At 68.1% G+C, this 57,671-nt stretch carries 46 protein-coding genes (1 of these 46 running past the window's edge); 25 read left to right on the top strand and 21 right to left on the bottom strand.

The window, feature by feature from the left end:
* Window positions 1–418, top strand: partial view of a phospholipase D-like domain-containing protein gene (locus tag H0X95_RS28805; RefSeq protein WP_059720894.1) — the end only. It extends 1,373 nt beyond the left edge of the window; only the last 418 of its 1,791 coding nucleotides appear in the window; its start codon lies off the left edge, out of view; it ends in the stop codon at window positions 416–418.
* 65 nt (window positions 419–483) lie between these two features.
* Here the strand turns inward: H0X95_RS28805 and H0X95_RS28800 are convergent, their stop codons facing one another.
* The 3 genes from H0X95_RS28800 to H0X95_RS28790 all read right to left on the bottom strand — a co-directional run bounded on the left by H0X95_RS28800 (window position 484) and on the right by H0X95_RS28790 (window position 4,269).
* Window positions 484–1,158 (bottom strand): TetR family transcriptional regulator, encoded by a 675-nt coding sequence (locus H0X95_RS28800; protein ID WP_006491110.1) that lies wholly within the window; start codon window positions 1,156–1,158, stop codon window positions 484–486.
* Between the two features lie 126 nt (window positions 1,159–1,284).
* Window positions 1,285–2,553 carry an NAD(P)/FAD-dependent oxidoreductase gene (locus H0X95_RS28795; RefSeq protein WP_034203275.1) on the bottom strand — a complete coding sequence of 423 codons (1,269 nt, stop codon included), beginning with the start codon at window positions 2,551–2,553 and terminating at the stop codon, window positions 1,285–1,287.
* Window positions 2,554–2,688: 135 nt separating this feature from the next.
* Window positions 2,689–4,269: an amino acid permease gene (locus tag H0X95_RS28790; RefSeq protein WP_059720893.1), complete on the bottom strand. Its 1,581-nt coding sequence runs from the start codon at window positions 4,267–4,269 to the stop codon at window positions 2,689–2,691.
* Window positions 4,270–4,902: 633 nt separating this feature from the next.
* Between H0X95_RS28790 and amaB the strand changes: the two genes are divergently transcribed.
* Complete coding sequence (amaB, locus tag H0X95_RS28785; protein WP_058903532.1) at window positions 4,903–6,414, top strand: L-piperidine-6-carboxylate dehydrogenase; 1,512 nt, start codon at window positions 4,903–4,905, stop codon at window positions 6,412–6,414.
* A 138-nt stretch (window positions 6,415–6,552) separates the two neighbouring features.
* Here the strand turns inward: amaB and H0X95_RS28780 are convergent, their stop codons facing one another.
* Window positions 6,553–9,015 carry a DUF3772 domain-containing protein gene (locus tag H0X95_RS28780; RefSeq protein WP_006491122.1) on the bottom strand — a complete coding sequence of 821 codons (2,463 nt, stop codon included), beginning with the start codon at window positions 9,013–9,015 and terminating at the stop codon, window positions 6,553–6,555.
* A gap of 447 nt (window positions 9,016–9,462) precedes the next feature.
* On the opposite strand from H0X95_RS28780, the gene H0X95_RS28775 reads away from it, so the two are divergent.
* From H0X95_RS28775 to H0X95_RS28760, 4 genes are all read left to right on the top strand, one after another.
* Window positions 9,463–10,881, top strand: a complete 1,419-nt coding sequence (locus tag H0X95_RS28775; RefSeq protein WP_006495132.1) for an MFS transporter — start codon at window positions 9,463–9,465, stop codon at window positions 10,879–10,881.
* Between the two features lie 395 nt (window positions 10,882–11,276).
* A complete protein-coding gene (locus H0X95_RS28770; RefSeq protein ID WP_080403487.1) occupies window positions 11,277–12,584 on the top strand; it encodes a hypothetical protein in 1,308 nt (435 codons plus the stop codon).
* A 161-nt stretch (window positions 12,585–12,745) separates the two neighbouring features.
* Complete coding sequence (locus H0X95_RS28765) at window positions 12,746–13,858, top strand: porin (RefSeq protein ID WP_006491111.1); 1,113 nt, start codon at window positions 12,746–12,748, stop codon at window positions 13,856–13,858.
* Between the two features lie 9 nt (window positions 13,859–13,867).
* A complete protein-coding gene (locus H0X95_RS28760) occupies window positions 13,868–14,920 on the top strand; it encodes a nucleoside hydrolase (protein ID WP_059720890.1) in 1,053 nt (350 codons plus the stop codon).
* Between the two features lie 39 nt (window positions 14,921–14,959).
* On the opposite strand, the gene H0X95_RS28755 is transcribed toward H0X95_RS28760, so the two are convergent.
* Entirely contained in the window at window positions 14,960–15,868 is a 909-nt protein-coding gene (locus H0X95_RS28755) for a LysR family transcriptional regulator (protein ID WP_006495136.1), read from the bottom strand.
* A gap of 94 nt (window positions 15,869–15,962) precedes the next feature.
* On the opposite strand from H0X95_RS28755, the gene H0X95_RS28750 reads away from it, so the two are divergent.
* The 3 genes from H0X95_RS28750 to H0X95_RS28740 are packed head-to-tail and all read left to right on the top strand — an operon-like array spanning window position 15,963 to window position 19,028.
* The gene (locus tag H0X95_RS28750; protein ID WP_006495137.1) at window positions 15,963–17,312 is read left to right on the top strand and encodes an NCS2 family permease; all 1,350 of its coding nucleotides are present in this window, start codon (window positions 15,963–15,965) and stop codon (window positions 17,310–17,312) included.
* A 44-nt stretch (window positions 17,313–17,356) separates the two neighbouring features.
* Window positions 17,357–18,457: an adenosine deaminase gene (gene add, locus H0X95_RS28745; protein WP_034203282.1), complete on the top strand. Its 1,101-nt coding sequence runs from the start codon at window positions 17,357–17,359 to the stop codon at window positions 18,455–18,457.
* Window positions 18,426–19,028 carry a hypothetical protein gene (locus tag H0X95_RS28740; RefSeq protein ID WP_226245377.1) on the top strand — a complete coding sequence of 201 codons (603 nt, stop codon included), beginning with the start codon at window positions 18,426–18,428 and terminating at the stop codon, window positions 19,026–19,028. Before add ends, H0X95_RS28740 begins: the two co-directional genes overlap by 32 nt.
* Before the next feature lie 165 nt (window positions 19,029–19,193).
* Here the strand turns inward: H0X95_RS28740 and H0X95_RS28735 are convergent, their stop codons facing one another.
* On the bottom strand, window positions 19,194–21,425 hold the full coding sequence (locus tag H0X95_RS28735) for a penicillin-binding protein 1A (RefSeq protein WP_059720889.1): 2,232 nt from the start codon (window positions 21,423–21,425) through the stop codon (window positions 19,194–19,196).
* Between the two features lie 124 nt (window positions 21,426–21,549).
* Window positions 21,550–23,058: a MocR-like pyridoxine biosynthesis transcription factor PdxR gene (gene pdxR, locus H0X95_RS28730; RefSeq protein ID WP_059720888.1), complete on the bottom strand. Its 1,509-nt coding sequence runs from the start codon at window positions 23,056–23,058 to the stop codon at window positions 21,550–21,552.
* A gap of 124 nt (window positions 23,059–23,182) precedes the next feature.
* Between pdxR and H0X95_RS28725 the strand changes: the two genes are divergently transcribed.
* Window positions 23,183–23,821: an FMN-binding negative transcriptional regulator gene (locus tag H0X95_RS28725; RefSeq protein ID WP_006495144.1), complete on the top strand. Its 639-nt coding sequence runs from the start codon at window positions 23,183–23,185 to the stop codon at window positions 23,819–23,821.
* Between the two features lie 50 nt (window positions 23,822–23,871).
* On the opposite strand, the gene H0X95_RS28720 is transcribed toward H0X95_RS28725, so the two are convergent.
* Window positions 23,872–24,453, bottom strand: a complete 582-nt coding sequence (locus tag H0X95_RS28720; protein ID WP_006490070.1) for a thioredoxin family protein — start codon at window positions 24,451–24,453, stop codon at window positions 23,872–23,874.
* Window positions 24,454–24,686: 233 nt separating this feature from the next.
* Here H0X95_RS28720 and H0X95_RS28715 point away from each other — a divergent pair, with 233 nt between their 5' ends.
* Window positions 24,687–25,427, top strand: a complete 741-nt coding sequence (locus tag H0X95_RS28715; RefSeq protein WP_006490080.1) for a response regulator — start codon at window positions 24,687–24,689, stop codon at window positions 25,425–25,427.
* Window positions 25,424–26,746: an ATP-binding protein gene (locus tag H0X95_RS28710; protein WP_006490055.1), complete on the top strand. Its 1,323-nt coding sequence runs from the start codon at window positions 25,424–25,426 to the stop codon at window positions 26,744–26,746. Before H0X95_RS28715 ends, H0X95_RS28710 begins: the two co-directional genes overlap by 4 nt.
* A 63-nt stretch (window positions 26,747–26,809) precedes the next feature.
* Here the strand turns inward: H0X95_RS28710 and H0X95_RS28705 are convergent, their stop codons facing one another.
* The 4 genes from H0X95_RS28705 to H0X95_RS28690 all read right to left on the bottom strand — a co-directional run bounded on the left by H0X95_RS28705 (window position 26,810) and on the right by H0X95_RS28690 (window position 29,505).
* Window positions 26,810–27,421, bottom strand: coding sequence for an alpha/beta fold hydrolase (locus H0X95_RS28705; RefSeq protein ID WP_006490057.1), 612 nt, complete (start codon window positions 27,419–27,421; stop codon window positions 26,810–26,812).
* A 57-nt stretch (window positions 27,422–27,478) separates the two neighbouring features.
* Window positions 27,479–28,213: a metallophosphoesterase family protein gene (locus H0X95_RS28700; RefSeq protein WP_006490078.1), complete on the bottom strand. Its 735-nt coding sequence runs from the start codon at window positions 28,211–28,213 to the stop codon at window positions 27,479–27,481.
* A 110-nt stretch (window positions 28,214–28,323) separates the two neighbouring features.
* Window positions 28,324–28,860, bottom strand: a complete 537-nt coding sequence (locus H0X95_RS28695; protein ID WP_034203287.1) for a GNAT family N-acetyltransferase — start codon at window positions 28,858–28,860, stop codon at window positions 28,324–28,326.
* A 12-nt stretch (window positions 28,861–28,872) separates the two neighbouring features.
* Complete coding sequence (locus H0X95_RS28690; protein ID WP_059720887.1) at window positions 28,873–29,505, bottom strand: LysE family translocator; 633 nt, start codon at window positions 29,503–29,505, stop codon at window positions 28,873–28,875.
* A 305-nt stretch (window positions 29,506–29,810) separates the two neighbouring features.
* Between H0X95_RS28690 and H0X95_RS28685 the strand changes: the two genes are divergently transcribed.
* The 3 genes from H0X95_RS28685 (at window position 29,811) to H0X95_RS28675 (ending at window position 33,909) form a co-directional block, all read left to right on the top strand.
* Window positions 29,811–31,004 (top strand): porin, encoded by a 1,194-nt coding sequence (locus tag H0X95_RS28685; protein ID WP_006495147.1) that lies wholly within the window; start codon window positions 29,811–29,813, stop codon window positions 31,002–31,004.
* Window positions 31,005–31,101: 97 nt separating this feature from the next.
* A complete protein-coding gene (locus H0X95_RS28680; RefSeq protein ID WP_059720886.1) occupies window positions 31,102–31,533 on the top strand; it encodes a GFA family protein in 432 nt (143 codons plus the stop codon).
* 447 nt (window positions 31,534–31,980) lie between these two features.
* Window positions 31,981–33,909: an SMP-30/gluconolaconase/LRE-like region family protein gene (locus H0X95_RS28675; RefSeq protein ID WP_043204831.1), complete on the top strand. Its 1,929-nt coding sequence runs from the start codon at window positions 31,981–31,983 to the stop codon at window positions 33,907–33,909.
* 44 nt (window positions 33,910–33,953) lie between these two features.
* Here H0X95_RS28675 and H0X95_RS28670 read toward each other — a convergent pair whose 3' ends face one another.
* The 5 genes from H0X95_RS28670 to H0X95_RS28650 all read right to left on the bottom strand — a co-directional run bounded on the left by H0X95_RS28670 (window position 33,954) and on the right by H0X95_RS28650 (window position 39,920).
* Window positions 33,954–34,892 (bottom strand): c-type cytochrome, encoded by a 939-nt coding sequence (locus tag H0X95_RS28670; protein ID WP_059720885.1) that lies wholly within the window; start codon window positions 34,890–34,892, stop codon window positions 33,954–33,956.
* A complete protein-coding gene (locus H0X95_RS28665) occupies window positions 34,889–35,587 on the bottom strand; it encodes a c-type cytochrome (protein WP_006493751.1) in 699 nt (232 codons plus the stop codon). The genes H0X95_RS28670 and H0X95_RS28665 overlap by 4 nt, the downstream gene beginning before the upstream one ends.
* A gap of 53 nt (window positions 35,588–35,640) precedes the next feature.
* Entirely contained in the window at window positions 35,641–36,708 is a 1,068-nt protein-coding gene (locus H0X95_RS28660) for a molybdate ABC transporter substrate-binding protein (protein WP_034203466.1), read from the bottom strand.
* 8 nt (window positions 36,709–36,716) lie between these two features.
* A complete protein-coding gene (tetH, locus tag H0X95_RS28655; protein ID WP_058903621.1) occupies window positions 36,717–37,508 on the bottom strand; it encodes a thiosulfate dehydrogenase in 792 nt (263 codons plus the stop codon).
* 243 nt (window positions 37,509–37,751) lie between these two features.
* Entirely contained in the window at window positions 37,752–39,920 is a 2,169-nt protein-coding gene (locus H0X95_RS28650) for a TonB-dependent siderophore receptor (RefSeq protein ID WP_034203291.1), read from the bottom strand.
* A gap of 400 nt (window positions 39,921–40,320) precedes the next feature.
* On the opposite strand from H0X95_RS28650, the gene H0X95_RS28645 reads away from it, so the two are divergent.
* The gene (locus H0X95_RS28645; RefSeq protein ID WP_006495154.1) at window positions 40,321–40,767 is read left to right on the top strand and encodes a hypothetical protein; all 447 of its coding nucleotides are present in this window, start codon (window positions 40,321–40,323) and stop codon (window positions 40,765–40,767) included.
* Window positions 40,768–40,941: 174 nt separating this feature from the next.
* On the opposite strand, the gene H0X95_RS28640 is transcribed toward H0X95_RS28645, so the two are convergent.
* Together H0X95_RS28640 and H0X95_RS28635 are read right to left on the bottom strand one after the other, a co-directional pair.
* Window positions 40,942–41,907, bottom strand: a complete 966-nt coding sequence (locus H0X95_RS28640; protein WP_059720884.1) for a PDR/VanB family oxidoreductase — start codon at window positions 41,905–41,907, stop codon at window positions 40,942–40,944.
* Window positions 41,904–42,983, bottom strand: coding sequence for an aromatic ring-hydroxylating dioxygenase subunit alpha (locus tag H0X95_RS28635; RefSeq protein WP_059720883.1), 1,080 nt, complete (start codon window positions 42,981–42,983; stop codon window positions 41,904–41,906). Before H0X95_RS28635 ends, H0X95_RS28640 begins: the two co-directional genes overlap by 4 nt.
* A gap of 201 nt (window positions 42,984–43,184) precedes the next feature.
* Here H0X95_RS28635 and H0X95_RS28630 point away from each other — a divergent pair, with 201 nt between their 5' ends.
* The gene (locus H0X95_RS28630; protein ID WP_006483226.1) at window positions 43,185–43,673 is read left to right on the top strand and encodes a MarR family winged helix-turn-helix transcriptional regulator; all 489 of its coding nucleotides are present in this window, start codon (window positions 43,185–43,187) and stop codon (window positions 43,671–43,673) included.
* A gap of 72 nt (window positions 43,674–43,745) precedes the next feature.
* On the opposite strand, the gene H0X95_RS28625 is transcribed toward H0X95_RS28630, so the two are convergent.
* Window positions 43,746–44,492 (bottom strand): TetR/AcrR family transcriptional regulator, encoded by a 747-nt coding sequence (locus H0X95_RS28625; RefSeq protein ID WP_006493419.1) that lies wholly within the window; start codon window positions 44,490–44,492, stop codon window positions 43,746–43,748.
* Window positions 44,493–44,662: 170 nt separating this feature from the next.
* Here H0X95_RS28625 and H0X95_RS28620 point away from each other — a divergent pair, with 170 nt between their 5' ends.
* The 6 genes from H0X95_RS28620 (at window position 44,663) to H0X95_RS28595 (ending at window position 53,011) form a co-directional block, all read left to right on the top strand.
* Window positions 44,663–45,844 carry an isovaleryl-CoA dehydrogenase gene (locus H0X95_RS28620; protein ID WP_006480547.1) on the top strand — a complete coding sequence of 394 codons (1,182 nt, stop codon included), beginning with the start codon at window positions 44,663–44,665 and terminating at the stop codon, window positions 45,842–45,844.
* Between the two features lie 31 nt (window positions 45,845–45,875).
* Complete coding sequence (locus H0X95_RS28615) at window positions 45,876–47,483, top strand: carboxyl transferase domain-containing protein (protein WP_048987838.1); 1,608 nt, start codon at window positions 45,876–45,878, stop codon at window positions 47,481–47,483.
* A 19-nt stretch (window positions 47,484–47,502) separates the two neighbouring features.
* A complete protein-coding gene (locus H0X95_RS28610; protein WP_006483238.1) occupies window positions 47,503–48,288 on the top strand; it encodes an enoyl-CoA hydratase/isomerase family protein in 786 nt (261 codons plus the stop codon).
* Window positions 48,289–48,324: 36 nt separating this feature from the next.
* Window positions 48,325–50,319, top strand: a complete 1,995-nt coding sequence (locus H0X95_RS28605; RefSeq protein ID WP_059720882.1) for an acetyl/propionyl/methylcrotonyl-CoA carboxylase subunit alpha — start codon at window positions 48,325–48,327, stop codon at window positions 50,317–50,319.
* Window positions 50,320–50,650: 331 nt separating this feature from the next.
* A complete protein-coding gene (locus H0X95_RS28600; protein ID WP_006483229.1) occupies window positions 50,651–50,854 on the top strand; it encodes a hypothetical protein in 204 nt (67 codons plus the stop codon).
* A 42-nt stretch (window positions 50,855–50,896) separates the two neighbouring features.
* Window positions 50,897–53,011, top strand: coding sequence for a phosphocholine-specific phospholipase C (locus H0X95_RS28595; protein ID WP_059720881.1), 2,115 nt, complete (start codon window positions 50,897–50,899; stop codon window positions 53,009–53,011).
* Between the two features lie 87 nt (window positions 53,012–53,098).
* On the opposite strand, the gene H0X95_RS28590 is transcribed toward H0X95_RS28595, so the two are convergent.
* Complete coding sequence (locus tag H0X95_RS28590) at window positions 53,099–54,421, bottom strand: hypothetical protein (protein WP_006495159.1); 1,323 nt, start codon at window positions 54,419–54,421, stop codon at window positions 53,099–53,101.
* Window positions 54,422–54,821: 400 nt separating this feature from the next.
* On the opposite strand from H0X95_RS28590, the gene H0X95_RS28585 reads away from it, so the two are divergent.
* A complete protein-coding gene (locus H0X95_RS28585) occupies window positions 54,822–55,964 on the top strand; it encodes a DUF2827 domain-containing protein (RefSeq protein ID WP_006483224.1) in 1,143 nt (380 codons plus the stop codon).
* A 784-nt stretch (window positions 55,965–56,748) separates the two neighbouring features.
* Window positions 56,749–57,552 carry an EAL domain-containing protein gene (locus H0X95_RS28580; protein ID WP_006495162.1) on the top strand — a complete coding sequence of 268 codons (804 nt, stop codon included), beginning with the start codon at window positions 56,749–56,751 and terminating at the stop codon, window positions 57,550–57,552.
* The last annotated feature ends 119 nt before the right edge of the window (window positions 57,553–57,671 follow it).

Below are 57,671 nucleotides of genomic sequence, written 5' to 3'. Positions count from 1 at the left end.
GCCGCAAGGTTTCGAGCCGGAGTTGCGGCTTTTCCCGGGCGAACCGGCGCCGGCCTTTCCGCCCGTGGTGATCCATCACAAGTTCATCGTGATCGATGCGGAAGGCGCGAATCCGGTCGTCTATACGGGCTCGGCGAACATGAGCCGCAATTCCGAGCAGTACAACGACGAGAACCTGCTCGAGATCCGCGACAAGCGGATCGCGGCGATCTATCTCGCGGAATTCCTGCGGCTTTACGAGCACTACCGCGCCCGCGCGCTGGCGATCCACGCGAAGCAGCAGCACGGTACGGGCGCGGGTACGCATGCGCGGCTCGCGCTTGCGCCCGATTCGAGCTGGGCGAAGAAGTATTACGTGGCGGGCAGCCCGGAACAGAAGGCGCGGATCGCGCTGGCGTCGACCGCGCCGACGGACTGATGGGCTGACGCGCCGAAATGCAAAGGGCGCGAACGAGTCGCGCCCCGGCCGGCTGCTGGCGCCGCTTACGCGGCGACGTAGCGGAGCACCGCGTCGGCGATCGTGTCGCGATGGCGCGCGCGCAGGCGCGGCGCCGACGGATCGCGGCCGAACGCGGCGCCGAACGTGTAGCGGTTCGACACGCGATGGAAGCAGAACGAGCTGATCAGCAGGTGCAGGTCGAACGCGTCGATGTCCTTGCGGAACGCGCCGCTGGCCGCGCCGCGCTCGACCAGTTCCTCGAGCGTCTTGATGATGCTGACGTTGCGGTTCTTGAACGACTTGAGCTGTTCGAGATATTTCGCGCCGTGGATGTTCTCGATCGACACGAGGCGCACGAAATCGCGATGCTTGTCGTGGTAGTCGAACGTGAATTCGACGAGACGGCGCATGCCTTCGCGCGGCTCCATGTCGCCGACGTGCAGTTCCTGCTCGAGCGCGCGGATGTCGCCGTACACCTTCTCCAGCACGGCCTCGTACAGGCCTTCCTTGCTGTCGAAGTAGTAATAGAGCATCCGCTTCGTCGTGTTGGTGCGCTCGGCGATCGCGTCGACGCGCGCGCCGGCGAGGCCCATCGCAGAGAATTCCTGCGTGGCGACATCGAGGATGTTGCGCTTGGTTTGCTCGGGATCGTATTTACGCCGCGCATCGGACGCAAGCGCGCGGGTGTCGGACGTGGCGGCCTTGCTTCCTGCTTTCATGTGACTTTATTGTGGTTCGCGGCGGCTTGGAAAAGGCATTCTAGCATGCGGGAAATGGCCGCCCGGCCGACCTTCCGCTCTAATCGGCAAGGCCGCCGGCGCGGTGGTTTCGGCCGTCGCGGGCGCTCAGCGGCGGCAGGACGCGAGCGCGTCGCGGGCCTGGTACGCCGTATACGCGAGCTGCGCGGCGGCGAGTCCGGCCAGCCCGAACGTGCGCGTGAGCCCGAACGCGGCGAAGCCGTCCGGCACCGGCCGGCCTTCGGCCAGCGCGGCGGCGAGCGTCTCGCCGGCCACCGTGGTCGGCGCCATCCCGTGGCCGCCGAAAGCGATCGCGTGCCACACGCCGTCCGCGTCGCGGCCAATCTGCGGCATCTTGTGCCGCGCGTAGCTCATCAGCCCGCCCCACGCGTAGTCGACCTTCACGCCTTCCAGTTGCGGATATACGCGCAGCAGGTCGCGCCGCAGCAGGCGCGCGATCGCGTCGGGGCCGCGGTCGAGCACCGAGATCCGGCCGCCCCACAGGATCCGCGTGTCTTTCAGCGGACGGTAGTAGTCGAACGCGAAGCGCGTGTCGTAGATTGCGTACGGCGCGTCGATCGCATCCGGCAGGCGCGCGCCGAGCGGTTCGGTCGCGATCACGTAGGTCGCGATCGGCAGCACCGCGCGCTCGATGCGCGGCGACACGCCGCGCGCGTAGCCGCCGCCGGCGAACACGACATCCTTCGCGCGCACCGCGCCCTGCGCCGTGCGCACGACGTACCCGGCGCCGTCGCGGGCGATGTTCAGCGCGGCCGAGCGCTCGTACACGCGTGCGCCGCCGCGCGAGGCGGCCGCCGCGACGCCGAGCACGTACTTGAGCGGATGGAAGTGGAACGCGTTCGGCTCGAACAGGCCGCCGTAATAGCGCTGCGTCTTCAGCCGCTCGCGCAGCGCGCCGGTCGCGACGGGCTCCCATTCGACGCCGAGTTCGTTCTTCATCAGCGTGCGCACACCGTCGAGCCGCGACGGATCGTCGAACCAGTTCGCGAGCATCACGCCCTCGTCGACGATGTCGCAGTCGATCCCGTAGCGGGCGATCCGCGCGCGGATCAGGTCGACCGCGTCGACGGTGAGCCGGTACAGCCGGCGCCCTTCGTCGCGGCCGAGCGTGCGCAGCAGGTCGGCGTTGTCGAGGCTGTAGCCGCCGAACACGAAGCCGCCGTTGCGGCCCGACGCGCCGAAGCCGACCCGTTCGCTGTCGAGCACGACGACGTCGTGCACGCCGCGTTCGACGAGGCCGAGCGCCGTGCACAGGCCGGCGAGGCCGCCGCCGACGATGCAGACCTGCGTATCGATCGTGCCGGTCAGTTGCGGATAGGGCTGGCGGGTAACGGTGGCTTCGTAGAAGTTCTGCATGCGTTTTCGGTGATTCGTGACGGCGGAAAAGCGGACGGCGCGCGTCGATCTTGCCTGAACGCGCGCGCCGCGTCGAATGGGGTTTTCAGCGCAGCGGCCGCCGCGTAGGAGCGGCGGCCGGCGCGTGACCGGGCGTCAGGCGCCCGGCGTCGGGTTGGCCGGACGGGTGACGTAGGCCGGATAGCCGGTATCGGCCTTTTCGGTCGCTTCACGTGTCGTGTTGCGTTCGATCCACGGCGCGATTTCCATGTCCTCGTAGCGCACCAGCCGGCATTTGCGCACGAGCGCGTAGCCGAGCCAGATCGCGAGGAAGAACGGCAGGCCGATGTAGGTCGCGGCGACGCCGGTCCAGTCGATCTGGTCGGCGAGGAACGCCTGGTAGTCCTGGCCGAGCGCGACGACCGCGCACAGCGCGAACGCGAACAGCGGGCCGAACGGGAACCACTTCGACCGGTACGGCAGCTGGTCGAGCCGGTAGCCCTGCTTCAGGAAACCCTTGCGGAACCGGTAGTGGCTGATCGCGATGCCGAGCCACGTGATGAAGCCGGCCATGCCCGACGTGTTCAGCAGCCACAGGTAGACGGTCTTGTCGCCGTACAGCGACGTGAGGAAACACAGCGCGCCGACGGCGGTGGTCGCATAGAGCGCGTTGCGCGGCACGCCGCCGGGCGACAGCTTCGCGAACAGCTTCGGCGCGCGGCCTTCGACCGCGAGGTTGTAGAGCATGCGCGTCGATGCGTACATGCCCGAGTTGCCGGCCGACAGCACGGCCGTCAGGATCACCGCGTTCATCACGCCGGCCGCGAACGCGAGGCCCGCGTGGCGGAACACGAGCGTGAACGGGCTCACGCCGATGTCGGTCACGTCGCTCTTCAGCAGGCTCGGATCGGTGTACGGAATCAGCACGCCGATCACGACGATCGCGAACACGTAGAACAGCAGGATGCGCCAGAAGATCTGGCTCACCGCGCGCGGAATCGTCGTACGCGGGTTTTCCGATTCGCCGGCCGCGACGCCGATCATTTCGGTGCCCTGGAACGAGAAGCCCGCGATCATCGCGACGCCGAGCATCGTCGCCCAGCCGCCGACGAACGGCGCGTCGCCGATCGTGAAGTTGCCCCAGCCGGCGCTCGGGCCGCCCTGCATGATCCCGAAGATCATCAGCAGGCCGACGCCGACGAACGCGAGCACGGTCAGCACCTTGATCAGCGCGAACCAGTATTCGGCTTCGCCGAAGCCGCGCACCGACAGTGCGTTGAGCGCGAAGATCAGCGTGAGGAACAGTGCGCTCCACCACACGCCCGGCACGTGCGGAAACCAGTAGTGCATCACGAGCTGCGCGGCGACGAGCTCCACCGCCAGCGTCACGGCCCAGCTGTACCAGTAGTTCCAGCCGAGCGCGAAGCCGAAGCCTTCGTCGACGAACTTCGCGCCATAGGTCGCGAACGAGCCCGATACCGGCATGAACGCGGCCATTTCGCCGAGGCTCGTCATCAGGAAATAGACCATCAGGCCGATCACCATGTACGCAACCATTGCGCCGCCGGGGCCGGCCTGCGAGATCGATGCGCCGGATGCGACGAACAGGCCCGTGCCGATCGAGCCGCCGATCGCGATCATCCGTAGATGGCGGGCCTGCAACGCGCGGTGAAGGGACGGCTTCGCGGGCGGCGAGCCGGACGGGCGGGACGAATCGGGGCGGGCATCTGAATGCATGGCGGGCGCTGGGCGCTGTCTCCGGGATTGTTTTTTCGGTGACGAAGCGCGACGCGTCGCCGGCTCGCGGGCCGGGCAGCGGTGATGCGGTGCGAAACCGGCCCGCTGAGCCGGGCCGTGGTGCGTGTCGCCTTCGTCGGTCGTCCGGCTGCCGTGGTGGCGGCCGGCGGCGCGCCGGGTGCGTTGCACCTCGACGTCGCACCGATTGTGTGGGCCCGGTGCACCGGCGGCAAACGATATTTCCGAACAGGGTGATGCGGGATGGTCATCAACTTGGGCCACGCAGCGATGCGTCCGGGCGGCCGGTTACGGGCTTGGGAAACGTCCCATATCGGCATCGAAACAGCCGCGGCTGGCCAGCGCACTTCTTGCGTTTTGGGAATGAAGTCGTGAGTTAATATCAATAGCGGCCCGACTTGTGGCCATCGACAATGTGTTCATGGATCGTGCCTCGCGAGGCTGGGGCGCGCCGTCCGGCCGGGCTTCCGGCGGCGGCGCAGCGCGATGCGCCGGATGGCGCACCGGCCCGCCGCGCGGCGCATCCGCTTGCACGAGGCGCTCGAACGCGCTCCAATCGAATCACGCGGGCGGCGCTGCCGCCGCACCGATCAATCTGTCCCTGAAGAGGAAGTGATGCAATTCAACGACATTCTTGCCGCGCTCGACATCGATCTCGCCCAGTGGAAAGGCAACGCGCTGACCGCGCGTTCGCCGCTCGACGGCGCGACGCTCGCGACGCTGGCCGTCGACACGCCCGCCGACGCCGAGCGCAAGATCGACGCCGCGCACGACGCGTTCCTCAAGTGGCGCACGGTGCCGGCGCCGGTGCGCGGCGAACTCGTGCGCGTGTTCGGCAACGTGCTGCGCGAGCACAAGGCCGAGCTCGGCCGCCTCGTCACGCTCGAAGCCGGCAAGATCACGTCGGAAGGCCTCGGCGAAGTGCAGGAAATGATCGACATCTGCGATTTCGCGGTCGGCCTGTCGCGCCAGCTTTACGGCCTCACGATCGCGTCCGAGCGCCCGGGCCACCGGATGATGGAAACGTGGCACCCGATCGGCGTGTGCGGCGTGATTTCGGCGTTCAACTTCCCGGTCGCGGTGTGGGCGTGGAATGCGGCGCTCGCGTTCGTGTGCGGCGATTCGGTCGTGTGGAAGCCGTCCGAGAAGACGCCGCTCACCGCGATCGCGTGCCACGTGCTGCTCCAGAAGGCGCTGCGCGAGTTCGACAAGACGCATCCGGGCGTCGCGCCGGCGGAACTGAGCCAGCTGGTGCTCGGCATGCGCGATGTCGGCGAGGTGCTGACGGCGTCGAAGAAGGTGCCGGTCGTCAGCGCGACGGGCAGCGTGCGGATGGGCCAGGAAGTCGCGAAGGTGCTGAGCCAGCGCCTCGCGCGCGGCATCCTCGAACTCGGCGGCAACAACGGGATGATCGTCGCGCCGAGCGCGGATCTCGACCTCGTCGTGCGAGCGGTCACGTTCGCGGCGGTCGGCACGGCCGGCCAGCGCTGCACCACGCTGCGCCGCCTGATCGTGCATCGCAGCCTCGTCGAGCAACTGCTGCCGCGCATCGAGAAGGCCTATGCGTCGGTGAAGGTCGGCAATCCGCTCGAGGAAGGCACGCTGGTCGGCCCGCTGGTCGATCGTGCGTCGTTCGACGCGATGCAGAAGGCGCTGGCCGATGCGCGCGAGCAGGGCGGCGAAGTGAAGGGCGGCGAGCGCGTCGACGTCGGCCACGCGGATGCGTACTACGTGCGTCCGGCCATCGTGCGGATGCCGAAGCAATCGGCGGTGGTCGAGCGCGAGACGTTCGCGCCGATCCTGTACGTGATGGTCTACGACAACTTCGACGACGCGATCGACCTGCACAACGCGGTGCCGCAAGGCCTGTCGTCGGCGATCTTCACGAACGACATGCGTGAAGCCGAGCAGTTCATGTCGGCGGCCGGCAGCGATTGCGGGATCGTCAACGTGAACATCGGCACGAGCGGCGCGGAAATCGGCGGCGCGTTCGGCGGCGAGAAGGAAACGGGCGGCGGCCGCGAGTCGGGTTCGGATGCATGGAAGGCGTATATGCGCCGGGCGACGAACACGATCAACTACAGCCGCCAGCTGCCGCTGGCGCAGGGGGTGAAGTTCGACGTATAAGTGCGGGCGCCCGGCTTGGGCGCTTCGACGTCGAATGAACAGGGCCGGTTGCCGTGGAAGCGGTAACCGGCCCTGGTCGTTTATTGCGATGCGTGCGCCGCGCCGATCGATCGTGAGCGGACCCGCTCGATGGCTCGCCTACGATTCGTGCCGCGTGGCGCCATCGTTCGCCGGCATGTTCTGCACGACCAGCATCTGCGGGCTCGACAGCGTGATCCCCGCCGCGCGCAACTGCTTGAGGATCTCGAACAGCAGATCGCTCTTCGTCGAACTCGCGATCCGCGGGCTCGACACGTAACCCGTCACGCTCAGCGTGATCCCGTCCGGCGCGAGCTGGCTGAACGTCACCGACGGCGCCGGTTTCTCGAGAATCGCCTGATGCGCGCGATACGCATCGAGCAGCAGGTCGCGCACCTGCTCGGGATCGGTGTTCAGCGGGAACGTCAGCACCAGCGTCGCGACGCCCTGCGTGCTGTTGCCCATCGTCACGTTGCGCACGTTCTGCGAGATCAGTTGCGAGTTCGGCACGATCACGGTCGAGCGGTCGCTCAGCTGGATTTCGGTCGCGCGCACGTTGATGCGGCGGATGTCGCCTTCGACGCCCGCGATGCTGACCATGTCGCCCACCTTCACCGGGCGCTCGGTCAGCAGGATCAGCCCCGACACGAAGTTCTTCACGATTTCCTGCAGGCCGAAGCCGATACCGACCGACAACGCGCTGACGATCCACGCGAGATTGTTCCATCTGACGCCGAGCAGCCCGAGCGTCATCAGGACGAGCAGCACGTAGCCGACGTTGGTGAACAGCGTGATCAGCGACACGCGCATGCCCGTGTCCATGCCGAGCGCGGGCATGAACTCGCCGTCGAGCCAGCGGCGCAGCGAGCGCAGCAGGTAGAAGCCGATCGCGAAGCCGATCACGGCATTCATGATCCGGTCGGGCATGATGTTCAGACTCTGCAGCCGCTGGCTGCCGATCATCGCGACCGCGCTGTCGAGCAGGTCGCCCGGCGTCGTGCCGAAGCCGCCGGTCACCAGCGCGATCGCCGCGATCAGCATCAGCAGGCTCGTGCCGAAGCCGGACAGGACCGTGCGCGCCTGGTCGAGGTGGCGGTCTTCGAGCGCGAACAGGTGCTTGATCTGCTGGCCCGTCGACAGGCTCGACGAGAACAGGCTTTCGCTCGCGTCGCGCGTCAACTGGATCAGGATGTAGGTCGCGCACAGCACGATCTCGAACCATACGAGCTCGTACGTGATGAAGCGCGCGACCGTGATGTAACCGATCAGAAGGGCGATCAACGACGCGACGATCGCGAGCGTGACGCCGGCGTGGATCAGGCCCGCGAGCGTCGAGCGCTGTTCGGGTGCCTCGCCTGCCGCCGCGAGCGCGGCGCGCGCACGGTTCGCGCGCAACAGCGACGCGCCGACCGTCAGCGCGACGACGAGCGACACGATGCCGCGACCGAACAGCGTGACCGACAGGCTGGTGTCGACGATCCGGTTGATCGATTCGAGCGTGCCCGACACCAGCAGCAGCGCAGCCAGGATCGCGGGGAACGGCTTCATCGCGAGCGCGACCGGATCGGCGAGCGCGGGCAGTCGCCACGACGGATGTTTCGTGCAGAGCAGTGCGCGCCCGAGCCCGGCGATCAGTGCGCAGGTCGCGGCGAGCTTCGCGAACTGGTCCCACAGATCGGTCAGCGACGGCGTGAGCTCGTAATGACGCGCGACGGCGAGGTAGAGGATCTGGATCGCGATGGCCGTCGCGAGGAAGGTCGACAGCGCGGTCGACAGCGCCAGCGCACTGCGGCGCAAGCGGGTGGGCGGCAGGCGGTTCAGCGCGATCCAGGCGAGCCCGCGCTCGATGAGGCGGCGCCCGCCGAGCCATGCCGCGAACGCGGCGATCAGCAGCACCGCGGTGATGGCCCGCTGCCCCGGCACCCACGACGAGCGCAGCATGTCGAACAGTTCGTCGTCGAAATCCTGGAGCCGCTGGCGATCGTCCGGCGACAGGTGGAACAGCGGCAGCCAGAACTGCGCGCTGAAGATGCTGCCCGAACGGAACGCGAGCTGGTTCTTCAGCAGGCTGCGGTGCAGCTTCGCGAACTGCTCGGTCAGGTTCGCGAGGCTCGTCTTCTGGTCGGCGGCCTGCTTCAGCGCGGCGTCGATCTGCGTCTTGCGCGCGTCCAGCGAGGCCCGCTGCTTCGCGACGGCTGGCGTTTCCGGCGCGGCGCCCTCGGCCGGCGGCGGGCCGAGCACGTCGAGTTGCGCCTGGACCTGCGCGCGTTGCGGCGTGAGATCGCTCTGCAGTTTCGCGACATCGGTGCTCAGTTCCTGCGCCGAATCGTCGAGCGCATCCAGCTCCTTGCTGTTGGATGCGGTGGAGGTCTGCTGCTTGATGCGGTCCAGCTCGGCCTGCATCTGCTTGAGCTGCGCGACGGCGTCGGGCAGCGAGATGGCCGGCGCGGTGGCGCCGACGCCGCTCGCGACGGGCGCGGAAGCGGCCGCCGGAAACGCCGACGCGGTCGCGATCGCCGCGAACTGCAGCAGCGCGATCAGCGCGATCCGGCGGGCGTACGTGGAGAGTCGTTGTATGGACATGGAATGCTTACGATTTGCCGACAATGCCGATTGCCGAAAGGCAGCCGGAAGCCGGTAGTTGGCCCGCTAGCATGTTACCGGGGCGCGGAACGCGTGGTTGTCCCGATTGCGTGTTGCGATTCGCGGCGATTCCGGCGGCGCGCACCAAGGTTAAGCAGCGCGGGAGGCCCGTCATCACCCGCCTGCGCGGCCTGCGCGCGAGGCCGGTGGTAGCGGAACGCCACGCGAACGCGCAGTCGGTGCCGACACACGGTTACGCAAGTTACACATTATCAGGCGCGAAAACGGGGCATCGAATGGCTTCGGTGCCCGCACTGCGTCCGGCCTGCCGGCTTGCCCGTGCGTCGAACGGGGCTGCCGGTACAATGCAGCGATTCGCCCGGCGCCGGTTCGGCGGTCCGCCGGACGACAACGCACAACACGACACGATCAGGAGACGCGCCCAAGATGGCCTCAACGGACAGCCTTTCCCAGGCACCTGCCCAATCCCCTTCCATCGACCCCGGCGCCATCTCGGCCCGCCTCGACCGCTTGCCGCCGACGCGCAGCGTCTGGAAGCTGGTCGTGCTGCTGAGCCTCGGCTTCTTCTTCGAACTCTACGACCTGCTCTACAGCGGCTACGTCGCGCCGGGCCTCGTGAAAAGCGGCATCCTGTCCGCGACGACGCACGGCCTGTTCGGCACCACGGGCGTCGCGAGCTTCATCGCCGCGCTGTTTTCCGGGCTCTTCATCGGCACGATCGCGTGCGGCTTCCTCGCCGACCGCTTCGGCCGCCGCGCGATCTTCACGTGGTCGCTGCTGTGGTACACGGCCGCCAATGTCGTGATGGCGTTCCAGGACACCGCGGCCGGGCTGAACTTCTGGCGCTTCGTCGTCGGTCTCGGCCTCGGCGTCGAGATGGTGACGATCGGCACGTACATCTCCGAACTCGTGCCGAAGCAGATCCGTGGCCGCGCGTTCGCGTGCGAGCAGGCGGTGGGGTTCGTCGCGGTGCCGGTGGTCGCGTTTCTCGCTTACCTGCTGGTGCCGCACGCACCGCTCGGCCTCGACGGCTGGCGCTGGGTCGTGCTGATCGGCGCGCACGGCGCGCTGTTCGTGTGGTGGATTCGCCGCGAACTGCCGGAAAGCCCGCGCTGGCTCGCGCAGCAGGGCCGCGTCGACGAGGCCGACCGCATCATGCGCGCGCTCGAGGCGAAGGTCGAAGCCGAATACGGGCGGCCGCTGCCGCCGCCCGCGCCCGCCGAACCCGTGCCGCCGCGCGGCAGCTTCCGCGACATGTGGGTGCCGCCGTATCGCAGCCGCACGATCATGATGACGATCTTCAACGTGTTCCAGACGGTCGGCTTCTACGGTTTCGCGAACTGGGTGCCGACGCTGCTGATCAAGCAGGGCATCACGATCACGTCGAGCCTGATGTATTCGAGCGTGATCGCACTCGCCGCGCCGATCGGTCCGCTGATCGGCCTCGTGATCGCCGACCGCTTCGAGCGCAAGTCGGTGATCGTCGCGATGGCGGCGGCGATCGTCGTTTGCGGGCTGCTGTTCAGCCAGACGACGGTGGGCGCGTTCCTGATCGTGCTCGGCATCGGCCTCACGCTCGCGAGCAACATCATGTCGTACAGCTTCCACGCGTACCAGGCCGAGCTGTTCCCGACGTCGATCCGCGCGCGGGCCGTCGGCTTCGTCTATTCGTGGAGCCGCTTCTCGGCGATCTTCTCGTCGTTCGTGATCGCGGCCGTGCTGCGCGGCTTCGGCACGTTCGGCGTGTTCGCGTTCATCGCGGGCGCGATGGTGATCGTGATGGCCGCGATCGGGTTGATGGGGCCGCGCACGAAGGGCATCGCGCTCGAAACCATCTCGAAGTGATCGGCGGGTGCGCACGCATGTCGCACGGTTCGTTGCGGCATGCGTGCGATGCGGTCCGGGGTTTCCGCTTCCGGACCGGCCCGTTGACAAAATATTTTGTCGTGCGAATCAACCGGGAGACGCGCTCGAACCGGATCCATCGCGTCAGCACTCGGCCGCGTGCCGAAAGCATCGAACACGCAAGCGTGCCACGCCACGAATACGCACGCGGCAACGAGTTGAAACAAAGCGTGACGAAGCGCAATTCCCCGTAAAAGCGTGCTTCCGGCCGCGGCCGATTCGCGCATGGACGAGTAAAATAGGGGGCCTGACGACTCATTAGCCGCCATCGGAGTGCCCGCGTTGCATCCGCGAATGGCTCCGCCGTGAAGAGGCGTCGGCGCCGGGCGCACGCGATGTGCCGGGCGTGTCGATGGCTTGCGCGGAAGATGCGCCGCTCGCAGCAGCACCATGCGGCGGCCGGATCGGCCGATGGCTTCGAACATATGATTCTTGCCCACTTGACGCGGCGCTTCGCGCAGCCGCGTTGCCTCAACCGCGCAGTCGCCGCATCCGTGTGGCTTGCTGCCGCGGTGTCGATTTCCGTTGTCGCACAACGACCTGCCTTTGCCGCGTCCGGCGCTCCGTCGTCTGCTGTGCAATCCTCATCCGTCGCGTCGCCTGCTTCGGCAGCCTCCCGTCCGCATCCGGCTTCGTCCGCGCATGCGGCGTCGGACGCATCGGCCGCAGCGCCGACATCCGCCGCGTCACAGGCGAGTCGCGCGGAATCCGCAAGCGCGGCATCCGGTGCGTCGGCCGCTTCCGCAGCATCGGCGGCATCGGCCGGCGCACCTGCATCGGCCGCCTCCGGCACGCCCGCCAGCGAGGCCGAACCGCCTCCGCCCACGCCGCCGCGTCGGCATCCGCCGCTATCGGCCGAGGAGGCGCAAAACGCGACGACACGCGCGCTCGACATGCGCAAGCGCTTCATGCAGGAAGTCACGCGCCGCCTGAACGTGCCCGCGAGCGAGCAGCGCGCGTACGGCGAGCGGCTCCAGAAAGCGCTCGCCGATGCGGATCTCGGCGATCTCGCCGGCGAATACGTCGCGATGGTGGACCGCGCGCCGAACGTGCAGGCGCTGTTCATCTACTTCCGCGCGACGCCGGCCAATGCGTGGCTGATGATCGGCGCATCGCCGGTCGGCACCGGGTTGCCGGGCCAGTACGACCATTTCCTGACGCCGCTCGGCGTGTTCCATCACTCGCCCGACACGATGGATTTCCGCGCGGAAGGCACGACGAACGAGAACGGCATTCGCGGCTACGGTCACCGCGACATGCGCATCTACGATTTCGGCTGGGTGGACGGCGAGCGCGGCTGGGGCAAGGGCGGCGTGTCGCCGATGCGCTTCCAGATGCATGCGACCGACCCCGACCGGCTCGAAGCGCTGCTCGGCATCCGGCACTCGAAGGGCTGCGTGCGGATTCCCGCGTCGCTGAACACGTTCCTCGACCGGCACGGGCTGCTCGACGACGACTACCAGGCTCGCGTCGAGGCCGGCAAGTCGCTGTGGGTGCTGCGTCGCGATCGCGACATCACGCCGATCGCGGGCCGCTACCTGGTCGTGATCGACAGCGCCCGCAAGACCCGCCCGGCGTGGTCGCCGCTGCCGGGGCGCGGCGCATGGTCGAAGCTGCCGAAGGGCGGTGATACGGCGGACTGAGCGCCGCTTCGCCGGGCGCGGGCGGTGCGAGGATGAGAATAAATCCGTTTTATTGAGATATAAGGAAAGCAAACTTTTATTATCCGATCCGGGTTCGTATAGTCGAGTCCAGTTTCGCGGAACCCTGCCGCGCCTGGACCACCACCGACCACACGACCCGCATGAAAACTCTCTACAAGCTCGCTCCGCTCGCGATGCTCGGCGCCTTCGCGACCCATGCCTGTGCGCAAAGCAGCATCACGCTGTACGGTCTGATCTCGGCCGGTGTCGGGTTCGCGACGAACCAGGGTGGCAAGAATGCATGGCAGGCGCTGTCCGGCACGAACCAGAACCCGCGCTGGGGGCTGAAGGGCAAGGAGGATCTCGGGCAGGGGCTGTCCGCGGTGTTCCAGCTCGAGAACGGCTTCAACGTGATGACGGGCACGGCCGCGCAGAACGGCCGCGAGTTCGGGCGCATGGCGTACGTCGGCCTGGCCGATCGCACCTACGGCTCGCTGACGTTCGGTCGCCAGTACGACGCGATCCACGACTACATCGGGCCCGTGATCATCGCGAGCAACGGCGTGAACATCGGCGACAACGACAACGGCTACAACGACATCCGCGTGCAGCACTCGGTGAAGTACGTGAGCCCCGTCTACTACGGGCTGAAGTTCACTGCGCTGTACGGCTTCAGCAATGCGACCGGTTTCGCGAACAACAGCGCGTACAGCTTCGGGCTCGGCTATGAGCGTGGCCCGCTGCGCTGGAGCGCGGTCTATGCGCAGTACAACCATCCTTACAGCGCGACGAACCAGGACGGCGCGATCGCGAACGACTACGCGTCGCCGCTGCTGATCTTCAGCAAGAGCGCGATGACGCCGGCCGCGTATGCGAGCCGGCAGCGGATCGCGGGCACGGGCGGCTTCTACACGATCGGCCGCGCGCAGTTCGCCGCGATGTTCACCGACGTGCGCTACGATTACCTCGACAATTCGCATCTGCACCTGCAGAACCTGGGCGTGAACGTCGTCTACACGATGACGCCGCAGCTCTTTCTCGGCGCGGCGTATGCATTCACGAACGGCAAGTACGACGTGATCGACAAGCGTCCGAAATGGCACCAGGTGAACCTGCAGGCCGATTACTTCCTGTCCAAACGCACCGACGTCGCGCTGACGGTGATCGCGCAGCAGGCGGCCGGCGACGCGGATCATGCGCAGATCTTCGCGTATGCGCGTTCGACCGGCACGCGCCAGATGATGGCGACGCTCGGCGTCCGGCATGTCTTCTGAGCACCGACCATGACCCATCCGATCGCATCCCGCCGCACCTTCCTGAAACTGTCGGCCGCGCTGGCCGGCACCGCGCTGCTGCCCGAAACGGGCGCGTTCGCGGCCGGCGGCGACGCCGCGCGCCGCACGGTGATCATCGATACCGATCCGGGGCAGGACGACGCCATCGCGATCCTGTTCGCGCTCGGCGCGCAGGACCGGCTCGACGTGCGCGCGCTGACGGCCGTGGCGGGCAACGTGCCGCTCGACCTCACCGAACGCAATGCGCGGATCATCCGCGACTGGGCTGGCCGCACGAAGACGCTGCCGGTGTACGCGGGCTGCCCGCGCCCGCTCGTGCGCGACCTCGTGACGGCCGCGAACGTGCATGGCAAGACGGGGCTCGAAGGCGTCGAACTGCACGCGCCGCGCGCGCCGCTCGCCGCCGGTCACGCGGTGTCGTACCTCGTCGATACGCTGAGCCGCGCGGCGCCGAACAGCGTGACGCTGTGCGCGCTCGGCCCGCTGACCAACATCGCGACCGCGCTGGTCGAGGCGCCGCAGATTCGCGCCGCGCTGCGCGACATCGTGCTGATGGGCGGTGCGTTCTTCGAGCGCGGCAACATCACGCCGGCCGCCGAGTTCAACATCTACGTCGATCCGCAGGCGGCCGACGTCGTGTTCGGCAGCGGCGTGCCGATCGTCGTGCTGCCGCGCGACGTCGCGGTGAAGGCGCCGATCACGCCGGCGCGGGTCGCGCCGTTCCGCGCGCTCGGCAACCGCTGCGGCGCGATCGTCGCGGACATCATGGAAGCGGAACTGGCCTACAACAAGAAGCGGCGCGGGATCGACGACGCGCCGATGTACGACCCGACGGCCGTCGGCTATCTCGTCGACCCGACGCTGTTCGGCGGACGCAAGGTGAACGTGGTGGTCGAGACGGCCGGGCAGTGGACGCTCGGCGAGACGATCGTCGACTGGAACGGGCGCAGCGGCCGTGCGGCGAACGCGACGTGGATCAACGAGGTCGACGCGGACCGCTTCTACGCGACGCTCGTCGAGCGCATCGCGAAGCTGCCCTGAACGCGCGCGGCAAATGCGGCAAGCGCGGCGGACGCGGCATCAGATGTGCTTCGCAATCCACTCGCGGCACGCGCGCACGTGCGGGCCGCGATCGTCGGCGGCGAGCGAGATCAGCGAGATCGCACGTGTGACGCGCGGTTTGTCGACACGCAGCGCGACGAGCTCGGGATCGTGCAGATGCATCGTGTAGAGGCTCGGCAGCACGGCGGTCGCGAGACCGTTGCGCGCGAGCGCGTAGAGCGGCTCGGTGTATTCCATCCGGTACGTGACGTTCAGGCGCAGCTTCCCGGCGCCGCCGGTGCGATGCAGCGATTCGCTGACGCTGCCGCGCACGAACACCGCGAGTTCGCGATCGACGAGCTTCGCCCACGTGACGCTCTTCGCGCGGGCGAGCGGATCGTCGTGCCGCACGACGATCACGATCTCGTCCTCGAACAGTTGCTGGTAGCGCAGCGTGCCGTCGTCGCTATCGGGTTCGCGCACGCCGATGCCGAGATCCGCGACGCCGTCGCGCACCGCTTCGACGAGCGCGCTGTTCGGCAAATCGGTCAGCGTGAAGCGCAGCGTCGGGTGCGTGCCGCGCAGTGCGTTGAGCGCGGGCAGCAGGCGGCCCGCGACCGACGGAATGAACGCGATGCGCACGGTCTGGATGCGTTCGCCGATGAGCCGCGTCATGTCGTCGAAGGTGCCGCGCGCCTGGTTGAGCAGGCGTTCGGCGAGCGGCAGCACGGCTTCGCCCGCGGTGGTGAGCGTGAGGCGATGCGCGGTGCGCGCGAACAGGCGGCCGCCGAGCAGGAATTCGATCTGGCGGATCGACGCGGTGAGCGCGGGCTGCGTGAGCGACAGCGCCTGCGCGGCCTGCGTGAAGCTGCGTGCGTGCGCAAGGACTACGAAGTGCTGGACTTGCCGCAGCGTGAGCGCGGGCAGCAGCGACGAGCGGTCGGACATCGGGCAATGACGGTCGGGAAGCGGTACGCGGCAGTATAAGACCGCGCCGCACGAACCGACACAGGACAATAATCGGAATCACAGGAGAACCACCATGTCAGCGACTGACACGATGCCGGCACGTGCGCCGGCCAACTGGCTCGAACGCCGCTTTGCGCTCGCCGCGCGCGGCACGAGCGTGCGCACCGAGACGATCGCGGGCGTCACGTCGTTCCTCGCGGCCGCGTACCTGCTCGTCGTGATCCCGTCGCTGCTCGCGACGGGCGGAATGGAGCGCGGCGCGGCGACCACCGCGACGATCGTCGTGTTCGTGCTGTTCACCACGCTGATGGGGCTCTACGCGAACCTGCCGTTCCTCGTCGGCCCCGGTATCGGCGGCTCGGTGATCATCGGCGTGACGCTCGCGACGACCGAGCACGTCGGCTGGCAGACGGGCCTCGGCATCGCGTGCGTGTCGGGCGTGCTGTTCTTCCTGCTGACGATCCTCGGCGCGCGCGGCGTCGTGGTGCGGCTGATTCCGGTGCAGATCAAGCTCGGGCTCGGCGCGTCGATCGGGCTGTTCGTCACGATGCTCGGGCTGCGCAATGCGGGGATGGTCGTCGCGAACGCGAAGACCAACGCGTTCGCGCTCGGCGACTTCTCGCGGCCGGGCACGCTGGTCGCGCTGATCGGCCTCGCGGTGGCGATCGTGCTGCAGGCGCGCAAGGTGCCCGGCGCGATCCTGATCGCGATCCTCGTCGCGGCCGCGGCCGGCGTGCCGCTCGGCGTCACGCACCTGCCGGCGTCGTTCGTGTCGCTGCCGCACAGCATCGCGCCGATCGCGTTCAAGCTCGATATCGGCAGCGCGTTGAGCCTGGCCGCCGCGCCGTACCTGTTCGCGTTCTTCGCGGCGGAATTCTTCTCGACGCTCGGCACCGCGCTCGCGGTCGGCGCGAAGGCGAACCTGCTCGACGAACAGGGCAACCTGCCGGACATCAACCGGCCGTTCCTCGTCGATTCGCTCGCCGCGACGCTCGGGCCCGTGTTCGGCATTCCGGCGCTGACCGCGCTGATCGAATCGGCGGCGGGCGTCGAAGCCGGCGGCCGCAGCGGGTTGTCGTCGCTGGCTGCCGCCGTGCTGTTCGCCGCGATGCTGCTGTTCGTGCCGGTCGCGCTCGCGATCCCGAAGGAGGCGACCGCGCCGGCGCTGATCCTGATCGGGCTGTCGATGTTCGCGACGATCCGCCATACGCATTTCGACGACTTCACCGATGCGCTGCCCGTGATGTCGATGGTGCTGCTCACGCTGATGTCGAACAGCTTCGGCACCGGCATTGCAGGCGGGCTGCTGTGCTACGTGCTCGTCAAGCTGCTGGCCGGCCGCTGGCGCGACGTGTCGTGGGGGCTCGTCGTGCTCGCGATTCCGCTCGGCTATTACTTCTGGACCGTCGTGAAGCCGCACTGAGAGACGGCTTCGCCACGCATCGCACTATCGAAAAAGAGACTGAGATGAAGGGAACACCAGGCAACGTCCCGGCCGCGCGCACGGGCATCGACATCACGCCGGCCCATCGGGCCTTCTTCCACGCGCTGCCGAAGGTCGAGCTGCATTGCCATCTGCTCGGCGCGGTGCGGCACGACACGTTCGTCGCGCTGGCCGAACGCAGCGGCGCACCGATCGAGCGGACGGAGATCGACGCGTTCTACGCGCGCGGCGAGAAGCCGGTCGGCGTGCTGCACGTGCTGCGTGCGCTCGACAAGTACCTGCTGACGCAACCCGACGACCTGCGCCGAATCGCATACGAGTATCTGGAAGACGCGGCCGCGCACAACGTGCGGCATGCGGAATTCTTCTGGAATCCGACGGGAACGGTGCGCGTGTCGGGCATCGCGTATGCGGACGCGCAGGCCGCGATCGTGACGGCGATCCGCGATGCCGCGCGCGATTTCGGGATCGGCGCGCGCCTGATTCCGAGCATCGATCGCGAGCAGGACCCCGACGAAGCGGTTGAGATCGTCGAGTGGATGAAGGCGAATCGGGCGGACGAAGTCGCGGGGCTCGGCATCGACTATCGCGAGAACGACCGGCCACCCGAACTGTTCTGGAAGGCGTACCGCAATGCACGCGCGGCCGGCTTTCGCACGACCGCGCATGCGGGCGAGTTCGGGATGCCGTGGCGCAACGTCGAGACGGCCGTCGATCTGTTGCAGGTCGACCGCGTCGATCACGGCTATACGGTCGTCGACAACCCCGAGCTGTGCGCGCGCTACGCGGAGCGCGGGATCGTGTTTACCGTCGTGCCGACGAATTCGTACTACCTGCGCACGCTGCCGCCGGAGCAATGGGCCGAGCTGCATCCGATGCGCAAGATGCCGGGCCTCGGGTTGAAGATTCATCCGAATACCGACGATCCGACGTTGCACAAGGTCAATCCGGCCGAGGCGTGGGAACTGATGTTCAGTCATTTCGGCTTTACCGTCGCCGACCTGAAGCAGTTCATGCTGAACGGGATCGACGGCGCGTGGGTCGACGACGCGACGAAGGCGGCGTGGCGTGCCGCGTGGGCGCCGGAGTTCGATGCGCTCGCTGCAACGCTCGCGGCGGGCTGAGCCAGACTGGCACACGCCGCTTGTGTTCGCTATATTGGCGTCCGGCAGCACCCTGTCGTGGCGCCGCCGCCGTGCGCGCCCGCGCCGGCATTCCAATAGCAATTCGAACCTGAGAGGCTCCACCGTGCGTATTCCCGCTTTCTGTCTGATGTTGTTCGTCTCGCTGTCCGCGCGAGCCGGCACCGCCTGCGATGCGTTACTCGGCGATTACGCGCCGGCCGCCGGCAAGCCCGCGACGATGCGGGTCGAGAAGGTGGGGAGCGACATCGTGCTGCGCGCGCGTGAAGCCGGGCGCTGGAGCGTCGATACGGCGCCGGTGCACGTGGCTGAACTCGATATGGACGGTCCGGAGAAGCCGCCTGCCGACGCATGCGTGCTGGAGGTGCCGGGCGGCCAGATCATCAGGATGCCGATCGGGACACCGTACCAGGTCACGTCCATCACGGGCAACGGCTTCACGACGAAGCGTTCGACCACCGGCGTCCTGCTGCTGATGACGCAAGGCTTCCAGGTCGACGGCATCGAGCTGTATCGGGTCGCGCGCAGCGGCGCTTCGCCGTCGGCGCCGTGAAGGCCATTGCCGCGCGCGGACGGCACCGTGCTGCACCCGCCGCATTACACGCGGCTCGGCGACGCTGCGCTGTTCGATGACGATCGCGACGGCGTGCCCGTGTGGCTGTACGCGGACGGGCACATGATGACGACGCCTCGGTAGCCCGGCGCGCAGCCACCCCGATCAGCGAAAGAACCTCAACCAGTCGAACAGGCCCGAATGCGGCTGCGCGCGCCGCCTCGGCGCCGGTGCGCTGCGCGGCCGGAAGTCGGGCGAGAACTGCACGTGCGGATCGATCGCCCGCGCGCGCAGCGCCGCATCGTAGAACGACCCGACGATCGGCAGCGCGCTGTGCGCGCCCGCGCCCCAGTAGTCGCTGCGCAGCGTCACGCTGCCGTCGTCGAAGCCGACCCACGCGCCGGCCACGAGTTGCGGATGCATCAGGATGAACCAGCCGTCGGTGTTGTCCTGCGTCGTGCCGGTCTTGCCCGCGACGTCGATGCGAATCCCGTAGCGCGAGCGGATGTCCGCGCCGGTCCCGTAGTCGACGACGCCGCGCATCGCGTCGACGAGCGTCTGCGCGGCGGCCTCCGGCAACGCGCGCTCCGGCGGCGCGCTGCCGAACGCGGCGAGCACCTTGCCGTCGCGATCCTCGATGCGCGTGATCGTCCGCGGTGCGACGTACACGCCGCGGTTCGCGATCGTGCCGTACGCGGACACCATCTCTTTCAGCGTGACCGGGCTCGTGCCGAGCGCGAGTGACGGCACCGCGTCGAGCGGGCTGTCGCGCACCCCCATCGCGCGGGCGAGCTGCGCGACCTTCGCGGCGCCTTCGCGCTGCATGACCTGCGCGGTGATGCGGTTGCGCGACAGCGCCAGCCCGTCGCGCAGGGTCATCGGCTCGCCGGTCGGCGGTTCCGCATCGGTCGGCCGCCACACGGCGCGGCCGTCGATCGGGATCGCGACGGGGCGGTCGACGAACGTGTCGCCCGGCCGCATCCCGTCCGCGAACGCGGCGCCATAGACGAACGGCTTGAACGTCGAACCCGGCTGGCGCCGCGCCTGCGCGACGTGATCGAACGGCGCGCTGCCGAAATCGGGGCTGCCGACCCACGCGCGGATCGCGCCGTTGCGCGGATCGATCGCGACGAAGCCGGCTTGCACCTGCGTCTTGCGCTCGCACAGCGCCCGCATGAATTCGCGATTCGCGCCGAGTTGCTTCAGCGCAACCACGTCGGCGAGCCCCGTGTCGCGCGCCTGGCGATACTCGGGCGTCTGGCGCATGAAGCCGCGGAACAGGTCGTTGCGCAGCCCGCAGCCGGACGGCCCGCGCCAGGCGCCGTCGGCGATCGCCTGCAGCCGTTCGGTCTGCCGCGTCAGCGCCTGCGTGGCCATGTCCTGCAGCCGCGCATCGAGCGTCGTGCGCACGACGAGGCCGTCCGCGTAGAGATCGTAGTTGTTGCGGTCGGCCCACGCGATCAGCCACTTGCGCAGTTGCACCGCGAAATGCGGCGCGAGGCCCGGCTGCGCCGTCTGCGGTTCGAAATCGACGCGCAGCGGCTGGCGCTGCAGCTTCGCGAGCTGCCGCGGCGACAGCATGCCCATCTGCGCCATCCGGCCGAGCACGATGTTGCGCCGCTGGACCGCGCGTTCCGGGTTCAGCACCGGGTTGTAATAGCTGTTGCCCTTCAGCATCCCGACGAGCGTCGCGCTCTCCGCGATGTCGAGCTGATTCGCCGACTTGCCGAAGTAGGTGCGTGCGGCCATTTCGACGCCGTACGCGTTGTACAGGAACGGCACGGTATTCAGATAGGTTTCGAGGATCTCGTCCTTGCTGTACACCGCTTCGATCTTGAACGCGGTGATCAGCTCCTTCACCTTGCGCGTGAGCGTCGGCGCGCGGCCGATTTCGTCCGGATACAGGTTGCGCGCGAGCTGTTGGGTGATCGTCGAGCCGCCCTGGCGGCTGCCCGAGAACGTATGCAGGCCGGCCGCGAGCGTGCGGCGCAAGTCGATGCCGTGATGTGAATAGAAGCGGTGATCCTCGGTCGCGATCAGCGCGTCGACCATGTGCGGCGAGATCTGCCTGAGCGGCACCCATTCGCGGTTCACGGGCCGGAACTCGGCGATCAGCTGGCCGTCGGCCGACAGCACGCGCGCGGGGCGGTCGATGCGCGCCTTGCGGATGTCGCCGATGCTCGGCGTGAACGGAACGAACGCGAGCAGGACCAGCAGGCCCAGCACCGGGATCGCGGCGAACGTCAGCGCCACGCCGCGCCGGGTCGGATGGCGCAGACGATGCAGCGCGCCGGCGCCCAGCGCACCGAGGCGCGTGCGGCAGGCGGCGGCGAATGGCGCGACACGGGCGCGGCAACGGAGCCACGCGTCTCGGAGCAACGGCACGAAGCGATTCAAGGCGGCAGGGGCGCGGAAGGAAGACGCGCGATCCTAGCAAACGGAACCCGCGCGCCGGCGGCCGAAACGGCCGTTTGCTTGCAGGATTTACAGACGATTACGTTTGTTGCCCGCCGACAACCTTTTACTGCCCGTGGGGCCGCGATTCGACCGACGAAACCACGTCCGCGAGCCGCTGCGCGGCCGCTTCCATCTGCGCGCGGCCGAATCCGCCGAAGCCGAGCACCAGCCCGGGGCGCGCGGTGCCGGGCGCGAACATCGGCGACACCGCGCGCACCGCGACACCGGCCCGGGCGGCGCGCGCGACCACGTCGAGATCGTCGATGCCGGCCGCGAGCCACAGCACGACGTGCATTCCCTGGTCGCCCGGCTGCACCCACGCGCGCTCGCGCGGCAGTCGCGCGCCGAGCGTGTCGATCAGCAGCGCGCGCTGTTCCGCATAGACGCCGCGCACGCGGCGGATGTGGCGGTCGAGATGGCCGTCGGCGATGAACGCGGCGAGTACGTGTTGATCGGCGGTCGGCGCGTGGCGGTCCATCAGTACGCGCGCGCCGCAGAACGCCGGCACGAGATCGTCGGGCGCGATCACGTAGCCGAGCCGCAGCGATGGAAACAGGATCTTGCTGAAGGTGCCGAGATAGATCACGCGATCGGGCGCGAGGCCTTGCAGCGACGGGAACGGATACCCTTCGTAGCGCAATTCGCTGTCATAGTCGTCCTCGACGACCCATGCGCGGTGCGTGCGCGCCCATGCGAGCAGCGCATTGCGGCGCGCCATGCTCAACGGCATGCCGAGCGGGTACTGGTGCGACGGCGTGACGAACGCGGCGCGCGCATCGGGGGCGAGCCGGATGCCGGCGTCGACGTCGAGGCCGTCGGCGTCGACCGGCACGCGCACCATCGCGTCGCGCCGCCCGGTGCTTTCGAGCAGCGCGGTGATGCCGCGGTAGGCCGGATTCTCGACCCACGCGCGGTCAGTGTCGCCGAGCAGCACCTGGCTCGCGAGATGCAGCCCCTGCTGCGTGCCGCTCGTGATCACGACCTGGCCGGCATCGCAGCGCACCGAGCGCGACCGGCGCACGTAGTCGGCGATCGCTTCGCGCAGCGGCAGCGCGCCTTGCGGATCGGCATAGCCGGACGGCGCGCCGGCGCCGCGGGCGCGCAGGCGATTGCCGAGCCGGCGCCAGATGTCGTCGGGCGCGGTGAGGCCGAGCGGCACCGAGATCGCGAACGGCATCGCCGGCAGCGGGTTGAATTCGTTGGCAAGCCGCGCGAAGGCGGCGGCGGGTTCGGGCAGGGCGTCGCGTACCGGGCGTTGATGGCGGGTGGGTGGTTCGGGTTCGTCGACGGGTGGCGGCTCCGCGAGCGCGTGCGCGACCCGCGTGCCCGCACCGCCGCGCGATTCGAGAAAACCTTCGGCGATGAGCTGTGCATACGCGTCGACGACGGTGCCGCGCGCCACCTGCAGCGACGCCGCCAGCAGCCGCGTGGACGGCAGCGTGTCGCCGGGCCGGACGTCGCCGCGGCGCACCGCATCGCGCAGCGCCTGCGCGAGCTGGCGGCTCAGGTCGCCGGCCGCGCGATCGAGCGCGCCGAGCGACGGGATTTCGACGATCCGGGCCGTTCTTGCCATGATTCTGGTCTGCTGAAATTGTTTCAAACCGGCTCTACAGGATAAACCAGTTTAAGGCCACAATCGACGCATGACGGGCCTGCGCCCGCGCCCCTTTCCCACCCCGTACGACCGTGGAGCCGACATGTACATCCCCGCCGATTACAACGAACCCAATCCGGACGCGCTGCGCGAGCTGATCGTGCAGCACCCGTTCGGCAGCCTGATCACGCACGGCAAGAGCGGGCTCGATGCGATCCACCTCCCGTTCGCGCTGATGCCGGGCGATGGCGGGCTCGGCGAGCTGCATGCACACGTCGCCCGCGCGAATCCGGTCTGGCAGGACGTCGCGGACGGCGACGAGGTGCTCGTGATCTTCCGTGCGGGCGACGCGTACATCTCGCCGACCTGGTATCCGAGCAAGCAGGCGACGCACCGGGAGGTGCCGACCTGGAACTACCGGGTCGTGCATGCGCACGGCCGCATCACGGTGCGCGACGACGAGAAGTTCGTGCGAGGCGTGGTCGCGCGGCTGACGCGCACGCACGAAGCGTCGCAGCCGGTGCCGTGGAAGATGGGCGACGCGCCGCAGGACTACATGGACGCGATGCTGCAAGCGATCGTCGGGCTGCAGATCGAGATCACGCAGCTCGTCGGCAAGCGCAAGCTCGGGCAGAACAAGCCCGCGGCCGATATTCGCGGCGCGGGCGAAGCGCTGGTCGCGGACGGCCAGCTCGCGATCGGCGAGGCGATGCTGGCGGAGGCCGACGCGAAGCGCGGATGAGCGCATGACTGCCGCGCGCGGGCGCGTGGCGAGCCCGCGCGCGGCCCCGGTCACGGCGTGCGCGTCGCACCCTTCGTCCCGTCCCCCGCCTGCGCGAGCGCGCCGCGAATCGCGGCTTCCGTCTTGTCGTACCCGCCTTCGCCATAACGCGTATAGACGATCTTGCCGTTCGCATCGATCAGGTACAGCGCGGGCCAGTACTGGTTGCCGTATGCGCGCCACGTGTCGTAGCGGTTGTCCTGCGCGACCGGATACCGGATGTCGAAGCGCCTGATCGCATCGGCCACGTTCTTCGCGTCGCGTTCGAACGGATATTCCGGCGTATGCACGCCGACCACGACGAGCCCCTGGTCGCGATACTTCCGATACCAGTCGTTCACGTACGGGATCGTATGAATGCAGTTGATGCACGAATACGTCCAGAAATCGACGAGCACGACCTTGCCGCGCAACTGGTCGAGCGTCAGCGGCGCGCTGTTGTGCCAGCGGTCGATGCCGGTGAAACCGGGCGCCGCCATGCCGGCCGGCGCTGCCTGCACACCCGCGTCGTCGCGGGTGCCGGCGAAGGCGGCGAGCCCGGCTGTGGCGGCGAGGGCGATGACGAGGGCGGCGGTCTTGAAGCGGGGCAGCATGGCGTTCTCCTGATCTTTGGGGCCGCGGCGGGAGGGCGGCGGCCGGACGGGTTTCGACAGGCCCCATTAGGCGGCGCCGACGTATCCGCGATGTGTCCGGCCAGCCGCGCGTGTGCAATGTTGTGTGTCGTCGCGGCGCCGCGATACATTGCGATACAAACGCGTGCCCGCCGTGCGGTATAAAAGCGGACATCGCCCCGCCCGAACCCCGACACCGATACCGGCAACGACTCATGGACAAGCTCGACCACGTGCTGATCGTCGACGACGATCGCGCGATCCGCGAACTGATCGCGGACTATCTGGAGAAGAACGGCATGCGCGTGTCGCTGGCCGCGAACGGCCGCGAGATGCGCAACGCGCTGGACGACGGCGCGCCCGACCTGATCGTGCTCGACCTGATGCTGCCCGGCGAGGATGGCCTGACGCTGTGCCGCGACCTGCGCGCCGGCAAGTTCCGCACGGTACCGGTGCTGATGCTGACCGCACGCGGCGAGGAAACCGACCGCATCATTGGTCTCGAGATGGGCGCCGACGACTACCTGGCCAAGCCGTTCGCGGTGCGTGAGCTGCTGGCGCGGATTCGCTCGGTGCTGCGCCGCGCGCGCATGCTGCCGCCCGGCATGCAGGTCACGGAAACGGCCGCGCTGCTCGCGTTCGGTGAATGGCAGCTCGACACGACCGGGCGCCATCTGCTCGACGCCGAAGGCACGCTGGTCGCGCTGAGTGGCGCCGAATACCGGCTGCTGCGCGTGTTCCTCGACAACCCGCAGCGCGTGCTGACGCGCGACCAGTTGCTCAACCTCACGCAAGGGCGCCAGTCCGACCCGTTCGACCGCTCGATCGACTTGCTGGTGAGCCGGCTGCGCCAGCGGCTGCGCGACGGCGCGCGCGAGCCGCGCTACATCAAGACGCTGCGCAACGAGGGCTACGTGTTCTCGTCGGCCGTGACCGCCGTCGACGGTACGCCATGAGCGCGCGCACGCTGTGGCGCTGGCCGCGTTCGCTGTTCGCGCGGCTCGCGCTGATCCTGTGCGTGGGCCTGGCGCTCGCGCAGACGCTGTCGTTCTGGCTCACCGTGACCGAGCGCGACCAGGCGACCACGAACCTGATGATGGGCTACATCGAGCGCGAGGTCGCGAGCTCGGTCGCGTTGCTCGACCATCTGCCGCCCGCCGAGCGCACCGCGTGGCTGCCGCGCCTCGCACGGCGCAGCTATGCATTCATCCTCGGGCCCGGCGAAACCGGCACGCCGCCGGAGGCGCGGCTGTCGGCGCGCGTCGAGCGCTCGATCTCGGACGGCATCGGCGGCGACTATCCGCTGACCGCGAATTCGATCCCCGGCGACCGCGAACATCTGCAGGTGCATCTGCGGCTGACCGACGGCTCGCCGCTGACGATCGACATTCATCCGATGTCGACGGTGCCGCTGTCGGGCTGGCTGCCGGCCGTGCTCGTGGTGCAGCTCGCGGTGCTGGCCGCGTGCTGCTGGCTCGCGGTGCGGCTCGCGACGCGGCCGCTCAAGCAGCTCGCGCAGGCCGCCGACGCACTCGGCCCCGACCTGAAGGGCGAGCGGCTGAGCGAAGACGGGCCGTCGGAAGTCGCGCGCGCGGCACGGGCCTTCAACGCGATGCAGGACCGCATCGCGCAGTACATGGCCGAGCGCATGCAGATCCTCGCGTCGATCTCGCACGATCTGCAGACGCCGATCACGCGGATGCGGCTGCGCGTCGACGTGATGGACGACGACACGCAGGGCGCGAAGCTGCGCCAGGACCTGCTGGAGATGGAGCATCTGGTGAAGGAGGGCGTCGCGTACGCGCGGACGCTGCACGGCACCGAGGAAGCCGCACGCCGCATCGACGTCGACGCGCTGCTCGACAGCATCGTGTGCGACTACACGGATGCGGGGCAGGACGTCGCGCTGCACAGCCGCGCGCCGCTCGCGCTCGTCACGCGGCCGAAGGCGCTGCGCCGCATCGTCGGCAACCTGGTCGACAACGCGCTGAAGTTCGCGGGCGCGGCCGAGATCGACGTGCGGGCGGCGCCGGACGGCGGCGCGGTGATCGCGGTGCTCGACCGCGGGCCCGGCATTCCGGACGACCAGCTCGACGCGGTGTTCGAGCCGTTCCGGCGCGTGGAGACGTCGCGCAATCGCGATACCGGCGGCACGGGGCTCGGCCTCGCGATCGCGCGGCAACTGGCGCTGGCGATGGGCGGCACGCTCACGCTGAGCAACCGGCCCGACGGCGGCGGGCTCGAAGCGACGTTGACGCTGAGGAACGCGGGCTGATGCGACGCCGCGCGCGAGCGTCGCCGTGTCGGGCGCGTGCTGCGGCGTACGACGGGAGCGACGTCACGCGCGGTGCAGATGCTGGTCGACGAGCGGCGCGAGCGCTTGCGCATGCACGGCCGCGAGATCGTGCCGGCCGCCCGGTACGACGTGCAACCGCGCATCGGGCAGCCGTTCGAGCAGACGCCGGCCGGCCGCGACCGGGCTGATCGGATCGTCGTCGCCCCACAGCAGCAGCGTCGGCTGCGCGATACGGCCGATGTCCTGAGACAGGTCCGCACGCAACGTCATGAACCAGTCCGGCAACCGCGGGTTCGCCTCGGCGAAACCGGCGCGCCAGTCCTGCGCGCCGAGTCCGGCCATGTCGAGGCCGCCGGACGTGACCGTCAGCACGAGATGCGTGACGAGATCCGGCTTGTCGAGCGCCGCGCGCATCGCGATTACGCCGCCCATCGATTGCGCGATCACGGCGGTCGGCCGGTCGACGCTTGCGAGCACATGACGCACGAGACCGTCGAAATCGTCGACGGCTGGATCGCGCGGCGTGTCACCGAAGCCCGGATACGCGACGATCCGCCGCTCGGCCGGATGCGTGAGCCTGCCGGCCAGCGGTTGCCAGAACGCGGTGCTGCCCGATGCGCCGGGCAGGAAGAGCAATTGCGATGGAGCGGGCATGGCGTGTTGGTGTTCCGGTAGTCGAAGCGAAGCGGGACGACGAGCGGCGCGAGCGCGTCAGCAGCGGCCGGTGCGCAGCGCGACGGTCCAGTCGTCGCGCCCGCGCGCGGCCGCGGTGGCGGCGGCCGTGTGCCAGTCGTATTCGACCGCATGGAATTCGACGTTCCAGCCGGCCGCCGTGCGCGACACCATCGCGTAGCGCGCGTGCGGCGAGCCCGTCTCGATCCGGTGCGGATGCGGCAGGTCGTCTTCATATGCCTGCAGCCCGACGCTGCCCGGATTGACGATCAGCCTGCCGTCGTCGAGCCGTGCTGCGCGCGGCACGTGCGTGTGGCCGCACAGGATCAGCGACGCCGCCGTGTCGCCCGCGCGCTGCGCGACTTCATCGGGCGTGGCCGCGCGGCAGCCGTCGGGCGTGACCGTTTCGAGGAAATAGACGAGATCGCTGGCCGGCGTGCCGTGCACCATCAGCACGTCGCCGTCGAGCGTCAGGCGTTCGGGCAGCGCGGCGAGCCAGTCGAACTGGTCGGCGCGCAGCGTGTCGTGCGCCCAGCGATCCGACAGCCGCATCGCGTCGCGCTCGCCGGTGAGCAACTGCCGTTCGTGATTACCCTTGACGGTCGGCAGGTCGAGCGCGATCAGGCGGTCGGCCGTTTCGGCCGGATGGAGCGCGCCGGACACGATGTCGCCGAGATTGACGATCACGTCGGCGCCGCGGCGGCGGACGTCGTCGAGCACCGCGTCGAGCGCGGCGAGGTTGCCGTGGATGTCGGACAGCGCGGCGATTTTCATGGCGGCAAGTCGATGTGGGGAATGGCGATTGTCGCCAATTCGGCGCGGGCCGTGCAATCGGGTCGTGCAATCGCTTCACGGCATCGGCACGCGATGCCGCGGCGGGCACGTCAGTCGGTCGCGAGGCGTGCGTACATCGCGAAATCGCCCGGCGTGCCGCGCACCATCTTGTAGGCGCGCAGCAACCCTTCGTAGCGGTAGCCGCACTTCTGCAGCACGCGCGCGGAGCCTGCGTTGCTGGTCAGCACGACCGCCTGCATGCGCATGAAGCCGCCGTGCGTGAGCGCCCACGCGGTGACGGCTTCGCACACCGCGCTCGCGATGCCGCGCCCCCAGTGCGACGGCGCGAGGTCGTACGCAATTTCCGCCGAGCGGTTCACGGTCGACACCGTATGCAGCCCGACTGTCCCGGCGAGCGCGCCCGACGCGGTGTCGACGATCGCGAGACGCCGGATCGAATCCGGATCGGTCGATTCGATGTTGTCGAACAGCGGCAGCAGATCGTCGGGCGAGCGCAGGTTCCAGCTCGTGTGGCGGAAAACGTCGGGATTCGACAGGTAGGCGTACCACGCATCGAGATCCGCGCGTTCGAGTTGCCTGAGCGACAGCCCGGGGTAACCGGCGCGCGGCGGCGTGGCGATTTTCATCGAGCCCGGCGCCTACGCGGCATGGCGCCGGTACAGCGCCAGCGAACCGGCGAGTGCGAGCAGCATCGCGCCGCACGTGCGCTCGAGCCACAGCGCGCCCGCGCGTTTCAACAGCCGCACCGCGCGTGCGCCGAGCAGCGCGTAGCCGAACATCACGACGCCGTCGAGCAGCGCGAACGTGACCGCGAGCGCGACGTACTGCGTCGCGAGCGGCGCGGATGGATCGAGGAACTGCGGCAGGAACGCGGAGAAGAACAGATAACCCTTCGGGTTCGTCACCGCGGTCAGGAAGCTTTTCGCGAAGATCGACGCGTTGCGCTCGGTTGCCGTGCCGTGTTGCGCGGCCGCGACGTCGAGCGCTCCCTTTGACGTCAGCAGCCGGATGCCGACATAGGCGAGGTAGGCGGCGCCGAGCCACTTCACGACCGAGAACCAGAACGCCGACGCCATCAGCAGCGCGCCGAGCCCGAGCGCGACCGCGACGATCAGCACGAAGTCGGACAGCATCGCGCCCGCGAAACCGTAGGCCGCGCGGCGCACGCCGTAGCGCGAGCCGTTGGTCAGCGCGAGCAGCACGGTCGGGCCGGGTGTCGCGATGCCGACGAATGCGACGGCGGCGAAGATCAGCAGGGTCGTTTCATGCATGAATGAACTCCCGATGGAGGGCGCGCGTTCGATTATCGGGGGCGTCGGCCCTCGCTGTACAGGCGCGGCAGTGAGCGGCGACGGCCACGCCCGAACTATCTCAATTTCGACAAGAAACTGTTGTCATTATTCCGCTTTGGAACGAAACCGGTTCCAACTACCATACCGGCCGCAGCGGGCATGCCCGCCGCGTCGTCGCGCGTGGACGTCGCCGGTCTCGCACCGCCGGCGGATGTCGGCGCCCGCGCGCGCCACTCGCAAACAGCCAGCCAGAACAACGGGCTCACCGCCCGGAGACATACAACATGAACAAGCAACTGATCGCAGCGCCGCTGCTGCTCTCGCTCGCGGGTATCGCCGCCGCGCAAAGCTCCGTCACGCTGTACGGCATCGTCGACGCGGGCGTGACCTATCGCAGCAACGAGCGGGTCGGCTCGGCGGGCGCGTACACCGGGCACTCGAGCGTCGGCCTCACGACCGGCAACCTGTCCGGCAGCCGCTGGGGCATCAAGGGTTCCGAGGATCTCGGCGGCGGGATGCGCGCGCTGTTCGTCCTCGAGAACGGCTTCGACATCTCCAACGGTACGTCCGGCCAGGGCGGCCGCCAGTTCGGCCGGCAGGCGTTCGTCGGGCTCGGCAGCAACCGCTACGGCACGATCACGCTCGGTCGCCAGTACACGTCGCTCGACGATTTCGTGAGCCCGGTGGGCCCATCGTCGTTCATCGGCGGCTTCGGCGCGCACCCGGGCGACATCGACGATCTCGACCAGACCGCGCGCGTCGACAGCGCGATCAAATATACGAGCGCGAACTACTCGGGCTTCACGTTCGGCGCGCTGTACGGCTTCGGCGGCCAACCGGGCAGCATGAAGCAGCGCAACACGTGGAGCGTCGGCGCCGCGTATGCGGCGGGGCCGCTGCGCGTGGGTGTCGGCTACGAGCGCTCGGACAACAGCAAGACGGGCGCGACCGATCCGACGGCGGGCAAGTGGCAGAGCACCGATGACGGCCTGTTCAATTCGTCGATCAACGAAGGCTACGCGAGCGCGCAGTCGCAACAGGTGATCGCGACGGGCGCGACGTACGACTTCGGGCCGGCCGTCGTCGGCGTGAACTACAGCAACGTGCAGTACCGCAGCGGCGCGCAGTCGCTGTTTTCCGGCCATGCGACGTTCAACGTCGCCGGCGTGTTCACGCGCTGGAACGTGCAGCCGCAGACGCAGCTGTTCGCCGGCTACAGCTACACGCGCGGCAGCGACGTCGACGGCATCGACAACCGCGCGCAGTATCACAACGTCACGCTCGGCGCGGTCTACGACCTGTCGAAGCGCACCAGCGTGTACCTGCTCGGCGCGTACCAGCATGCGTCCGGCACGACGCTCGACGCGCTCGGCCGGCCGGTGGCCGCGACCGCGTCGGTGTCCGACAAGGCGAACGGTCACTCGTCCGATTCGCGCTCGCAGGCGATCGTGAGCCTCGGGCTGCGCCAGAAGTTCTGACGCGGCGGTCGTTGCGCGTGCAACGGGGCCCGCGGCCGATGCGGGTCACGTTGCATGCATGCTTCTATACTGTCGCCTCGCTTTTCGAGGAGACGACATGACCCGAACGCTTTCCGCGCGCTGCCTGTGCGGCGCCGTGACCGTCACGTTGCGCGGCGAGCCGGCCGCGCGTGCGAACTGTCATTGCGCGACCTGCCGCGATTTCTACGGCACGCCGATGCTGTCCGCGACCGCATGGCCGCCGGAGCAGGTGACGATCGACGGCGGCCACGCGACGTTTCCGCATCCGTCGAAGTCGATGGCGCGTACGTGGTGCGCAGCGTGCGGCGAGATCGTGTTCGGGACGAACCGGCTCGGCATGCGCGTCGTGCCGAACAGCCTGACCGCGCGGGCGCACGGCGGGCCATTGCCCGGCCACCTGCAGCCGACGATGCATCTGTTCTACCGGCAACGCGTGCTCGACGTCGTCGATGCGCTGCCGAAATACGTCGACGGCTGGGATGGCCCGACGCTCGATCCGGCGAACTGAACGATCGCCGCCGCGTGCCGGTACGGCCGGCGCGCGGCTTTCCCCGCTGCATTCCGCTTTCCTTCCTGTTTTCCCTTCCTTGCACGAAATCGCAAACGCCGGGCTCGCCGGATAATATTTTTTCCCTTTCATTTTAATTTCTATTTGTAATAATCAAAACGATCGCCGGGGAATGAAAAAAGCAATGCGCTCATATCAGAAAAAATGACGCATTGGCATTGGATGACCCGGAAGAAAATGCCGGGGAATGCGCCGCGACCGCGTGGCTGGCAGGCCGTCGTGGCGCGGGTTCGCAGATTTTTCGATCATTGACGAAAAAGCGCCGGACGGCAAAAGGCGTGCAGTGAATAATTCGGGGTAACGGCGAATGCGCATTTGCCTGAATCACCAATATTTCATGCGCCGCGATTTACAGTGTCGACCATGGTTCGTCTGGGAGCATTATTCATGTCAATGAAACAAATCCGCGCGGTGTTGCTGGGAATGTGCATGGCGATGCTGGCGCCGGCGAGCCACGCGCAGGCGCAATACTCGACCGACTGGCTCGCGAACACCTACGGCACGCTCGCCTCGCACGTCGGCAACGGCGCGCGCTCGATGTGGGTCGCGCCCGAAGGCGTGATCTACACGGCGTCGCGCTGGGACGAGAACGCGGGCGGCGTCGCGATCTACCAGAACGGCCAGCCGCTCGGCACGATCGGCATCCACGACGAATTCCAGGGCGGCGCGATCACCGGCAATTCGACGTCGCTGTTCGTCGCGCTCGGCTACAACCGCACGTTCGGCAGCGGCTCGGTGGGCCGCTACAACCGCAGCACCAACCAGCGCGACCTGCGCATTCCGGTCAGCACGTGGACGGGCATCCAGTATGCGGACGTCATCACGGGCCTCGCGACGGGCGGCAACCTGCTGTACGTGAGCGACTTCTACGGCAACCGCGTGCGCGTCTATACGACCGATGGCGTGTGGCAGCGCGACATCGGCGTCACGGGGCCCGGCGCGCTGGCGCTCGATGCGGCCGGCAACCTGTGGGTCGCGCGCAAGAGTGCGGGCGTCGTCGCGCAGTTCAGTCCGACCGGGACGGCGATGAACACGCTGCAGATGGCGGCCGGCGCGCGGCCGGCGTCGCTGTACTTCGATGCGTCGATGGGCCGCCTGATGGTGGGCGACGAAGGGCCCGACATGAACATCAAGGTGTACGGCGGGCTGCCCGGGCTGCCGGTGCAGGTCGGCACGTTCGGCGTGCAGGGCGGCTATCTCGACACGACGACGGGCATCAAGGGGCAGGTCGGCGACAAGCGCTTCACGCGCGTCGCGGCGCTCGGCAAGGATGCGGCCGGCAACCTGTACGTGCTGAACAACGCCTGGGGCGGCGGCTGGGATCTCGGCCGCAACGGCAGCACCGATCTGCATTCGTACAGCCCGGTCGGCACGCTGCAATGGAAGCTGCAGGCGCTGAACTTCGAGGGGATCGCCGCGCCCGATCCCGCGACGGACGGCACGTTGTTCTTCAGCGGCAACAACGTGTATACGGGCACCGCGGGCGGCACGTTCGTCGCGAACACGGTCGATCCGTTCACCTATCCGAAGGACCCGCGCCTCGACATGAACGACTATCAGCGTGGCCAGCACTTCGGCCAGCTCGTGACGGTCGGCGGCAATCGGATCCTCGTTGCGTCGGGCCAGAACCCCGGCAACTTCAACTTCTATTACTTCAACACCGCGAGCGGCTACATCGCGATTCCGGCCGGCTCGCTGCCCGGCAAGCCGTTCAACACGACGCTGCAGGTGACGGCCGGTTTCGACATCGACGGCAACGGCGACGTGTGGGCCGGACTGAACGGCTCCAACGCGATCACGCGCTACCCGATGACGGGCTTCGACCCGACGACCGGCAAGCCGTCATGGGGCAAGCCGGTGACGACCGCCGTGCCAGGCAGCGTGGCGCCCGTGACGCGCATCATCTACCAGGCCGACAGCGACACGATGATTCTTGCGCAGGGCCTCGCGGGCAACTGGGACTGGACCGCGATGAACGGGCACATCGAGGTCTATCACGGCTGGAAGAACGGCAACACGAGCACGCCGAACCCGGTGATCAACCTGACGAGCGCGAACCCGAAATCGATCGCGGCGGCCGGCCACTACCTGTTCGTCGGCTACGTGCACACGGTGCCGAACATCGACATATTCGACCTGAACACCGGTGCGTTCGTCACGACGCTGACGAACTCGAACCCGTCGGCGATGGACGTCGGCAACGACGTCGATTCGATGTACGGCGTGCGCGCATACCTGCGCTCGACCGGCGAGTACGTGATCACGAAGGACAACTACAACGGGTCGAGCATCGTCGTGTATCGCTGGCGTCCGTGACCGCGCCGGCCGCGCGGACCGTATCGACCGGCGCGGCCTGATCGTCAGGGCGCGCCGAGCACGCGCCCGTTCACGCTGCGCCCGTACATCGAGTCGGGTGAATCGTGGAACTTCGCGCGCGTGTCCTGCACGGAACCCGTGAAGCGCGGGTCCTGCGGGCGTTCGTGGCTGTCCATGAAGGTTGCCACGTCCCACGCTTCCTGATCGGTCAGCGTGCCGCCGAGCCCGAGCGGCATGTTGGCCTTGATGAAGCCGGCCGCGTTGCGGATGTCGCCCATCCCCGCGCCCCAGTTGAACGAGCGCGCGCCCCACAGCGCCGGGAACACCGGCTTGCCGCCGCTCGACTGGCCCTGGCCGTCCGCGCCGTGGCACAGCGCGCAGTGCTGCGTGTAGACGGCCGCGCCGCGTGCGTAGTCGGCCTTCTGCGCCGGCGGTGGCGGTTTCGGGAACCCCTGGCCCGGCAGCTTCGTGCCGACCGGCGCACCCTTCGCGAGCCAGTACGAATAGGTTTCGAGCGCGACCAGGATCGGATCGCCGGCCGGCGGCGCCTTGCCGTTCATGCTGTAGCGGAAGCAGCCCTGCAGGCGCTCGGCGAACGTGTTCACGTGGCCGTTCTTGGCGCGGTACGCCGGATACAGCAGGTAAGCGGCCCACATCGGGCTCGAATCGGGCCGGCGGCCCGCATCGAGATGGCAGCTCGCGCAGGTCAGCTTGTTGCCGACGTACTTGCCCGCGAACGCGGGCGTGTGCAGGAAGATCTGCTCGCCGAGCCTGACGGTCTTGCCGAAGTCGTCGGCGGGGATCGCGGATTCGGGCGGCGGCGTGAACGGTTTCGCCGCCGGCGCGGCGGCGGGCGCGGGCGGGGTGGCGGAAGCGGCGGCCGGTGCGTCCTGCGGTGTCGCCCCGAACGCGAGCGCGGGCAGCCAGGCCGCGCCGAGCAGCGCCGTGCGGGCGCGGCGGATCAGCGTCGTGCGATCGGTCATCGCTTGTCTCCTTGCGCGGCGCCGCCGCGTGCATAGTAGGCGGCCACCGCGTCGATGTCGGCGTCGGACAGCTTGCCGGCGATCATCGGCATCAATCCCATCGGCCCGGGCGGCCGCGTGCCGTGTTGCCAGCCGTGCAACTGGCCGGCGAGATACGCGGCCGGCTGCCCCGCGAGCGGCGGAAACGCGGTGCCGACGCCGAGGCCGCCGGGGCCGTGGCATTGCGCGCACGCGGGCAGGCCCTGCGACCAGCGCCCGCGCGTCGCGAGCCACGCGCCGGTGTTCGCCGGATCGATCGACGCGTCGTCGGGGGTGAAGACGCCGGCCGGCGCGGGCAGGCTTGCGAAGTACGCGGAGACCGCGTCGCGCTCGCGCGGCGACAGCAGTTTCGAGAGCGGCTGCATGACCGGATTCTGGCGGCTGCCGTCCGCGAACGCGGCGAGCTGCGCGGACAGGTACGCGGCGTTCGCGCCCGCGAGGCGCGGGAAGCCGGCCGCCGCGTTGCCTTCGCCCTGGCTGCCGTGGCAGCCGATGCAGGCGGCGACGCCCGTCGCCGTGCCTTGTGTCGCGATCGTCTTGCCGGACGCCGCGTCGTCCGCGTGCGCGTGGCCGGCCAGCAGCGCGGCCGCGGCGAGCAGCAGCGGTGCGAACCGGCGTCGCGATGGTTCTCGCCGTATAGCGACCCTGTCGTTCACGTGTCCCCTCCTTGTTGTGTATGTGGCGCGCGCGCCGTGCAGCGGCCGGACCGTCAGCTTGCGGCAGGCACGTCCTGCGCCGGCGCGAGATGCGGCGTCGGCTGGTTCGCATCATATCGGCCGAAGCCGTAGCGCCGGAAAATCCCGAACGCTTCGGGCGACCGGATGAACGCGAGCCATGCACGCGCCGCTTCCGGGTGCGGCGCGTCCTTCACCATCGCGCCTGCGTAGATCGCCGTCGTATTCTGCTCGGCCGGAATGTCGACGTGCATCAGCGGATGCCCGACCTGTTCCTGGAACGCCGCTTCGGACTGCCACAGCACACCCGCGTCCGCGCGGCCCTGCATCAGGAACAGCGCCGTTTCCCGATGGTGGATATGCGTGAGCTCGGCCGTGCCGGCGCGCACCTTGTCGTCGTAGACGGCGCGTGCGAGCGCGTCGCCGCCGGCTTTCACGAGCGACGCGCGGATCTGCCGCGCGACGCCTTCGAAGGCCGGGTTCGGCATCGCGAGCGCCACGTCGGGCCGCGCGAGATCGCCGAGCGACGCGATGCGTTTCGGATTGCCGGCGCGCACCATGATCGTCAGCTGGTTCGTCACGTACGGCACGGCCGGGCCCGCGAGCGTGCCGTCCGCGATCAGGTCGTTGATCTTGCCGAGCCCCGCGAAATACGCGTCGGGCTTGACCGTCCACGTCATGTTGCCGACGGTGATCGTGCCGCCCGCGTGGATCTGCTTGACGAGCAGGCCGGGCGGAATCGTTTCCCAGTAGATGCGGCCGCGATACTCGGGATGGTCTGCCTCGAACTTCGCGACGAGCGGCGCCATCGCGAAGAAGTAATTGCCGCCGACGTACAGCACGAGCTTCGGCGCGGTGAGGTCGCCGTGGAAATCGGCGAGCACGTCGACTTGCGGCACCGTGAATTCGAGGCCGCGATGGATCGCGTCGTTGTTGCGGCCGTCCTGCCACGGCGGAAAGAGGCGTGCATCGGTGTCGGCGGGGGCGGCGAGCGCAAGCGCCGAGGCGCAGCACAGCCACGCGGCCAGCACGGCGCGCGGCGTGCGCGGGCGGCGGCGCGCCGTGGACGATTGCCGGGGCGGTTTCATCCGGATCGAGGTCATCGCGGTGCTCATTTCGCGTACGTGAAACCGGCCTGCTGCAACTCGGGCAGCGTGCCGACCGCGCCCGGCGTGACGATCGCGGACGGAATCACGTGGTTGGTCAGGTCGGCCGCGAGTGCGTCGAGCGGCAGCTTGTCGGGGTTCGCATTCGCGCCGTCGAGCCGTTCCGCGAGTTCCCAGATCGCGTTGTGGCACGACAGGAACACGACGCCACGCTGCTGCAGCGCGGCGATGCTGTTGTCATGCGACGAGAATGCGCCGTCCGGTAGTTCGTGGCCCTGTGCGCCTTTCGCTTGCGCCGGCTTGGCGTCGAGCAGCGTGTTGGTCGGGAACGCGGCGCCGGCGAATCTCGCGAGGCCGTATTTGTCCCACGCGATCCGATCGAACAGCGCGAGATGCGCGCTGCCGTGAGTGGCCGACACGACGAGGAAATCCGGATGGCCGTACGACCAGATCTGCGCGTTCAGCGAATTGCGCATCAGGTTCAGCCACGGGCCGCCGAGCTCGGTGTTGTCCCACACCTGCTTCGGGCCGCCGCGATAGCCGATGACTTCGGTGAGCGCCGCGTGGTCCCACTGGTCGGGGCGCTCGAGGATCATCGGCACCGTCTTGAAGTCGCGCCGTCGCGGGGTTGCCGCGAGGCGGCGCGTGAGGTCGGCGAGGCGCGCGGCGCCGCCGGGCAGCAGCGTGCCGGTGTCGGGCGCCGCGGCGTGCGCGGGGCGCGTCGCCGCGAGCAGGGCGGTGCCGGCCGCGAGGCCAAGTGTCTTGAGTGCGTCACGGCGCGCATGCCGGTCGGACATCGAGCTCTCCCAGATCGTTTTTGTGGGGGCGAGCTGCATCGCCGTGCCGCAGCGCTGCGTCGCCATCGCGTAGCCAGTCTAGGGGCGCGCGATCGATACCGGAAATCGCGATATCGGATGGGAGCTATTCGGGGGCCCGATGATTGACCGCGAGGCGGGCGCCGCCGCGTTGCGCGGCGACGTGAAGGCGGCAGGCGTTGCGCGACCGACGGCTGCTGCGCCGGCGTCGGCCGCGCGCGGACGTCAGAACGATACCGTCGTCGTCAGCGTGACGAGCCGCGGCTCGCCGACCGCGACGATCAGGTTGTTGTTGCTCGACGGATAGTAGGTCTTGTCGAGCAGGTTCTTCACGTTGAGCTGGAAGCGGGTCGGGAACTTGCCGATCGTCGTTTCGTACGCCGCGAACGCGTCGACGCTCACGTAGCCGGGCAGCGTGAAGCTGTTCGCGGTGTCGCCGGAGCGGGCGCCGACGAGACGCGCGCCGCCGCCGAAGCGCCAGCGCCCGGGCAGGTTCGCGATGGCCGTGTCGTACACCGCGAACAGGCTCCCCGTGTGGCGCGCGACGTTGACGAGCGGCGTGTTGCTGTCGCGATCGTTCGCGTTCGTGTACGCGTAGCTGCCGATCACGCTCAGGTGGCGCGTGATCTGCCCGGCGACGTCGAGCTCGATCCCGCGCGAGCGGGCGGTGCCGATCGTCGACGTGATGTCGTCGACCGTGACCGCGACGTTGCGCTTGTCGATCTGGTACACGGCGAGCGTGCCCGTGATCGCGGGCTTCAGGCTGAACTTCAGCCCGGCCTCGAGCACGCGGCCGTATTCCGGCGCGAGCGGCGCCGCGACGTTCGACGCGACGTTCGGCTTGAACGAGCGGCTCACGTTCGCATAGGCGGTGAGCGCCGGCGTGAGCGCATACGCAAGCCCGAACTGCGGCAGCCAGACGCTGCCGCGCGAGCGGTCGGCGAACACGAACGGCCGGCCCATCCCCGATTCCTGCTGCCAGTTCTCCCAGCGCAGCCCGCCTACCGCGGTGAGGCGGTCGGTGATCTTCACCGAGTCCTGCACGATCGTCGAATACGCATGCACGACCGAGCGCGAATCGCTCTGCTTCGGGTTCGGCACGCCGCCCGGCGCGAGCAGCCCGTACACGGGATCGTAGAGATTGAAGCCCGTCGTGGCCTTGCCGCGGATCGTGTCGCCGCGGAAGCTGCGCTGCCGCTCGTATTCGCCGCCGACGTAGATCGCGTGCTGCATGCCCGCGAGCGTCACGTTGCCGAGCAGGCCGAGCGTCGCGATCTGGTCGGAATCGTTGCGCCCGAGGTTCGCATCCGACGAGCGCGTCAGCGCGCCGGTCCTGCTGTTGAACGCGGTGGCGCGGGTGATGAATTGATCGTAGCGGTCGCGGCCCCAGCCGTAAGTGGCGCGCACGCGCCATGCATCCGAGAAGCGGTGCTCGATGCGGGTACGCAGCGTTTCCTGGATGCCGCTGCTTTGCGACCACGCCTCCTCGTAGCGGCGATAGCGCAGCGCATCGTCCGGCCGGCCGTTCACGAGCACGGTGCCGCGGTCGAACGGCATCGTGTAGTCGACGTACTGATAGCTGACGTCGATCGACGTGTTCGCGTCGTGCCACGACAGCGCGGGCGCGATCAACGCGTTGCGTTCGCGGCCGAAGCTGCGCCAGTAGCGGCTCGTGTCGTATTCGCCGGTCAGCCGGAAGGCGAGCGTGCCGCCCGCGACCTGGCCCGGGCGGCCGAGCGGCCCCGTGAGATCGAACTGCGCGTTGCTGCCGCCGTGGCTCGTGCGCGACGCGGAGATCGAGCCGCCGAACGTGTCTTCCGGCTTGCGCGTGACGAGGTTGATCACGCCGCCCGGGTCCTGCATGCCGTACAGCAGCGAAGCCGGGCCCTTCAGCACTTCGACGCGATCGATCGTCGCGAGATAGCTGTGCAGCACCGGCGTGCGCACGCCGTCGACCAGCACCGAGCCGTCGTTGTTCGAGCCGAAGCCACGCTTGATGAATGCGTCGCGCGTGCCGCCGAGCGTGTTCGTCTGCGTGACGCCGCTGATGTTGCCGAGCACGTCGTCGAGCGAACGCGCCTGCTGGTCCTGCATCACGCTGCTGCTGACCACCGCGACCGACTGCGGAATTTCCTTCAGCGCGCGGTCGTCGCCGCCCGCGATGCTCGTCGTGCGCGGCTGATAGCCGACGGTTGGATCGACGGCGGCCGACGCGCTGACGTTGATCGCCGGGAGCGCGTGTTCGGCGGCCGACGCGGCGTCGGGTGCGGGCGCAACGGGTTCGGCGCCGGCCGCATGCGCGCCGCTCGCGACGCACAGGGTGAGCAGGGCAGGCAGGCGCGTGCGCCACGGACGTGTGGTCCGGGCACGGCAGGGCGTTCGACGGGATGGCATGAATCGATGCAGGAAGAGGAATGCTAAGGATCGTGTTGCGGGCCGCGGCATTGCGTGGCGACCAGGGTGCGCATGATATATGTAATGAGAATCATTTGCAATTGTAATAGGATGGCCGGCCACGTGCGGCGCTCGGTTGCCGGCCCGTCGGCCGTCTGCTACCGTAGCGGCCAAAATCAGACGCAGTGAAATTCAACGAGAGAGCCGGGGGCCGCACCATGTCATCTTCCTGTCACGTCGCGTTTCGCGCGACGCCACGCACCGCGCGCGAGCGTGCGGGCGATGAAGTGATCGCAGCCGTGTACCGCCATTCGAACGATTAAAGCAACGGAAGCGAATTCAACCGGCGTTGCGCCGGGCTTCGATGACTTCAACCACCACGCTAGACGGGAGACCACCCTTGAAGAAGATTTCCGCGCCGTTCGCGGCGGCCGCGCTCGCGGCCTGCACGCTACTGGCGGCCGTCCACCCGGCCGCTTGCGCGGCCTCGGCCGCCGAACCCGCGATCGACGCGCATTACGGCGCCGTGATCGAGGCCTACACGCAGGACATGGCCGCCGCGAAGACGAAGTACGACGGCAAGCGCCTCACGTTCGTCGGCGCCGTGATCCGGATGGGCGGCGACCCGGGCGGCACGTACTTCGGCGCGCTGACGGCCGACGGCGAGCAGTTCGACACGCATTTCGACGTGGCCGACCAGGACGCGTTGAAGCCGAAATTTCCCGGCGGCGAGATCAAGCCGTTCGTCACGTCGGCGGCGTTCCGCTTCAGTTGCGTGAACGAAGGCTATATCGATGCGCCGGTGCTGCCGGGGCTGAAGCTGTCGCATTGCCGGCTCGCCGATTGAGTCGAGCGATGGGCGGGGGCCGGCGTGCGAGGGTCGAGCCCGCTCGGGCTGCAGCAGCAATCGCTCGATCACGCGCCGGGCGCGATCTTTTGATTGATGGCCGGGCAGGATGGGCCATCGATCGTTTCCAGTATGGTGATTGGCCGCCGCGTGCCGGGCGGCCCGCCCGCGGATCTACAGATCGAGTACCAGCAGGTCGGTTCGCGATCGCGAGCAGCACGGCATGAACTGGTCGCCGGCTGCTTTTTCGTCGTCGGTCAGATACGCGTCGCGATGATCGGGCTCGCCTTCGAGCACGCGGGTCAGGCAGGTGCCGCACACGCCTTGCTCGCACGACGTCAGCACGTCGACGCCGTGCGCCGCCAGCGCCGCGATCACCGTGCATTCGGCCGGCACGTCGATCACCTTGCCGCTGCTCGCGATCCGCACCTGGAATGCGCGATCGGCGCCGGACGACACGACCGCGCCGCCGAAGAACTCGTAGTGCAGCCGCGTTTCTCCCCAGCCGCGCTCGCGTGCGGCGTTCAGCACCGCATCCATGAAGCCGCGCGGGCCGCATACGTACAGATGCGTGCCGTCGGGCGCACCCGCCAGCGCGGCAGCGAGTTCGAAGCGTTGCACGGGATCGCCGTCGTCGACGTGGAAGCGGACGCGATCGCGAAACCCGGCCGCGTTGATCCGCTCGACGAAGGCCATGCGATCGGCCGAACGCGCGCAGTAATGCATGTCGAACGGGATGCCGGCCGAGCACAGCCGTTCCGCCATGCTCAGAATCGGCGTGACGCCGATCCCGCCGGCGAGCAACAGATGGTGCGGCGCATCGGATGCGAGCGGGAATTGATTGCGCGGCAGGCCGATCCGCACGGTATCGCCTTGCCGGACTTCGTCGTGAATCGCGCGCGACCCGCCGCGGCCGTCGGCCTCTCGCAGCACCGCGATCTGATAGCGATCGCGCTGCTCCGGGTGGTTGCACAGCGAGTACTGGCGCACGAGCCCGCCCGGCAGATGCACGTCGATATGCGCGCCGGCGTCGAAGCGCGGCAATGGCGAACCGTCCTCGCTGACCAGTTCGAAGCCGCAGATGTCGCGTGCTTCGTGCCACTTGCGGGCGACCCGGACCGTCAATGTCGCGTCGCTCATGACGCCTCCCGGGCGTGCGCGACCGGAATCGCGGGCCGCTGCGGGCGCGCCGCGTTTTCTTCCGCGAGCAGCCGGTCGATCACCTTGCGCGACAGCACGCCGCCGGCGTCGATGTTGAGCTTGAGGAGCGTGCGTTCGGGCCACTGCTCGAGATTGCGCTGCTGCCGCTCGAGCATCTCGAGATCCTCCGCGAAGATCTTGCCCTGGCCTTCGCGGATCTCGGCGGTCAGCGCGTGATCGTCGGGCCGGAAGTTGCGCGCCATCCCCCAGAAGTACCAGATCGACGTGTCGGTCTCGGGCGTGATGAAGTCGACCACGATCGACGACGCCTTCTTGTTCGCCGGCGCATCGTAGCCGCCGTGGCCGGCATGCGCGACGCCCACTTCGATCATCACGTGGCTCGGCGGCGTGAAGCGGCAGATCTGCCAGCGGTCGACCGGCACGTCGTCGGCGAGCCCGTTGCCGCGCAGCGCCATCCGCCAGAACGGCGGCGGCATCACGTTCTCCATGAAGCGGCTCGTGACGACTTCGTCGCCGTGGCTCGTCGTCTTCGGCGGCGCTTCGTCGATTTCCTTCTGGCCGATGCTCGACGCATGCACATAGGTCTCGTGCGTAAGGTCCATCAGGTTGTCGATCATCAGCCGGTAGTCGCAGCGGATGTGATACAGGCCGCCGCCGTGCGCCCAGGCCGGATCCTCGGCCCAGGCCAGCGCCGGCAGTTTGGCGGGATCGGCTTCGGACGCATCGCCCGGCCAGACCCACACGAAGCCGTACCGCTCGACCGCCGGGAAGCTGCGAATCGACGGAAACCCGCCGACCCGCTGGCCCGGCATGCCGGCCGTCTTGCCGTTGCAGCCCATTTCGAGCCCGTGATAGCCGCACACGAGTACGCCGTCGCGCACAAAGCCGAGCGACAGCGGCGCGCCGCGGTGCGGGCAGAAATCCTCGAGCGCGGCGACCTGGCCATCCGTCGCGCGGTAAAGCACCATCGATTCGTTGCAGATCTTGCGGCCCAGCGGCTTGCCGTCGATCTCGTCAGGCGTGCACGCCACGTACCACGCGTTCTTGAGAAACATGTTCCTTGTCTCCTTCGGGACGGTGCCGCCGGGGATGCGGCCCGATCTTCATTCCGTGTACTGAATGAGATTCAGTGTACTCATTGAGATTGGCGGAAACAAGGCGAGCGGTATACTGGTTTTCCCGCGAAATGGCGCGAGGCAGCGCCATGCCGACGGCGCGCGCAACCGGCGCGCACCGCCTATGTCATCGACTCATTCATGGAAAAAACGACTCCCGCCGACCTGCCGGCTTTCCCGATCGACCTGTACGACGAACCCGGGCACCTGATCCGGCGCGCGCACCAGATCGCGGTCGCGATGTTCTACGAGAAGCTGGGCCGGGACGTGACGCCCGTGCAGTACGCGGTGCTGCGGATGCTGTACGAGAATCCGGGGCTCGATCAGGTGACGCTCGCGCAGCGGGTGGCGCTCGACACGTCGACCACGGCCGATCTTGCGGTGCGGCTCGAAGCGAAGGGATTGATCGTGCGCGAAGTGCTGCCGCGGCGTCAGCGGCGCCTGCTGTTGACGCCGGCGGGCGTCGAGCTGCTCACCCACCTGATTCCGTCGGTGACGGAGTTGCGGGCCGGGCTGTTCGACGGGATGGGCGACGACGATTCGCAGGAACTGATGCGCCTGTTGCGCAAGTTCGTGCATTTGAACAACGAGCAGAGCCGCGCGCCGCTGCGGGTGAGCGAGGATTCGTAGCGGCTGCGCACCGGTGCTCCGCCCGACCGCAGAGAAGCCGCGGCGGGGCAGCGGGCGTGCCGCCCACCGGCGTCACCCGCGTGACGCTTGCCCTTCCAGCCGCCGCACGGCTTCGGCCACTTCGTTCCTGAAGCGCACGAGCGCCGCCTGTTCCGGCGCCGGCGGCTGCACGGCGGCCCACAGCATGTCGATCAGCTGCGTGGCCGTCGTTTCCGTATCGAGCTTGCGGTGCCCGAGGATCGCATCCCACAGCACGTGCTCCATCGGCCCGAACACCATCGAGCGCAACAGGCTCAGCGGCAGATCCGCGCGAACCTGCCCGGCCGCCTGGCCGCGTGCGAGCACGTCCATCAGCGGCGCCGTGTAGCGGCGCTGCAGCGCGGTGAGCTCGTCGCTCAGTGCGTGCTGTTTCGCGCGGCCTTCCGACAGCACCAGCGCGCACAGCCCCGTGCCGTTCACGAGCATCAGCCGCAGGTGGGTGCGCACGATGAACGCGAACTGCTGCTGCACCGATGCCTCCCGTGGCATCCCGTGTTCGAACGCGGCGATGATTTCGTCGTACCAGTCCGCGATCACGCGCGCGCACAGCTCGCGCTTGCCGCGGAAATAGCTGAACACCGTCGCCTCCGACACCCCCACGCGCTGCGCGATCTCGGCGGCCGTCGCATGCTCGTAACCTTTTTCGGCGAACACGTCACGGCCGGCGCGCAGGATGTCCTGCACGCGCTGTTGGGATTTGCGCCCGGCGGGTGCGCGCGGCGCATCGGCGCGGTCGGCTTTGGCGGTGGCGGTCATGGTGTCGGCGGGAGCGGCTGTCATGCTCGCATCATATCTGAGTATCACTCAAAAAACTATTGACGCCGAGCCCGTCGAAGCGCGAAACTGTGCAAAATTTCCGCTGTATTGGTCAATGAATCGGCGTATTCATTCGATTTGAGCGAAACTCAGAAATCGGTGAGTGCGACACACTTTCTGGAGACGGAGGAGACATGATCAACCTGCCCGGCGTGCAATTCATGCTCGGTGAAGACATCGAGATGCTGCGCGACGCCGTCGCGACGTTTGCGGCGAAGGAAATCACGCCGCGCGCGGCGGAGGTCGACCGCACCGACCAGTTTCCGATGGATCTGTGGAAGAAGTTCGGCGATCTCGGCGTGCTCGGCATGACCGTCTCCGAGGAATACGGCGGCGCGAACATGGGCTACACCGCGCACATGGTCGCGATGGAAGAGATCTCGCGCGCGTCGGCGTCGATCGGCCTGTCGTACGGCGCGCATTCGAACCTGTGCGTGAACCAGATCCATCGCAACGGCACCGAAGCGCAGAAGCAGAAATACCTGCCGAAGCTCGTGTCGGGCGAACACATCGGCGCGCTCGCGATGAGCGAGCCGAACGCCGGCTCCGACGTCGTCAGCATGAAGCTGCGGGCGGACAAGCGCGGCGACCGCTACGTGCTGAACGGCACGAAGATGTGGATCACCAACGGCCCCGATTGCGACACGCTGGTCGTCTACGCGAAGACCGATATCGAAGCCGGCCCGCGCGGCATCACCGCATTCATCGTCGAGAAGGGGATGAAGGGCTTCTCGGTCGCGCAGAAGCTCGACAAGCTCGGCATGCGCGGCTCGCACACGGGCGAGCTGGTGTTCCAGGACGTCGAAGTGCCGGAAGAGAACATCCTCGGCCAGCTCAACGGCGGCGTGAAGGTGCTGATGAGCGGCCTCGACTACGAGCGTGCGGTGCTGTCGGGCGGCCCGACGGGCATCATGGCCGCGTGCCTCGACGCCGTGGTGCCGTATATCCACGACCGCAAGCAGTTCGGCCAGGCGATCGGCGAATTCCAGCTGATCCAGGGCAAGGTCGCCGACATGTACACCACGTTCCAGGCGTGCCGCGCATACCTGTATGCAGTGGGCCGCCACCTCGACTCGGCGGGCAGCGACCACATTCGCCAGGTGCGCAAGGACTGCGCGGGCGTGATCCTCTACACGGCCGAGAAGGCGACGTGGATGGCCGGCGAGGCGATCCAGATCCTCGGCGGCAACGGCTACATCAACGAATATCCGGTCGGCCGCCTGTGGCGCGATGCGAAGCTGTACGAGATCGGCGCCGGCACGAGCGAGATCCGCCGGATGCTGATCGGCCGCGAGCTGTTCGCGGAAACGATGTAACGCCCCACGTCACGCGAACGGAGCCTTGTCGATGCCGATCATCGAATCGAAACTGAACCCGCGTTCGGAAGACTTCCGCGCGAATGCCGCCGCGCTCGAGGCGGTCGTCGCCGACCTGCGCGCGAAGATCGAACAGCTCGCGCAGGGCGGCGGCCAGGCCGCGCGCGACAAGCACCTGTCGCGCGGCAAGCTGCTGCCGCGCGACCGCATCGCGCAACTGCTCGATCCGGGTGCGCCGTTCCTCGAGTTCTCGCAGCTCGCGGCGAACGGCATGTACAACGACGACGCGCCGGGCGCGGGCGTGATCACCGGGATCGGCCGCATCGCCGGCCGCGAATGCGTGATCGTGTGCAACGACGCGACGGTCAAGGGCGGCACCTACTACCCGATCACCGTGAAGAAGCACGTGCGCGCGCAGGAGATCGCCGCGGAAAACCGGCTGCCGTGCGTGTATCTCGTCGATTCGGGCGGCGCGAACCTGCCCAACCAGGACGACGTGTTTCCCGATCGCGATCATTTCGGGCGCATCTTCTTCAACCAGGCGACGATGTCGGCCGCGGGGATCGCGCAGATCGCCGTCGTGATGGGCTCGTGCACGGCCGGCGGCGCCTACGTGCCGGCGATGAGCGACGAATCGATCATCGTGAAGGACCAGGGCACGATTTTCCTCGGCGGGCCGCCGCTCGTGAAGGCCGCGACCGGCGAGGAAGTGAGCGCCGAGGATCTCGGCGGCGGCGACGTGCATACGCGCCTGTCGGGCGTGGCCGACCATCTCGCGCAGAACGACGCGCATGCGCTGTCGATCGCGCGCAACATCGTCAGTCACCTCGCGCCGAAGATCGCGCCGCCGGTCGCGCTGCGCGAGCCGAAGCCGCCGCGTTACGACGCGAAGAGCCTGTACGGCGTGATTCCGGTCGATACGCGCAAGCCGTTCGACGTGCGCGAGGTGATCGCGCGCATCGTCGACGATTCGGAGTTCGACGAATTCAAGGCGCGCTACGGCACGACGCTCGTCACCGGTTTCGCGCACATCTGGGGCCATCCGGTCGGGATCGTCGCGAACAACGGCATCCTGTTCTCCGAATCGGCCGTGAAGGGCGCGCATTTCATCGAGCTGTGCTGTCAGCGCAAGATTCCGCTCGTGTTCCTGCAGAACATCACGGGCTTCATGGTCGGGCGCAAGTACGAGAACGAAGGCATCGCGCGGCATGGCGCGAAGATGGTGACCGCCGTGTCGAACGCGAAGGTGCCGAAGTTCACGGTGATCATCGGCGGCTCGTTCGGCGCCGGCAACTACGGGATGTGCGGTCGCGCGTTCGGCCCGCGTTTCCTGTGGATGTGGCCGAACGCGCGCATCTCCGTGATGGGCGGCGAGCAGGCCGCGTCGGTGCTCGCGACCGTGCGCCGCGACGGCATCGAGGCGAAGGGCGGCGCATGGTCGCCGGAAGAAGAGGAAGCATTCAAGCAGCCGATCCGCGACCAGTACGAACGCCAGGGCCATCCGTATTACGCGAGCGCGCGGCTGTGGGACGACGGCGTGATCGACCCCGCGCAGACGCGCGACGTGCTCGGGCTCGGCCTCGCCGCGTCGATGAACGCGCCGATCGACGACACGCGCTTCGGCGTGTTCCGCATGTAACGCCCGGGAGGACTGACCGATGCGATACGAAACGATCAAGGTAAGCGAAGCCGGCCGCGTGGCGACCGTCACGCTCGCGCGTCCCGACGTGCGCAATGCGTTCAACGAGACGACGATCGCCGAGCTGACCACCGCGTTCGAATGGCTCGACGCGCACGAAGGCGTGCGCGCGGTCGTGCTCGCCGCGGAAGGTGCGGCATTCTGCGCGGGCGCGGACCTGAACTGGATGAAGAAGATGGCCGGTTACTCGGACGACGAGAACCGCGCCGATGCGCGCAAGCTCGCGCGGATGCTCGAAGCGATCCATCGCTGCGGCAAGCCGGTGATCGCGCGCGTGCATGGCGATGCGTATGCGGGCGGCGTGGGCCTCGTCGCGGCGGCCGACATCGCGATCGCCGCCGACGGCGTGAAATTCTGCCTGTCGGAAGCGCGGCTCGGGCTGATTCCCGCGACGATCGCGCCGTACGTCGTGCGTGCGATGGGCGAGCGCGCGGCGCGCCGCTATTTCACGACGGCCGAAGTGTTCGACAGCGCGCGTGCGGCGTCGCTCGGCTTCATTCACGATGCGGTGCCGGCCGACGCGCTCGACGAAACGGTCGCGAAGCTGGCGGCGACGCTGGTCGCGAACGGCCCCGACGCGGTGAAGGCGTGCAAGCGGCTCGTCGCCGACGTGGCCGGCCGCGCGCTCGATGCGACGCTGATCGAGCAGACCGCCGACTGGATCGCGAAGACCCGCGCCGGCGCGGAAGCGCGCGAAGGGATCGCGTCCTTCCTCGAAAAGCGTACGCCGTCGTGGCGTGAATGATCGCGTGACCTCAACCTTCCGGACGACATCGAAGCCATGTTCGACAAGATTCTGATCGCCAACCGCGGCGAAATCGCGTGCCGCGTCGCCGCGACGTGCAAACGTCTCGGGATCGCGAGCGTCGCCGTCTATTCCGACGCGGATGCGAACGCGAAACACGTGGCCGCATGCGACGAGGCCGTGCACATCGGCGGTTCGGCCGCGGCAGACAGCTACCTGCGCATCGAGCGCATCATCGACGCCGCGCGTGCGACCGGCGCGCAGGCGATTCACCCCGGCTACGGCTTTCTGTCGGAGAACGAGGATTTCGCGCACGCATGCGAAGCGGCCGGCATCGTGTTCATCGGGCCGCCGGTCGACGCGATCGCGGCGATGGGCTCGAAGGCCGCCGCGAAGGCGCTGATGCACGCGGCCGCCGTGCCGCTCGTGCCCGGCTATCACGGCGACGACCAGGATGCGGCCAACCTGCATCGCGAAGCCGACGAGATCGGCTACCCGGTGCTGCTGAAGGCGAGCGCGGGCGGTGGCGGCAAGGGGATGCGCGTCGTCGAGCGCTCCGAGGACTTTCCCGCGGCGCTCGCATCGTGCCAGCGCGAAGCGGCAAGCAGCTTCGGCAACGATCGTGTGCTGATCGAGAAATACCTGACGCGCCCGCGCCACGTTGAAGTGCAGGTGTTCGGCGACACGCTCGGCAATACCGTGTACCTGTTCGATCGCGACTGCTCGGTGCAGCGCCGTCACCAGAAGGTGCTCGAGGAAGCGCCGGCGCCGGGCCTGCATGAGGACGTGCGCCAGGCGATGGGCGAAGCGGCCGTCGCGGCCGCGCGCGCGGTCGGCTATGTCGGCGCGGGCACCGTCGAATTCATCATGACGGGCGATGCGTTCTACTTCATGGAAATGAACACGCGCCTGCAGGTCGAGCATCCGGTGACCGAGATGGTCACGGGGCTCGATCTCGTCGAATGGCAACTGCGCGTCGCGTCCGGCGAGCCGCTGCCGCTGAAGCAGGAGGAACTGCGCGTGCGGGGCCATGCGCTCGAGGCGCGCCTTTACGCGGAGAATCCGGCGCGCGGCTTCCTGCCGTCGACGGGTACGCTGAAGCATCTGCGGCTGCCGGCCGGCGTCGAGTTCGACATCGGCGCGGCGGTGCGCGTCGACAGCGGCGTGCGCGAAGGCGATGCGATCACGCCGTTCTACGATCCGATGATCGCGAAGCTGATCGTCCACGGCACGGACCGCGCGGAAGCGCTGGGGTTGATGCTGCGTGCGCTGCGCGCGTGCGAAGTGGTCGGCCTGCATACGAACGCGGCATTCCTGCAGCGGATCGTCGCGTGCGAGCCGTTCGCGACGGCCGATCTCGACACCGGCCTGATCGAGCGCAACCACGATGCGCTGTTCGCGCCGCGACAGCCGCCGCGCGCGACGCTCGCGCTCGCTTGCGCGGCGCTGCTGGCACGCGAACGCGCTGCGGCGCCGGCCGCATCGCCGTGGGCCGCGCTGCCCGACTGGCGGCTGAACGGCGGCTATCGCCGCACGCTCGAGTGGCATGCGATCGATCGCGAAGCGGACGTGACGGTCACGTACGAGGACGACGGCGCCGGCGCGCGCATCGCGATCGGCGACGCGGCCGCGCAACCGTTCGCGTGGACGCGCGGCGCCACGCCGCTCGATTTCGACGTGACGCTTGGCGACGTGCGCAGCAGCGGCCGCGTGTATGCGGACGGCGACACGTTCCATGTGTTCACGCAGGGCGCGGCCGAAACGTTCGAATGGCGCAACCTGCTCGCGCATGCGGGCGACGCGGAGCAGGGCGGCGGCCGCCTGACCGCGCCGATGCCCGGCAAGGTGATCGCGGTGCTGGTCGAGCCGGGCCAGAAGGTCGAAGCCGGCACGCCGCTGATCGTGATGGAAGCGATGAAGATGGAGCACACGATCGGCGCGCCGAGCGCGGGCGTCGTCGCGGAAGTGCTGTACGGCGTCGGCGACCAGGTCGCGGACGGCGCGCAGTTGCTGATGATGGCGGAAGGCTGATCGGCAGCGTTGCTGCCATACGCGGGCCGGTTGCAGCGGCGGCCGGCCCGCAAGAAAGCGCGTCGCGATTCGCCGTGTGTTCGTCGTCGCGGCAGCGCGGTTGCGGTATCGAGCACACGCGAAGCAGTACGCGCGGCCAACGAAAATCTTTCGAACGACTTACGGTCTTCGTCGTTCCTGCCATCTCTCTTCGTGCCGCGCGCGGCACGCCCCTCGATCTTCCCGCCACTCGACACCGTCGTGTAACAAGTCGAACATAGCATCTCGGCGTCGATATGACCGGCGCGGGGTTCGCGTCCGCGTCACGTCATCATCCTCACGGAGAACCGTTATGCGAACGTCGGCCCTACGGCCTTTCGCAGTCGTCGGTCTGATCGCGCTGACCGCGCTGCTCGGCGCCTGCAACGACGACCTGACCGCACCCGCCGCGCCCGTCGCGCAGCAAAAGGCCGCGTGCGGCGGCGCCGTGGTCGCCACCGCGCAGATGCGCTGCCCGCCGGGCTTCACCGCGCCTGCTTCGTCGCCCGCTTCCTGATACCGGCCGTTTCCACCAGAAAACCCATCAAGAGTAACCAGCATGGCCACTCATTCGCGACGCGATTTTCTGAAGTTCTCGGCCGGCCTCGCCGGCGCGACCGCCGCCACCGCACTGCTGCCGGAATCGATCCGCAAGGCGCTGGCGATCGAGCCGAACACCGTGACGGGCACGATCCAGGACGTGCAGCACATCGTCGTGTTCATGCAGGAGAACCGCTCGTTCGACCACTACCTCGGCCACCTGAGCGGCGTGCGCGGCTACAACGACCGCTTCCCGGTCACGCTGCCGAACGGCAAGCCGGTGTGGTTCCAGCCGCGCCAGGAAGACAAGTCGAGCGTGATCGCACCGTTTCGCTACGACACGACCAACCCGGGCGTCAACGCGCAATGCATCGGCGGCCTGCCGCACACGTGGGCGACGACGCACGGCGCGATCGACAACGGTCGCGCGGATCAGTGGGCCGTGCAGAAGTCGAACATGACGATGGGCTATCACGTTCGCGACGACATCCCGTTCCATTACGCGCTCGCGGATGCGTTCACGGTGTGCGACAACTACTTCTGCTCGATTCCGGGCAACACGCACCCGAACCGCATGTACCTGATGACGGGCATGGTCGATCCGCTCGGCACCGGCGGCGGCCCGCTGCTCGACAACACCGACTACATCGACAACCAGTTCGACAAGATCCAGTTGCCGCCCTTCAGCTGGACGACCTACCCGGAACGCCTCGAAAAAGCCGGCATCTCGTGGCAGATCTATCAGCAGGGCACCGGGTTCGACAACTTCACCGGCAACTACGGCACGAACATGCTGGCGTGCTTCAACAACTTCGTGAATGCGCCGGCCGGTTCGTCGCTGCAGACGCGCGGGATGAGCACGCGTCCGATCACGCAACTGAAGGCCGACGTGCAGGCGAATGCGCTGCCGCAGGTGTCGTGGCTGCTGCCGCCCGCCGCGTATTCGGAGCATCCGAAGTTCACGCCGCTGTACGGCGCGTACTACCTGTCGACGATCCTCGACGCGCTGACGTCCAACCCGGACGTGTGGAGCAAGACCGTCCTGCTGATCATGTACGACGAGAACGACGGCTTCTTCGACCACGTCGTGCCGCCGTCGGCGCCGACGCTGCCGGGCTCGGGCATGAGCACCGTGGACGTGTCGCTCGAGCGGCACAACGTCGTGACCGCCACGCAAGCCGGCACCTATACGGCCGACAACCTGCCGTACGGACTCGGTCCGCGCGTGCCGATGTTCGTCGTGTCGCCGTGGTCGAAGGGCGGCTTCGTCTGCTCGCAGGTGTTCGATCACACGTCGGTGCTGCAATTCATCGAGAAGCGCTTCGGCGTGGTGGAGACCAACATCTCGCCGTGGCGCCGCGCGATCTGCGGCGACCTGACGTCGGCGCTCGACTTCTCGAAATCGGATGCGACGCTGCCGACCCTGCCGAACACGCAGGCGTATGTCGCGCAGGCCGACCTGCAATGCTCGCGCGCGTCGTCGCAGACCGCGCCGGCCAGCACCGCGCAGCAGGTCGTGACCGCGCAGGAACCGGGCACGCGGCCGGCGCGCGCGCTGCCGTACGAGTTGCATGTCACCGGCCAACTCCAGGCACAAGGGTATGCGCTGACGTTCGCGAATACCGGCACGCAGGGCGCGCACTTCTGGGTCTATACGGGCGACCCCACCGCGATGCCGCGCCGCTATACGGTCGAAGCGGGCAAGCAACTGACCGATACGTGGGCGCTCGATGCGAACGGCAACTACCTGGTGAGCGTGTGGGGGCCGAACGGCTATTTCCGGCGCTTCGCGGGTTCGGCGGCGGCGGATGCCGCGGCCAAGCCTGAAATCACACCGTGCTACGACACCGCGAACGGCGACGTGTACGTGACGATCGCCAATGCGGGCACGAGCCCGCTCACGGTCACGGCGACCGATGTCGCGTATGGCGGCGCGGCGCGCACGCTGACGGTTCCGGCCGGGCAGCGTATCGAAGCGCACTGGGACCTGTCGTGCAGCAGCCACTGGTACGACCTGCAGTTCGCGGTGGCGGGCAATGCCGGCTGGGCGCGCCGCATCGCAGGGCACGTCGAGACCGGCAAGGCCAGCATCACCGACCCGGCGGCCGTCGCGCCGACGATCACGGCGATCTGACGACGGTAACCGATGCGACGACGGGCCGGCCGGTTGCAACCGGCCGGCCCGTCGCGTTTGCCAATCGATGATGTCGCGGCGGAAGCGTCAGGGCAGCAGCCCGTCGTCGTGCGCCATCATCAGCGCCCGCATCGCGGACCACATGCCGTAGTAATGCACGACGTAGCTGTCCGCACGGCGAAACAGCCAGGGTGTGTTGAGGCTCACGAGATCGGTCACGCCTTCGCCGTGCAACTGCCCGTCGCGCTCCATCGCGCGAATGAAATGCAGCTGATCGCCGTCGCTCGCATAGACGCTCGAGCGGTCGTGCAGCGCGGCGATCGCCGTCATCAGGTCGCGCAGCATCGCGTCGTTGCGTTCGGTACGGCGAAACGCCATCACGCCCGAATTGAACGCCCACTGGCCGATATCCTGCGCGAGCAGCCAGTCGCGCCCTGCGAGCAGCGGTTCCAGCGGTTGCTGCTGGTTCGCGATCAGCACGTCGGCATCGAGCCACACGACCCATTCGTGGTGCTGCAGGTACGCGTGCAGCAACCACGGCTTGAACCAGTTGCCGGTCGCGTTCAGCCCGATCTCGGCGGGAATGTCGCGATGCACGTAGAGCGTGTAGCCGTGCGCATCGCAGTAGCGCCGGAAATTCCGTTCGGCGACGCGTGCATAGCTGCCGATGTTCGGCGTGTACAGCATCATCAACGCGATCGGCCGGCCGGGGTGGTACGTGGTGCGCTCGGCGCGTTCGTCCGGCGTGACCGCCGCATCGTGATCGAACGAGAACATCGGCCGGCCGGCGGCGCGGCAGCGATTGACGTAGGCGACGAGCGTGTCGCGAAAGCGCGGCGTCGCGCCTTTGCGTTCGGGATCGCGCGGCGTGTCGTCGATGCTGATCGCGAACGTCGGGGCGCGGCTCCACATCGGATCGAGGTCGGGGCCGGACGGCATGACCGCGTACAGCCCGTCGATCGGCGTCATGTAGCCGTGCGTATCGAGATCCGCGAACAGCGCGGCTTCCGACGTCAGCCTCGGCTCGCTGCCGAGCTTGCAGCGCTGCACGAGCCGCATCACGATCGCCCGCACGTCCGGCGTGTTGCGCCAGATCTGCACGTCGACTTGCGGCAGCGGCGACGCGAACGCGTCGACGAACAGCGTATCGCGCCCCGCCATCAGGCGATCGAGCGCGACGGGGTGGATGATTGCCGCGTCTTCGCTGAGCAGCAGCACGAGTTCGCCGGGTTGCGCGCCGCGCAGCACGTGAAGCAGCGATTCGTAGCGATGCAGCGGTCGCAACGGCAGCGCCTGCGGCATGCCGCAGGCGTCGACGATCTCGTGGCGATAGCCGTGCACCTGCGCGTACCAGCGGTGATTCTCGAGACTCGCGGGCGCGGGCTGGCTGAAATGGCTGACGACGATCATCGTGCGCTCCGGACGCCGGGACGCATGCACACGATCCGCGCGGTGCGCTTCAGCGCGGCACCCGATCCGGATACGGGTTGCGGCGAGCGCCGCCCCGGTTCGTCGTGGATGGTCTGGAAGACTGGCGCGGCATCGTATTCCATTCGGTGTGCCCTGTTCTGATCGTGGTGCGGCGAGGTCGTGCGGCGCCCGCTCGAATGTCCCGGGCAAACCGGCCGCCGGGCGGCACGAGTATCGCATAACGGTCGAACGAATTGGCACGGCGGGAGCGGGCGCTGACCATCCCTGACAGTGTGCGGCCGGCGCTCCGCTAGAATGCCGGGTTGCCGCCGCTTGACGCGGGCGGCGCTTCGCGCGCTACACTGCGCCATTCCCCGTTCAACCTTCCATCCCGCCGACGATGACGTCTCCTGTCCTGACCGGCCTGCGCATCGGTATCACGATCGGATTGCGTGCCCCCGACGAAAGCCTGTGGATCAACGGCATCAAGCAGAACGCGCTGTTCCTCGCGAAACTGCTGATGGCGTCGCCGCACGGCTACCGCGTGACGCTGGTCAACACGACCGACGTGCCGCTCACCGATGCGCTGCCATGGGACCGCAGCGCGTACGACACGCGCGCGTTCGCCGACATGAAGGACGCGCTCGACGTGGTGATCGAGCTGGGCGGGCAGATCGACGGCGAGCAGACGGCCTACCTGAAGGCCCGCGGCGTGAAGCTGGTCAGCTATTGCTGCGGCGTCGAGTACATCAACGCGATGGAGTCGATGCTGTTCGGCCGCCGGCTGTGGGATTCGCTGTTCATCAACCGCGGCTACGACGAGGTGTGGGCGATTCCGCAGATCGCACCGTCGTCGCTGCCGTTCCTGCAGTCGCTGCGGCGTTGCCCGGGGCGCGTGGTGCCGTTCGTGTGGGATCCGATGTTCCTGGCCGAACGCGCGCGGTCGCTGCCCGAGCACGGCGAATACCGGCCGCGCAGCGAGCCGGGCAAGCGGCTCACGGTGATGGAGCCGAACCACAACGTCGTGAAGTTCTGCGTGTATCCGATGCTGATCATCGACGAAGCGTATCGCCGCGACCCCGACGCGATCTGCTTCACGCACGTGACGAATGCCGATCGCCTCGCGCACGACAGCCCCGAGTTCGTGATGCTGATGAACTACCTGGACATCGTGCGCGCGGGCAAGGCGAGCTTCGTCGGGCGTTTCGATACGCCGCTGTTCCTGGCCGACCTGACCGATATCGTCGTGTCGCACCAATGGTCGAACCCGCTGAACTATTTCTATTTCGACGTGTGCTGGCAGGGCTATCCGCTCGTGCACAACGCGAGCCTCGCGCCCGATCTCGGCTACTACTATCCGGACAACGACGTGCAGCAGGGCGCCGACGCGCTGCTGCGCGCGCTGCATACGCACGACGACGACTGGCAAGCGTACACGCGGCGTCAGCGCGAGATCCTCGGCCGTTACACGTCGGCGAATCCGGCGCTCGTCGCCGAGTACGACGCGCTGCTCGCGAACCTGATCGGCGCGCCGGCTGCCTGACGCCGATTTTCCGCGGCGCACGTTCGAGGCGCCGCCTTCCGCCGTCGGGTTTGTCCCGCCCTCATGTCTGACGAAATCCTGCCGTTAAAAAAGAAACCGCCGAACCCGATGAGTTCGACGGTTTTCGAAGGCACGAAATTGACGGCTCCGAGGGAAGTCCGTCAAAAAAGAGTTTATAGGTTAACAAGTCTTCAAGATTGTTAAAGATGTTTCAATTGATAATCTTCATATAATTGAAGTTGGTATTATTGATTGACCGGCACTTGATTCCGTTTCGAAACTTCATAATATCGTTTGAAACATGAAAATTGAATGCTGCGACGATCGAATGGCGCGCCGCAGCGGGTTTTCTGCGGGGCGCCGCATGGGCGGAAGCCGGTGTTTCGACTCGGCATATCAAGCACGGTCGGCACCTCGAGGCACGGTATTTATCTGATCAATTGGCGGCGCCCCGATTCGCGCGACGAGCAAATTCGGGTAAAGCCGACTCGGATAAAACTGTTTAGGCAAAAAAGATAAACGATCCGGATTTTGGGATTTTGTAATTCGCGTTGTGTAACCTGTCGCACTGTCGGCATCGCGCACGCGTGGTGTATTTCAAGTAATCGAATATCGTAAAAATATCGAATTTGACGGCGCGCCGAAGCGAACAGTACGCTCCCCGGAAAAAATCGACATGACAGGATGGGCCGGGTAGGCGGCGGAGTGCGTCGAGGTTGGCTCGTTCCGCATATGTGTTGAGGTCGAGCCGTGATCGGCGGCTCGCCATTTGCCGGAGCGCCGGATGAATGCGGTCGAAGCTCGCCAGGAGGCGAATCGGAAAGCGAATCGCGATGAAATCGATCTCGTGTTCGGCGCGCCCGACGATCATCCCGACCTTGCGTCGGTACGCAGTTTCGTCGAAAGCCGGCTCGGCTTCGCGCACGAACCCGTGTGCCGCGCCGACCTGTCGGGCGGCGTGCTGTACCGGGAATGCCTGGCGCGGCTGCGGTGGGGCGAGCGCGATGCGTTGCCGCCGCTCGCCTTCCTGCCGCGGCTCGAAGCGCTCGGGCTGATGCGCTGGTTCGACCGGTTGGTGGTCGGCCGCACGATCGACGCGCTGCGCGCCGATCCGGGCGCCGTGTACGGTTGCAACGTCGCGGCGGCGAGCGCGGTGGTCGACGACGCGTGGCTGGCGATTTTCAGGCGGCTCGAGCGCGAGCCGTCGGTGGCGGCGCGGCTGGTGATCGAGATCACGGAGACGGGGCCGCTGAACCCCGTCGCCGGCCGGTCGTTCGTGAACCGCTTCCGGCAGGCCGGCTGCCGGATCGCGATCGACGATTTCGGCGTCGGGTTCAGCGCGTTGAACAACCTGGTGGTCGGCAATCCCGACATCGTGAAACTGGACCGGTCGGTCCTGTCGTTGATCAAGCGCAACGCGATCGGGCGCTACCAGTTCCGCCGGCTGATCGCGTTCGCGCATGAAGGGGCGCGGCACGTCGTCGTCGAAGGCGTGGAAAGCGAAATCGACCGGCAGATCATCGTGGATGCCGGCGTCGCGTGGGCGCAGGGCATCCGCTTTTCATGGCGGTCGCCGGCCGCCGCGTGATCGCGGCAACGGGCAGGGCGGCGCGCTCGAGCATGAATCGCGCGGTGAGTGGGGGCATGCGATCGACCGCTGGCGGCGCGCACGCGGCCGCGGGCTCGACGACGAGGCGATCGCGCTGC

The organism is Burkholderia sp. 9779_493 (genome assembly GCF_015712215.1).
In the GTDB taxonomy this organism is placed as follows: Bacteria; Pseudomonadota; Gammaproteobacteria; order Burkholderiales; family Burkholderiaceae; genus Burkholderia; species Burkholderia cenocepacia.
The sequence above is the reverse complement of the archived record's forward strand: the minus strand, read 5'-3'. Positions and strand labels throughout refer to the sequence as shown.

What these genes read in the sequence shown, in the direction of transcription:
- H0X95_RS28800 (WP_006491110.1), bottom strand. Translation starts at nt 1,158, where the DNA reads ATGAAAGCAGGAAGCAAGGCCGCCACGTCCGACACCCGCGCGCTTGCG.
- H0X95_RS28795 (WP_034203275.1), bottom strand. Translation starts at nt 2,553, where the DNA reads ATGCAGAACTTCTACGAAGCCACCGTTACCCGCCAGCCCTATCCGCAA.
- H0X95_RS28790 (WP_059720893.1), bottom strand. Translation starts at nt 4,269, where the DNA reads ATGCATTCAGATGCCCGCCCCGATTCGTCCCGCCCGTCCGGCTCGCCG.
- amaB (WP_058903532.1), top strand. Translation starts at nt 4,903, where the DNA reads ATGCAATTCAACGACATTCTTGCCGCGCTCGACATCGATCTCGCCCAG.
- H0X95_RS28780 (WP_006491122.1), bottom strand. Translation starts at nt 9,015, where the DNA reads ATGTCCATACAACGACTCTCCACGTACGCCCGCCGGATCGCGCTGATC.
- H0X95_RS28775 (WP_006495132.1), top strand. Translation starts at nt 9,463, where the DNA reads ATGGCCTCAACGGACAGCCTTTCCCAGGCACCTGCCCAATCCCCTTCC.
- H0X95_RS28770 (WP_080403487.1), top strand. Translation starts at nt 11,277, where the DNA reads ATGTGCCGGGCGTGTCGATGGCTTGCGCGGAAGATGCGCCGCTCGCAG.
- H0X95_RS28765 (WP_006491111.1), top strand. Translation starts at nt 12,746, where the DNA reads ATGAAAACTCTCTACAAGCTCGCTCCGCTCGCGATGCTCGGCGCCTTC.
- H0X95_RS28760 (WP_059720890.1), top strand. Translation starts at nt 13,868, where the DNA reads ATGACCCATCCGATCGCATCCCGCCGCACCTTCCTGAAACTGTCGGCC.
- H0X95_RS28755 (WP_006495136.1), bottom strand. Translation starts at nt 15,868, where the DNA reads ATGTCCGACCGCTCGTCGCTGCTGCCCGCGCTCACGCTGCGGCAAGTC.
- H0X95_RS28750 (WP_006495137.1), top strand. Translation starts at nt 15,963, where the DNA reads ATGTCAGCGACTGACACGATGCCGGCACGTGCGCCGGCCAACTGGCTC.
- add (WP_034203282.1), top strand. Translation starts at nt 17,357, where the DNA reads ATGAAGGGAACACCAGGCAACGTCCCGGCCGCGCGCACGGGCATCGAC.
- H0X95_RS28740 (WP_226245377.1), top strand. Translation starts at nt 18,426, where the DNA reads ATGCGCTCGCTGCAACGCTCGCGGCGGGCTGAGCCAGACTGGCACACG.
- pdxR (WP_059720888.1), bottom strand. Translation starts at nt 23,058, where the DNA reads ATGGCAAGAACGGCCCGGATCGTCGAAATCCCGTCGCTCGGCGCGCTC.
- H0X95_RS28725 (WP_006495144.1), top strand. Translation starts at nt 23,183, where the DNA reads ATGTACATCCCCGCCGATTACAACGAACCCAATCCGGACGCGCTGCGC.
- H0X95_RS28720 (WP_006490070.1), bottom strand. Translation starts at nt 24,453, where the DNA reads ATGCTGCCCCGCTTCAAGACCGCCGCCCTCGTCATCGCCCTCGCCGCC.
- H0X95_RS28715 (WP_006490080.1), top strand. Translation starts at nt 24,687, where the DNA reads ATGGACAAGCTCGACCACGTGCTGATCGTCGACGACGATCGCGCGATC.
- H0X95_RS28710 (WP_006490055.1), top strand. Translation starts at nt 25,424, where the DNA reads ATGAGCGCGCGCACGCTGTGGCGCTGGCCGCGTTCGCTGTTCGCGCGG.
- H0X95_RS28705 (WP_006490057.1), bottom strand. Translation starts at nt 27,421, where the DNA reads ATGCCCGCTCCATCGCAATTGCTCTTCCTGCCCGGCGCATCGGGCAGC.
- H0X95_RS28700 (WP_006490078.1), bottom strand. Translation starts at nt 28,213, where the DNA reads ATGAAAATCGCCGCGCTGTCCGACATCCACGGCAACCTCGCCGCGCTC.
- H0X95_RS28695 (WP_034203287.1), bottom strand. Translation starts at nt 28,860, where the DNA reads ATGAAAATCGCCACGCCGCCGCGCGCCGGTTACCCCGGGCTGTCGCTC.
- H0X95_RS28690 (WP_059720887.1), bottom strand. Translation starts at nt 29,505, where the DNA reads ATGCATGAAACGACCCTGCTGATCTTCGCCGCCGTCGCATTCGTCGGC.
- H0X95_RS28685 (WP_006495147.1), top strand. Translation starts at nt 29,811, where the DNA reads ATGAACAAGCAACTGATCGCAGCGCCGCTGCTGCTCTCGCTCGCGGGT.
- H0X95_RS28680 (WP_059720886.1), top strand. Translation starts at nt 31,102, where the DNA reads ATGACCCGAACGCTTTCCGCGCGCTGCCTGTGCGGCGCCGTGACCGTC.
- H0X95_RS28675 (WP_043204831.1), top strand. Translation starts at nt 31,981, where the DNA reads ATGTCAATGAAACAAATCCGCGCGGTGTTGCTGGGAATGTGCATGGCG.
- H0X95_RS28670 (WP_059720885.1), bottom strand. Translation starts at nt 34,892, where the DNA reads ATGACCGATCGCACGACGCTGATCCGCCGCGCCCGCACGGCGCTGCTC.
- H0X95_RS28660 (WP_034203466.1), bottom strand. Translation starts at nt 36,708, where the DNA reads ATGACCTCGATCCGGATGAAACCGCCCCGGCAATCGTCCACGGCGCGC.
- tetH (WP_058903621.1), bottom strand. Translation starts at nt 37,508, where the DNA reads ATGTCCGACCGGCATGCGCGCCGTGACGCACTCAAGACACTTGGCCTC.
- H0X95_RS28650 (WP_034203291.1), bottom strand. Translation starts at nt 39,920, where the DNA reads ATGCCATCCCGTCGAACGCCCTGCCGTGCCCGGACCACACGTCCGTGG.
- H0X95_RS28640 (WP_059720884.1), bottom strand. Translation starts at nt 41,907, where the DNA reads ATGAGCGACGCGACATTGACGGTCCGGGTCGCCCGCAAGTGGCACGAA.
- H0X95_RS28635 (WP_059720883.1), bottom strand. Translation starts at nt 42,983, where the DNA reads ATGTTTCTCAAGAACGCGTGGTACGTGGCGTGCACGCCTGACGAGATC.
- H0X95_RS28630 (WP_006483226.1), top strand. Translation starts at nt 43,185, where the DNA reads ATGGAAAAAACGACTCCCGCCGACCTGCCGGCTTTCCCGATCGACCTG.
- H0X95_RS28625 (WP_006493419.1), bottom strand. Translation starts at nt 44,492, where the DNA reads ATGACAGCCGCTCCCGCCGACACCATGACCGCCACCGCCAAAGCCGAC.
- H0X95_RS28620 (WP_006480547.1), top strand. Translation starts at nt 44,663, where the DNA reads ATGATCAACCTGCCCGGCGTGCAATTCATGCTCGGTGAAGACATCGAG.
- H0X95_RS28615 (WP_048987838.1), top strand. Translation starts at nt 45,876, where the DNA reads ATGCCGATCATCGAATCGAAACTGAACCCGCGTTCGGAAGACTTCCGC.
- H0X95_RS28610 (WP_006483238.1), top strand. Translation starts at nt 47,503, where the DNA reads ATGCGATACGAAACGATCAAGGTAAGCGAAGCCGGCCGCGTGGCGACC.
- H0X95_RS28605 (WP_059720882.1), top strand. Translation starts at nt 48,325, where the DNA reads ATGTTCGACAAGATTCTGATCGCCAACCGCGGCGAAATCGCGTGCCGC.
- H0X95_RS28600 (WP_006483229.1), top strand. Translation starts at nt 50,651, where the DNA reads ATGCGAACGTCGGCCCTACGGCCTTTCGCAGTCGTCGGTCTGATCGCG.
- H0X95_RS28595 (WP_059720881.1), top strand. Translation starts at nt 50,897, where the DNA reads ATGGCCACTCATTCGCGACGCGATTTTCTGAAGTTCTCGGCCGGCCTC.
- H0X95_RS28590 (WP_006495159.1), bottom strand. Translation starts at nt 54,421, where the DNA reads ATGATCGTCGTCAGCCATTTCAGCCAGCCCGCGCCCGCGAGTCTCGAG.
- H0X95_RS28585 (WP_006483224.1), top strand. Translation starts at nt 54,822, where the DNA reads ATGACGTCTCCTGTCCTGACCGGCCTGCGCATCGGTATCACGATCGGA.
- H0X95_RS28580 (WP_006495162.1), top strand. Translation starts at nt 56,749, where the DNA reads ATGAATGCGGTCGAAGCTCGCCAGGAGGCGAATCGGAAAGCGAATCGC.